Here is a 57,671-nt window from a genome sequence, read left to right as displayed (position 1 = left end):
GCAAATCAGCGATCAACAAACAGGCGGTAAGCTCTTTAGCCAAACTAAAGTACAAATCCTTTCTGTTGCACCGGTTCAACTGACACAACAAGGGGTACTACAGCAGGTTTGGACTGGCATTTCAGGTAATGCCATTGCAGACATCAATACTCTCGCCCCTATTGCTTCGCAAACGGTACTGCAAAACTTCAAATCACCTGCAGACATGGGGAGTAGTTACGGTCAGCGTGTCTCCGGGTATTTACGTGTACCAGAGACAGGAAAATATCGTTTTTGGATCGCTTCAGATGACGCGAGTGAGCTACGCATTAGCCCAGACAGTAGCGCTGATAAAGCCAAACCTATCGCCCGCATTAATGGCTACACCTCGATAGATAATTGGTACGATGGTTCGCAAATCGTTCGTGAAATTGAGCTAACTAAAGGACAGTTTTACTACATTGAAGCCTTACACAAAGAAGGCGGTGGTGGCGACCACTTGTCTGTCGCATGGCAAGGGCCAACAATCAGTAAGCAGCTACTTACAGGCAAATACCTCACTCCAGCTAGCAGCTTGATCCCTGCCACAGCACAAATTGAAAGTGGCTATCAAACTGGATTAAGTACGCAAGGTAACCAAATCACGCTCGACTTCGTGCTTGAGCAAAGTGCCGTTGACGGTGAAGTTTGGGTCTACTACGGTGAGATGGATGCTGGTGCAAACGAAAACGGCTGGCAATATAGGATCAAATTAAGCGATCTCAAAGCAGGTAAGAACAGCGTGCTACTAGATCGTATTCGAGCTGGTCAGCAATATTATATTCGCATTGAAACCCGTGGTTTGGCTGGTAGCAGCTGGACAGCAGCACCACTCGTTGTCGACACCGTGGTTATCGATTCGAGTAAAACTGCAGGCGAAGCCCTACCAATGCGCTTATCGCTAAAAGTGGTTAACAAAGACCAAGATTTTAATATTGAGTTAGAAAAGCACTCTGTCCGTTCGCCAAACTACCAACTATTGACCTTCGACGATCGTCGCGATCAGCAATTCATGCCTGTAACACCAATGCCTGAAGTGCGGACTTACCGTGGCATCGTTGAAAACGATTCAAGCCTAACTGCCACTGCGGTAGTGGATGCTGCAGGTAAGCTCTACCTCTCCGTCTGGGGAGGTGATCGCCTACGCTGGACAAAAAACATCAACATTAAGGATCGTATTAATCCCCAAGCGCTTGGCAACAGCGAAATCAATAACAACGAAATTATCATTGATTTTACGACACCCACCGTAACAAAAAATCGCTTGTACCTACCGCAGCCTGGCGTGGATTTTCATAATAACCTTGGCCGAATTAGCTTTACCCACAACAACTCCCAATTTGTCGCACGAGCGGGTAGCAACATAATCAATGCCGTCGCACAAATGGAAGGTCATATTAATGAACTGGACTACACTTGGGCGCAAAAAACAGGACTGCGCTGGGATATAGGCCGAGCATTAATTGAAGTACATGGCGAATCAAATAATGCGGTTGATAAACGCCCTCACGCTCGCGATGACGCTAACTTCTCGATTGAGTTCCAAGACTCACGCAATGGAGGCTACTGCTGGGGTGGTGGCGACTGGGTCGGCTGTATTGCTAACTTCCGTATGAATTGGGGCTTTACCCATGAAATTGGTCATAACTTTGGTCTTGGGCATGGTGAGCAAACCGATAATAATGAGCAAATCCAAACGCCTTCAACCCACATGGGCAATATGCAGGCATGGAAAACAACTCAACGCTTACAAGCCAATACCAAGTTCAAACCGACACAGGCATTACAAAACCCAATGCTACCCGCTACATTCAAAGACTATATTACGGTCTACAAGAATGAATCTGGCACCATCAACCCGTTGGCAAATGATTATGATGCCAATGGTGACGCGTTACAGATCTTGAGCTTTGACAGCACTACCGCCAAAGGGGGGACGGTTACCCGCCACAATAATACGCTTAGTTATGTGCCGCCGCGTGATTTTACTGGCGTGGACCAATTTACCTACACAGCAACCGATGGCAAATTGCAGACCACAGGGCCAGTACAAATCCAAGTGCTTGATGCTAGCATCGCAACCGACTGGGATATGGAGACAGTTGACGTAAACACCATCAAAGATAGCACCCAAAACCAGTTTGATTTAACCGCACCAGATCTTAATAAGCTAACGGGAAAAACCATCAATACAGCTCTTGTCGCGGATAACAATAATGGGGTGGCGATGAGTGTTCCACTTATTGCTTCAACTAAGATGGAAAACGATGCGCTAGGGCATAAATTACTGCCCCATTACTTAGATCCGGGGCATAAGAGTTTTACCGCTTCCATGTGGTTCAAAATGAGCAAAACCAGCGAGTCCAAATTGCTCATGGGGAAATCATCATCTGGACCAAATAATATGCAGTATGGAGGCTGGGAAGTCCGCTCTACCGATAACGGAATAGAAATAGAAGTAAGGTTCCGCGACCGTTTGATGAAAAACAATAAGCTAATGATTAGCCAAACGGCCACTGTTGATGATGAACAATGGCACCATGTGGCTATCATTATCGACAAAGAAAACAATAAGTTGCAAGGTTATCTTGACGGCAACTTGTTTGAAGGTGATTTACCGCAGAGTAGCGAACCTATTATGGCGGCAATGAACAGCTCCGGTTATGGCGGTGGTTCGCCATTTAAGGTTGGTGGGCATACATCCGTTGCCTGTGCCAAAGATCAAACTGAAAACTGCCCTATCACCTCAGGGATGGCTTTCGACAAAGTTAAGGTCTACCACAAAGCATTAACGCAGCAAGAAATCATAACACTGTTTAATGATCAGTAAACGCAACGCATCTAACTGAGTAAAAGGCGCTGTAAATTTCAGCGCCTTCCTTTAATCCATCAGCTTAATCACCCTCCCCCTGAAGCTAAGCCACATACTCACTTCAAGGCTCAATGCGAATTAAGACTTACCTTCTCTCAAGTATCCAGCAAAGACATTTATACAGCAGAACCAAATCAGATTAGGGGGAGAGAAAAATAAAATCCACCAATAAACTTTCAACAAATGACAGAGCAGCATAAAAGTGTTAAATAGTATCTGCGGTCAGAAAATATCGCCTTTAATCCCTATTTGATAAAATAAAATGCCAATAAGTGCATATGAATAGTGATTACACTAAAGGGCTCGCCGCAGCAAACACACAGCTGGATACAACCAAATGAAATTAATATTAAAACTAATTGCCGGTATTGTTGCCGGTATCTTGCTTGGATTTTTCGCCCCAGATGGAATCATTCGCGTACTGCTCACCATTAAATTGCTAGGCGGTCAGTTGATCGGGTTCACCATCCCACTGATCATCTTGTTTTACATCACCAGTGGTATCGCAAGTTTACCTAAGAATTCAGGTAACTTGCTGGGTAAAACTGTTGCCCTATCCTACGGCTCAACGGTTATTGCAGGTAGCCTTGCATTTATCGTTGCTAGCGCCTTTATTGCTGGTATCCCAAGCCCTGATACAACAACGGCTGAGGCGGGTGCTAAGTTAACTAGCTACATTAGCTTAGAAATTCCACCAATGTTCGGTGTAATGACAGCGCTAGCAACGGCTTTTCTTTTCGGTTTAGGCATTAGTGTCACCAACAGCACTCGTTTAAAAGAGATTGCTGATGATGGCCGTAGCATTATCGACTTACTACTATCGAAAGTGATTATTCCTATGCTGCCGTTCTACATTTCGGGCATCTTTGCTGAAATGGCAGCCGAAGGCACGGTATTCACCACCCTAAAAACATTTGGTGTTGTGCTAGCGCTTGCCGTGTTCATGCACTGGGTATGGATCACCATTCAGTACACAGTAACTGGATTGGCTATGGGTCAATCACCATTTAAGCTAATCAAAAGCATGCTTCCTGCTTACTTTACAGCTGTAGGTACGATGTCGTCTGCTGCAACGATCCCTGTGACCTTACGCCAGACGAAAAGCAACGGTGTAGATGAATCAATCGCTAACTTTACTATCCCACTTTGTGCGACGATTCACCTATCAGGCTCAACTATTACTCTAGTGACCTGTTCAACAGCAGTAATGGCACTTAGCCAACACATCGCGCTGCCTTCGCTACTAGAGATGTTACCTTTCATCATGATGCTAGGTATTACTATGATTGCGGCACCGGGTGCACCGGGTGGCGGTGTCATGGCAGCTCTTGGCTTAATGGCGTCAATGCTTGGCTTTGGTGAAGCAGAACTTGCCTTAATGATCGCGCTTTACATGGCACAAGACAGCTTTGGTACGGCATGTAATATCACAGGCGACGGTGCTATTTCGCTATGGGTGAATAAGTTCGCTCAGAAAAAGCAGCCAGAAACGACTTCGCAAGTAGCTGAATCCTAATTACTGCCAGACAGTAATCATTCCAAGTAACTATCAATCAAGCCGCTGATAATCAGCGGCTTTTTATTACTTATTCTGAAGGATAAAAATAATTAACAGATAAGATAAGCAAAATGAAATTAATGCTTATAAAGCAGAATGATGCAAAGCTAACTCTAAGCTAGAAGTAACAAAAGACCGAAAAGCAATACAACAACACATGTATTCTCTAGCCGTTGTAATTGTTTTGAATCAAATAGCGATAATTCATCGTTATAACAAAACGCTTTATCGATGTCGGCAAATAATGATAGATGCTCACTTCTCTTCATCTACCTTCTCCGATATAAAATTTAGAATTAAGATAGCGCGCTCACTAAGAGAAAGACTCTCTGTAAGCACGCTTATTGATGACACAGTTAACCAAACAGGACTTCTTGCAAACCAGCACCATAGGCTTGGTCTGCTTTTGCTGCATTAGCAATATGACGCTCTTTAATAAAATCGGGCACACCAGTCATTGCCCGTGCGGTGTTTTCAAAGAGAGCTTGTTGTTGCTCTGCAGACATTAAACGGAACAAAGCCCTCACTTGGCTGTAGTAATCATCATCATCTTCGCGGAAGTCATAATGACCAGCAGCACCTTCTAACTCAAGCATTGGCTCTTCTGCTTCAAGCTGTTCAGCCCACTCACCAAATGAGTTTGGTTCATAACCAATGGTGCCACCGTGATTACCATCAACACGACCAAGGCCATCACGATGAGATGAATGTACAGGACAACGTGGAGCATTCACTGGAATTTGGTGATGGTTTACACCAAGACGATATCGTTGCGCATCAGCATACGCAAATAGGCGACCTTGCAGCATTTTATCAGGAGAAAAACTGATACCCGGTACCACTGCGGCTGGATTAAACGCCACTTGCTCCACATCCGCAAAGAAGTTGTCAGGGTTGCGATTCAGCTCCATCACACCCACTTCAATTAATGGATAATCCGCTTTTGGCCACACTTTCGTTAAGTCAAACGGGTTAAACGTCGAGGCCTTGGCTTGTTCTTCCGTCATAACTTGAATAGACATAACCCATTTAGGAAAATTGCCCTCTTTAATCGCTTCAAACAAATCTCGTTGATTACTTTCGGTGTCGCGACTAACTACTTCAGCCGCTTCACTATCTGTTAGATTTTTAATACCTTGCTGCGATTCAAAATGAAATTTCACCCAAACTCGCTCATTATCAGCATTGATCATGCTAAAAGTATGGCTACCATAACCATGCATATGACGATAAGAAGCAGGTATACCGCGATCACTCATTACAATAGTTACTTGGTGTAGCGCTTCAGGTAATAGAGTCCAAAAATCCCAGTTACTGGTTGGATTATGCATGTTAGTTTGTGGATCGCGTTTTACTACGCGATTCAAATCAGGAAACTTCAACGGGTCACGAAGGAAAAATACGGGAGTATTGTTACCCACTAAATCCCAGTTGCCTTCCTCTGTATAAAATTTTAGAGCAAAACCACGGATATCTCGTACAGCATCAGGCGCACCACGTTCACCGGCAACGCTGGTAAAGCGCGCAAACATCTCGGTCTCTTTACCTACCTCCGAAAATATTTTCGCTCGTGTGTACTGAGTAATATCATTGGTTACAGTAAACTTTCCAAATGCCCCCGAACCTTTCGCATGCATACGACGCTCAGGGATAACTTCGCGATTGAAGTGAGCTAATTTTTCTTGATACCAAACATCTTGAAGTAGCATTGGACCACGTGGGCCAGCTGTCATTGAATTATTATTGTGAGCAACGGGGCAACCCGCAGCTGTCGTTAATTTTTTCATCATTGCCGTTCCTTTTCATTAATTCTTTTTATAAACAAGCCACGCCTCACCAAGTATAACTTGATGAGTTTTCTGCACTTTACTTTATTTATTATTTCTACGGTAAATTGATAACCCCACACCAGTAGTAAATAACTTTAATTAATAAAATCACTTAACCAACCTGAGATTATTCAATTTATCACTCTTATCATTTTCGTTTTTATAATTTAGATATCACATCAGCGCTATATTGCCTGTGTGCAACCTAGATCACCAACGTCGCATTATATTGAACGAGAGGTAGAGCAAAAGATGAAATATCATCACCTCTACGTTAGCCAACACAATCATTATAATAAAAAGACAATTACTGATAATTAAGAAATAGCTAAAATCATCATTCAGGAAAACCGAACAATAAATAAGAGTAATCACTTAACGATTAAAAATAATTAATGTCTTTAAGAAACCTTTTTGTGTCTATAAAAGAATCAGGCAAAAGCAATATTTAGCATGCGTGAATATACTGCTGCAGTTAAAAACTCACGAGCTTATTGAGAAATCGACAATTGAATGGAAAAAGCATACAAAAAAGCCTCGTCATTGCTGACGAGGCTTCGTTGTAGTGGCGGAGCGGACGGGACTCGAACCCGCGACCCCCGGCGTGACAGGCCGGTATTCTAACCAACTGAACTACCGCTCCAATTCTTTGCGAAACACGGTTTTTAACCCTATTTCTAGAATGTGGCGGAGAGATAGGGATTTGAACCCTAGATACGCTACAAACGTATGCCGGTTTTCAAGACCGGTGCTTTCAACCACTCAGCCATCTCTCCGTAAGTGCGGCGAATATTATAGGGTTCGGGTAAACCTGTAAAGTACTAATTTTAATAAAAAACACCAACCACACAGAATCCAACCAAACCGCTGTCAGTTTCAGCAATAATGCTGCTTTTCATCATAATTTTCGCTTTATGCACTAGCCTTCTCCCGCGCTGACACTTAATTCAACTCTGTTTTTAAGTCCATATATCAACTTTTTGTCACCATCAAAAAAACAAAAATGTGACGAAATACGCATTGGATGTTAGACGAAACGACATCTGTTTCTATACTTAGTTTTGTTAACAGTATGTTTAAACTAAATAAAACCAAGTGGTGATATTGGCTCACCGCATTGTGAGTTTCTTGTGATTACTCACACTCTCTACAAAGGAAGGTACTAATGGCTACTAAGTTTTCCGTTGTATTTGCAGCAATCGCTACCTCAACCGCGCTGTTTTCAGCGAATGCTGCGGCTGATGGCACACTCGAAAAAGTCATGAAACAAGGCTATGTCCAGTGTGGTGTTAGTGCTGGTCTACCCGGCTTTTCTAACCCTAACTCTAAAGGCGAATGGGAAGGTATCGACGTCGAGTTTTGTCAAGCCGTTGCTGCGGCAACTGTTGGCGACAAAACCAAAGTTAAATACATTCCACTAACAGCTAAAGAACGCTTCACCGCGCTTCAATCGGGTGAAATCGATGTTCTTTCGCGCAACACAACTTGGACCCTTCACCGTGATACTGCACTTGGTCTCAACTTCGCTGGCGTAAACTATTACGACGGGCAAGGTTTCATGGTGAAAAAAGAACTTGGCGTATCCAGTGCTAAAGAGCTCGATGGTGCAGCAATTTGTGTTCAATCAGGCACAACAACTGAGCTAAACCTTGCTGACTACTTCCGCGTTAATGGCATGAAGTACAACCCTGTCGTATTTGATACAGCACCGCAAACCTCGGCAGGTTTTGACTCTGGTCGTTGTGACGTACTCACCACCGACCAATCGGGTTTGTATGCCCTTCGCTTGAACCTAAAAGATCCAAGTTCAGCGGTAGTATTGCCAGAAGTTATCTCGAAAGAGCCATTAGGGCCTGTTGTTCGTCAAGGTGACGACCAGTGGTTCAACATTGTGAAATGGACACTCAACACCATGATCAATGCTGAAGAGTTTGGCGTAACTTCAGCCAACGTAGACGAAATGAAAAAATCGAAAGATCCAAATATTCGTCGCTTGATCGGCTTAGATGGGCCAAAAGGCAAAGGCTTAGGCCTTAAAGACGACTGGGGCTACCAGGTGATCAAGCAGGTCGGTAACTATGGTGAAAGTTTTGAGCGCACCATAGGTGAAAGTTCACCGCTTGAGATCAAACGTGGTCTTAACGCGCTTTGGACTAACGGCGGCATCCTATACGCTCCACCGATTCGTTAATTTCAACTCTACACCAAGGGCGGCATTGCGAAATGCAGCCCTTGCTCAAAGCCACTGCCACTTCACACCTAATAATCACTTAAACCGGCAGATCGGTAACTCGGTATAACTCCACAGGGACTGAGGTTGTTGTATGGCTCCTAAATCAGAAGCGTCTAACGCGCCACCAGCATCAGGGGACAGCCCCCCTACCAATGCAAAAAAACAGAACCTACTCTATAACCCCACATTCCGCGCTATTGTGTTTCAAACCTTAGCGGTTATTGGATTATTTTTCTTTCTCTACACCATTATTAACAACGCCTTAGCAAACCTTGAAGCGCGTGGTATAGCAACTGGTTTTGATTTTCTGGATCAAGAAGCTGGTTTTGGTATCGGACTCACCTTAATTGAATACGATGAAACTTTTAGCTACGGGCGCACCTTTGTCGTTGGTTTGCTCAACACCGCGTTAGTGTCAGTGCTCGGCATTATCTTTGCGACCATTTTCGGTTTTATTATTGGTATTGCACGCCTATCATCAAACTGGATTGTCAGCCGCCTTGCTGCCGTTTACATCGAAACCTTCCGAAATATCCCGCTACTGCTACAAATTTTCTTTTGGTATTTTGCCGTGCTTCAAGTATTGCCATCACCTCGACAAAGTTTAAGTTTTGGTGAAGGTATTTTCTTAAATGTACGCGGATTGTATCTCGCAAGGCCAGTGTTTGAACAAGGATCTATTTGGATGCTGATCGCACTGACCGTTGGTGTCGCCATCAGTATTTTCTACGCTATTTTTGCTCATCGAAAACAACGGCTAACAGGTGAACAGTCACCCATATTACGTACCACCAGTCTGTTAGTGATTGGGTTACCGCTACTCGCATATTTTGTCACAGGGATGCCCGTATCGCTTGAATACCCTGAACTTAAGGGCTTTAACTTCCGTGGTGGTATTAGTATTTTGCCTGAGCTCGCTGCACTGCTATTAGCATTGAGCATCTATACTGCATCTTTCATCGCCGAAATTGTGCGTTCAGGGATAAATGCTGTTAGTCATGGACAAACCGAAGCAGCATTAGCACTAGGGCTACCGCAAGGAAAGACGTTACGTTTAGTGGTGATCCCGCAAGCCCTTCGGATCATCATTCCGCCACTAACCAGCCAATATTTGAACCTGACCAAAAACTCATCGCTCGCAATGGCTATCGGCTACCCTGACCTTGTCTCAGTATTTGCAGGCACCACCCTTAACCAAACAGGACAAGCCATTGAAATCATCGCCATGACAATGGGCGTATACCTCACGTTAAGCTTGGTGACGTCTTATCTGATGAACATCTACAACAGCAAAGTGGCTTTGGTGGAGCGTTAATATGAATAAACATCAATTTCTACCTGACATGCCACCACCCGCCAATACCATAGGTATGGTTGGCTGGGCACGAAAACACCTGTTCTCATCGCCTATCAACACCCTACTGACCTTTGTACTTGGCTATATCGCCTTATCCAGCATATGGTCAATTGTGGACTGGGCTTTCTTAACCGCAGACTGGACAGGCACAACCCGTAACGACTGCACCAGCGAAGGGGCTTGCTGGGTATTTATTAAAGTTCGATTTGAACAGTTCATGTTTGGCTTCTACCCCGCTGATGAGCTGTGGCGACCGCAGCTATTCTATTTCACCCTTGCGATATTTATTACGCTGCTTGCGATTGAATCGACACCAGGACGGAAATGGATCTGGCTGTTCTTCGTCAACATCTACCCATTCTTTGCCGCATTTTTGCTTTATGGCGGTGTATTTGGTTTAGAAGTCGTGGAAACACACCTATGGGGCGGATTATTGGTCACCCTGATTATTGCCATTGTCGGCATTGTAGTCTCACTGCCTATTGGCGTGGTATTGGCGTTAGGCCGACGCTCAGATATGCCCATCATTCGTAGTATATGTACGGTTTACATTGAGATTTGGCGAGGGGTACCGCTGATTACCGTCCTCTTCATGGCATCTGTCATGCTGCCGTTATTCCTAACCAGTGAAATGGAACTTAATAAGCTTATTCGCGCCTTGATCGGGGTAGTCATGTTCAGTGCCGCGTATATGGCTGAAGTCGTCCGTGGTGGCCTGCAAGCAATCCCCAAAGGACAATACGAAGCCGCTGATGCACTTGGCCTAACCTATTGGCGAAAAATGTATCTAATTGTGTTACCGCAAGCGCTCAAAATTACCATCCCTTCAATTGTGAATACCTTTATTGGCTTATTCAAAGATACGAGTTTGGTGCTCATTATTGGGATGTTCGACGTATTGGGGATCGGGCAAGCCGCCAACACCGACCCTAATTGGTTGGGCTTTGCTACTGAAAGCTATGTATTTGTCGGGCTCGTTTTCTGGGTTTTCTGTTTCAGTATGTCGCGCTACAGCATCTATTTAGAAAACAAACTCCACACAGGCCATAAAAGATAAGCAAGGACAGCACTATGACAAGCAGTACCCATTCAGACAAAGAACTCATGATCCAGCTTACCGATGTCAATAAATGGTACGGTGAATTTCACGTATTAAAAAACATCAACTTAAACGTGGCCAAAGGTGAGCGAATCGTAATTTGTGGTCCGTCCGGATCAGGAAAGTCGACCATGATCCGCTGTATCAACCGATTGGAAGAACATCAAAAGGGACAGATCTTGGTGGCAGGAAACGAGCTGACCGATGATCTTAAAAATATTGAGCTGGTGCGCAAAGAGGTCGGGATGTGTTTTCAGCACTTCAATCTCTTCCCTCATTTAACCGTACTTGAAAACTGCACCCTAGCACCAATTTGGGTAAAGAAAATGCCGCAAAAAGAGGCGGATGAAATTGCCATGCGCTATTTAGAGCGGGTTAAGATCCCGGAACAAGCCGACAAGTACCCAGGTCAACTATCCGGCGGGCAACAGCAACGCGTTGCCATCGCCCGCTCACTGTGTATGAATCCACAAATCATGTTATTTGATGAACCAACGTCAGCGCTCGATCCTGAAATGGTACGTGAAGTACTTGATGTAATGGTGGAATTAGCAAATGAAGGGATGACCATGTTGTGTGTTACGCACGAAATGGGGTTTGCTCGACAAGTCGCGGATAGAGTGATCTTTATGGATCAGGGTGAAATTATCGAAGAGAACAATCCACAAGATTTCTTTGATAATCCGCAATCGGATCGCACCCAGCTTTTCCTCAAGCAAATCCTGCATTAAAACCAAACAGGCTCGCTACTTTGTCTTCCTGCAAGACAATACCTGTTAAGGCATACACTATTCACATCGGGTTCACCTTGTTTAGCTATGCTAGATGAACTCGATGCGAGCAAAACTAAACCAAGCTAGAATTAATTTTGTGACATGCTTCAAGCAATTCAGCCGATGTAACATTAATTTACAACTTCAATGCTCGCGATAATGAAATGTTAAGTATCATCAGGATATCGTAAAATATGACCAGAGTTAAAAGCAGAAATCTTCAGGTGAATGCTTGAATTTCGGAACTTTTACCTCCATATATGTCATAACAGTTAACACTATAACTAACCCTGAGGGGAGACTTCATGAACGATCGTATTGTCAACCATGGTGGTTCGTACGAAAGCGTACTTTCAACAAACAAGGTACTTCGTAATACCTATTTCTTACTTTCTATGACACTGGTTTGGTCAGCTGTTGTTGCTGGTTTCTCTATGGCAATGGGCCTACCACACCCAGGTCTGCTCATTACGCTGGTTGGTTTCTACGGTTTAATGTTCCTAACAGAAAAGAACCGTGATAACTCAATGGGTCTAGTATTCACCTTCGCACTAACAGGTTTCATGGGTTACACCCTTGGCCCTATCCTAAACGCGTACGTAAGTGCAGGTCTGGGGGATGCGATTGTGACAGCACTTGGCGGTACTGCGCTAACATTCCTAGCGTGTTCTGCTTATGCACTAACAACTAAGCGCGATCTGTCTTTCCTAAACGGCATGATTATAGCTGGTTTCTTCGCGATTATCGCAGCAGTACTTGCAAACGTCTTCCTGCAACTACCTGCGCTTTCACTAGCAATCAGCGCGATGTTTGTATTGCTCTCTTCTGCAGCAATCCTGTTAACTACGCAGTCAATCGTTCGTGGCGGTGAGACAAACTACATCTCAGCAACAGTGACGCTATACGTATCTATCTACAACCTATTCCTAAGCCTACTTCAACTACTAGGCGTAATGGGCGGCGACGATTAATCTCGCTGGTTGTAGCACTGAGCAAGAAAGCGAAAACCACTTTCTTGGCTGTAGAAAATCAAAAGCACCCTTCGGGGTGCTTTTTTGATCCAATCCAATTTGCTACTTGCAGGCTTAGGCGGGAATCACTATCCTTGCTGCGTTCCATATATTGAGGCGCACCATGCTTGAATTCCAAGGTAAAACAATTGAAACCGATGCTCAAGGCTATTTAAAAAACCTTGAAGACTGGTCTACAGAGCTAGTTCCTGTACTGGCTGAAGAAGAAAAAATTGAGCTCTCTGACGCTCATTGGGAAGTTGTAAACTTCGTGCGTGAATTCTACCTAGAGTTCAATACTTCCCCTGCTATTCGCATGCTGGTAAAAGCGATGGCGAAAAAATACGGTGAAGAAAAAGGTAACTCTCGCTACCTGTACAAGCTTTTCCCACAAGGCCCAGCAAAGCAAGCGACTAAGCTTGCCGGTCTGCCAAAACCAGTTAAATGCATCTAACCGCCAGTATCCAAATCGGTATACTGAAAGCGAACATGCAGCAAAAAGCAGAACATTGAGTTCTGCTTTTTTGTACCTACAACTACTAACCAAGCCTTAGCAATCCCCTTCAAGCTCTCCATACAGCTAATCGTTAGCTGTACACCTTAGAGAATCTCAAAGCCATCGACATGACGCCAATCAACTTCATCGGATTCTAAATGCGTAACGTTCGACGTTTTCGGTCCTTGCTCTAGCCATGCCAGCAATTTGTTGATTGCCTCTTCATGACCACAGGCTAATACTTCGACACTGCCGTCTGGTAAATTCTTAGCGTACCCCGTTAAACCGTGTTTTAGCCCTTCATGTGCGGTGTGAAATCTGAACCCCACTCCTTGGACTCTGCCTTGTATCTTAGCTTTTACACAAATCTGTGACATCGCTCACCTCAAGATAATCCATTCATACCCGATATAAAGACCAACAGTTTTATTATCAAGACTGCGCATTTCTTACTGTTAATATAGGACTTATTATGAAAGAAGTAGCATTTCGATGGATTGATAAATATCTGATTCACCTGAAATTACAAGAAAAGTTTTTGCTTCTCTTTCTCATCCCGTTTATCTCTCTTCTAAGCGTCAGTGCTATTTTAGTTGATGCTGCCGATAAACATCGTATTGAAAATACAACAAGCCATGTCTCTGCAATGGCAAACTTGCTGTCTAATCAACAAATTGATGCCAATCAAGCAAGCTCTCTTTTGATTGGTAGCGGTTTAAAAGTCGGCTCAAGTGAAATTAGTGCTAGCGTCAGCGGCATGAATTACACTATTTCGGCAATGGAGCCTACCAGTGTCTTTTCTCACCTGTCTGGTATTCAGATTGCTGCTTCATTCGTTTTGCTCATCATTATGTTTGCCTCGGTGTACTACATTCGTACTTTCATTGGCGGCGCAATGTTTACTATGTACCGAGCGTTACAAAACCTTGCTGATGGTGACTTAACGGGTCGCCTCAACTTCTTTCAAGTGCGTGATGAGTTCAGCACTATTGCAATCACTATCGACCGTGTTGCCGAGCGCGAACAAAAGCTAGTCCAAGCGACACAAGAAGCAACCGCGTTAATGCAGCAGATCAGCAGCCAACTTCGTCAATCCTCGCAGCAAAGCGAGAACCTTTCGGCAGGTCAGCAGCAACACCTTGATTCACTTGCCAGTGCCACTGAAGAAATGGCGTCATCAATCCGTGAGGTAGCTAATCACGCTCACGATACGTCCGATCAGACCCGCGAAGCACAAGCTGTAAGCGAAAAAGGTCGCGAGCAAGTCAATGCGACCAAATCAGCGATTTCTATTTTATCGGGTGAAATCGGTGAAGCATCACAAGCGGTTTCAGAGCTTGATCATAACGCAACCAAAATTAATGAAGTGGTCACCACCATTAACAGCATTTCAGAGCAAACTAACCTCTTAGCCCTGAATGCTGCCATTGAAGCGGCACGCGCAGGTGAACAAGGTCGTGGCTTTGCGGTAGTTGCTGATGAAGTGCGTACCCTTGCTGGTCGTACCCAAACGGCTACCGTTGAAATCCAACAAATGATTGAAGCGCTACAAAACAATAGCCAGCAGCTGCTAAGCGTAATGAATAATACCGTTGCAAATGCGCAAAACAGCGAAATGCTGATGGAAAATGTGGATAACGAAATCGGTCAAATCACCGAGCGTAACCAGCAAATTTCCGACCGTAGCACTGAAATTGCTGCCGCTGCAGAACAACAAGGTGCGGTGGCCGATAACATCGCAAATAGTGTTGAGCAAATTCGTACACAGTCACACCAAATTGCTGACATGATTAACGCTTCCTCATCTGAAATTGAGCGTCTAAATAAACAAGCTGATGTTCTTGAGTCACTGATGCACGGCTTAAAAGCCTAAATAACATCTAGTTCATTAGCTTTTCGCTATAACCCAACAAGCCGCCAATGCGGCTTGTTTTCTTTTGGCCACAACATTCACTTAAGCTACCGAAAACACAGCCTAGATTTGTTCAGCTTGGGATAAGTTGCTATTATTCGCCCCCAAATTGAACACCCAACTAGGCTCGTCATGACAGCATCTATCTATTTGGTGAAGGGACGTGAAAAATCTCTGCGCCGTCGTCACCCTTGGATTTTCTCTCGCGGCATTCAGCGCGTTGAAGGTAAGCCAGCACTTGGTGAAACCGTTGACGTTTACGATCACAAAGGTGAATGGCTAGCGCGTGGTGCATACTCACCACAATCTCAAATTCGCGTTCGCGTATGGACTTTCGATAAAAAAGAAAACGTTGATGTTAACTTTTTCATCAACCGTATCCAGAAAGCTCAAGGTTTGCGTGACATCCTTGCTGAGCGCGACGGTCTAACCGGTTACCGCCTAATTGCTGCGGAATCTGATGGCCTACCAGGTATCACAATTGACCGCTACCAAGACTACTTTGTATGTCAGCTACTTTCGGCGGGTGCTGAAGCCCAAAAAGAAGCATTAATTGAAGCACTAACGACTTGCTACCCTAACTGCAACATCTACGAGCGCTCTGACGTCGCTGTACGTAAGAAAGAAGGCTTGAAGATGAGCACTGGCGTTCTTGCAGGTCAAGAGCCACCACAATTTGTGGTTATCGAAGAAAACGGTGTGAAAATCAACGTTGATATCATGGGTGGTCACAAAACAGGTTTCTACCTAGACCAACGTGATAGCCGTCAAGCAGCGGTAAAATACGTAAACGGTAAACGCGTACTGAACTGTTTCTGTTACACAGGTGGCTTTGGTTTATACGCACTGAAAGGCAATGCAAGCAAAGTGGTTAACGTCGATGTGTCCCAACACGCGTTAGATACTGCTCGTCTGAATGCAGAAATCAACGGCTTACCGCTTGAAAACGCAGAGTTCCTGAATGCGGATGTTTTCAAACTTTTACGTGAATACCGTGAGCGCGGTGAACTGTTCGATGTCGTGATCATGGATCCACCTAAATTTGCTGAGTCGAAAAACCAGCTTGTAGGTGCTTGTCGTGGCTACAAAGACATCAACATGTTAGCAATGCAGATCCTAAAACCTGGCGGCACGCTACTAACATACTCATGCTCTGGTCTAATGGATAACAACCTATTCCAGAAGATCATCGCTGATGCTGCGCTTGATGCACATCGTGAAGTGCAATTTATTGAGCGTTTCAGCCAAGCGGCTGACCACCCACTAGACAGCGCATACCCTGAAGGTTTCTACCTGAAAGGCTTTGCTTGTTACGTGAAGTAAGCGGAATAACATTCCACTGATTTAAAAAATCCGAGTGCTACACACTCGGATTTTTTTATTTGCATGGAAGTTAGCAACCTCTGTGGGTTTTAACTTCGCCACCTCGTATATCGCTGATACCAAGGTGGCCTTCATACGTTACGTTTCAACAAGGCTTTAAAGGTTAAAACGTACCATTCACTTGGAAATAGACTTTATCTTTACCAAGCTTACTATCAAAACCATGTGCGTAACCGACTGACAGCGGTAACGTTAAGCCATAACCCAATTTGGCTTCAACCGTTACCTGAAGACCTGCACCAGTTAACTGTTTAGGATCATTACCACTATCCCACATCGCACCTGAGTCCACAAAGACAGAACCAGAGATATCACCCAAACCAATTGGATATAAGTTCCAGTTTTTCTCAACTCGGCCAAGCCAAGACTCAAGCTCTAAACGCTGAGTCAAATAGCGATGACCGCGCTGAGCGTTATCATCGTATCCACGAATAGCTTGGGTATCACGTCCGAACATAACCGCTTCTTTCGAAGTTTTCACGCCACCTAAGCGGAAAGCCTTCGCTTCTTTATCCGCATAACCCGCACCAAGGCGTGCAGTTAAGGTAAAGCGAGAAGGAAGATCCCATGTTCCTAACCATTGCGCTTGGTATTTCTGACCTTTGTAATCAGTTTTAAATGCTTCGTTGGTTTCGACCACAAAGTCAACATAATGACCCCATCCCGTCCCTGGCACATTGAGATAACCTTCACGGTTGTCAAACGCTAAACCAAGGCCAACTAACGCTTCATTATTTGCATCAAACGCAGATAGACCACTATTGGTTGGCTCAGATTCAACACGCTCTCGATTCCAAACCGCACCAGCATTAAGACTTAATTGGTCTTCAAACGCATTGAAAATATTAGAGCGTTGAATCGTGACATTATCTTCGCTTGTAATGCGATACTTATCTTTATGATTTTTCGATTTCTCAAATTCATAACTACGCTCAAGACCCACTAACCAACGAGTATCATATTGATATTGCAGGTTATAATTCGCAAGATTGTTTGTTACATCCCAACTTGCAGTTGCTGAATATGAATGACGATTTAATGCATCGGTACCAGACGTTGAAACACCAACTAACGATTGTTTATCATCAATACCAACCACTGGGAGCCAGCTACGAGGATAAATTGTTGATAATGCGCTATACGGTTTAGGCTCAGTTTTCTGAACATCTTTCGTCACTGCAGGTGGGTAGTTATAGCGACCATGCTGACTTGCAATATTGAATGTCTTAATTGCTTTAGGCTGAGCGATCTGACGAAGTGTGTAACCTGCAGAATCATAAGCTTGATACACTAATCCAGACTCTGGCAACCATTGTGGCGCAAAGGCTCCTCCGATTTCACTAGTCCACTGTGTAAGCTCACCACTCACCAAGTCCATCGCATAAATATTGTACACACCGTCATAGTCAGCGCTAAACATGACGCGGTTATCACTTAACATTACAGGGCTACTTTCAGTTGCCTTGGTATCTGTTAATGGTTCCCACTTTTGAGTTGTAAAATCAAAACGAGTTAAATTCCAACCCTGCATTGGGTCTTTCATCGTCGCAACCAAAGTTTCCCCATTAGGTGAAATAGTGTAGTCACCCAATACATATTCTTCAGCGCCTTGCCATAATTGTGTTTCCTTTCCTCCCGCTTTAGCATCAATCAGCCATAACTCACTCAGTCCATCCACTTTGCGACTTACCACCAACTGCTCACCATTTGGCATCCAACGCACTTTTTGGAAACGAGACCCTGATGTTATACGTTGCCAAGCATCATCACGATAAACAAAAATATCGTTCGTCAAACGCCCATCAACATAGCTAATAGCCCGAGAAACGGCGATCCCGGCTTGAGGATGGCTATCCATCGCGCTCACGCCTTTAGTATGAACAAGACCTTGCCATTGCGGTTTGCCGTTTTCTAGCGTAAGTAAACTCAATTCAGGACGATCTTCGCCATTCGATTTGTTCACCAAGTAACCGCTATTTCCGGTTGTCATAACTTGTTTGAAGATATTTGATTCAATATCTTGCCCCACAACTTGCTCAGCTTTTAACGTCGCCAGTTGATCAGCATATTTTTTATCAAGGTATGTATCAAAGTCATGCCATAGTGTAAGGAAATCTTTGCCAAATGCTTTTTCAGCTGAGCCGCTAATAAAGAAGTAAGGAATAATCTTGCGGCTGTGCACTTGCAGGTATTCTTGAATCGCTTTATCGCCATAAGTTTCAGCTAAATACTGATAAAAGTAAGCGCCATACAAATAAGCAGAGTTAAATGGTTGCTCACGAGTCGTCGCTAAAACCTGTTTCAGCGATTTCTTACCTTCAGCAACTTCCATTCGCATTTGCATATCAAAATGACTACTTTGCAAACGCCCATAGCCTAGCTCTTTGTTGGTCTCTAAATATACCGCTAACCCTTCAAGCAACATGGATGGCGTTAGAGCATGTGGAAAAAGAAAAGCATGTCGGCCAAACACCTGACGTAAACCTTTCACGGCACCGTTTCCTAACTCCATGTGCATAATGTGCACATATTCATGACGAAGCAAATTGTGCATCCACTCATCATTTGATCCTAAACTACTAACCTCATCCGGTGGTGACATGTAAAGTCGGATCTGTGGAAATGGTGCTGGTGTCGCCCACCCATTTGATGTATCGACATCATCAACTAACACGAGTTGTGTTTTTAATTTCGGAGCGGTTTTGAAATAAGGGAGCAATTCAGTATGAACACGTTCAGCAATATTTAAAATACGCTCGGCATCATCTTCATGGCCATGACGGAAGCTTAAAGCAAAATGTTGCGATTCTTGTGTCAACCAAGTTTGGTCGGCTTTATCCCAAGCAACTGGCTGTGCAGCTACTTGAGACATTAAGGCAAGCGGCGAAGCTAGCGCACCCAATACGGCTAAAGCTGTGACTGTTTTTTTCATGATTGTGTTCTTATTATTTAACTCATCGATAGATGAAAGATTTGAAACATTGTTTTATTAGGTGCTATATAACCATGCCATCGACAAAAATGTCTAGCAATCGAGCAAAACATTATAAAAATTGAGAAAACTTAATTGCAAAATAATCCATGAAGACGGATATATTCACTAAATAGAGATCCTGCCCCTCATCTCCTTCCCGTATAAAAATCAACCGAATTAACAATTTAAAAGATACAATCTCTTGTTACATTCATTTTCTGTTAAAGTGGATAAGGTATATTAAGCAGGATAATAACTTTCGATACTCTGTATTGACTCAAGGATAAGATATGAAACTTCGTACGGCATGTATTGCCTTAGCAGCAGCTTCTCTCAGCTTGCCTGCACTTGCAGATGTCACCGTAAACCTTCCAACAACAGCAAGCCTAGTGCTAGTGAACGGTAAAAGCATCGATGGAACAGATACCCTCTCTTTAAAAGATGGTACTAACCAAATCGCATTCCGTTATGAAGGCGGTTACCGTGAAAACGGTGATTACACCGTATATAGCTCTGATGTGATCATCATGAAGTTTGACGGTAACAAGGCTAATTACACATTGAAGCTTCCAAAAATCAATTCTGAAATTGAAGGCAATCGCTTCAACAAAAAACCAAAAATCGCATTGGTAGATGCGAGTGGCAACGATGTTAAGTTCGAGCAAGGAAAACTGATCAAACACGGTATTCAGTTCGGTCGTAACTACGAAGCAGAAATGGCAGCATACAACCAAACAGAGCAACCTGCTGCATTAATCGGTGCTGTCGCGGTAACCACGCTACCAGCGACTGTAACTCCAGCTGTAACCTCAACCCAGCCTGTTGCGAAAACCTCGCCAACACCGCAAGGCGAAAATGTGGCAGAAAACATGTTGAACTACTGGTACTCACAAGCTGACGAAGCAACAAAAGCACGCTTTAAAGCACGTATCAACCAAGAGTAATATCAACATACTCTTCCAGCGCGGTTATTTTGCCGCGCTTATTTATCAACAATTCCCTTGGGCATTTCTCCCCGCTCCAACTTACTTGAAGTTCTTCCTTTTTCTAACTTAACGCTTATTGATGCAACCCCTACTCATCATTACAAATAAGCTGCACGGGCATCATAAAACCACCAAAACACTTTAATTACAACAAGTTATACCATCAAGGAATAATACTATAATAATCAGTGATTGCTGCAAAATACCTTTTCTATTGTTACATGATGCCGACACTGCTTTGCGACAGCGTGTGTATATTTCAATAATAAATAGTGAATATTTAACGCTCCCTTTTATAGTTGATTCACGGCAATTATTAAGTTTCGTTGCTGTGTATTTAGAGATTCCATAACTCGTAACTTAAGGACGTTATAATGACACATTCGAAATCAAGGAAAGTTGCAAAGCAAAGCTTTATGCTCAGCACTCTTGCTGTTTCATGTGCACTCGCTTTTAACGCACATGCTGCAATGGATTGTAGCAATATTGATGTTTGGGAAAGTAACAAAGCCTATTCAGGCGGTTCTCAAGTGCAAGAAGCAAATAAGGTGTATAAAGCAAACTGGTGGACGCAAGGTAATAACCCAGCGACACATTCAGGCGCTCACCAAGAGTGGAGCTTTGTAGACGATTGTAGTTCAAACGGCGCAAATGAATTACCAACGGTAAGTCTTACCTCTCCGCTTGCAACAGATGCCATTAAAGTTGGTGACGTTGTAGTAGTATCGGCGAATGCCGCAGACAAAGACGGTACCATTGCCAAGGTAGAGTTTTATGTTGGCGCAAAACTTATCGCCACCGTAACCAAAGCCCCTTATGTTACGAATTGGACAGCCATTGCTGGCAATCAAAACATTAAAGCGGTTGCCTTTGATGATAAAGGTGCAACCGCAGAATCAGTTACTAAGATCAATGTAACCGACAGTTCAAACGCCGCTCCAACAACGTCTGTTTCATTATCTGCAACTAACGTTAAGCTAGGCGATGTAGTGACTTTCACTGCGACCGCAGCTGACAAAGACGGTACAGTCGAAAAAGTGGATTTCTTTGTTGACGGTAAACTCGTTGGCACCGCAGCAACCGCCCCGTACACACTGGCTTATAAAACAGCGAAGGCAGGCAGCCTAAAAGTATTTAGCCGCGCGACAGATGATAAGGGGGCAACAGGCAATTCAGCGAATGTCACGCTTACAGTGAAAGACGGCGCCGTTGCTAAAACTTGTCGTCCAGATGGTTTATACCAAACTGAAGGGGTGAACGTACCTTACTGTACCGTTTACGACCAAGATGGCCGTGAAAATATGGGGGCCGACCACCCTCGTCGTGTTATTGGTTACTTCACCAGCTGGCGTTCTGGTGACGATCCTCAAAGCCAATACCTAGTCAAAGACATTCCTTGGGAACAACTGACCCACATTAACTACGCCTTCATGGGCATTGGTGCTGACGGTAAGATCAACCTAGGTAATGTGAACGATCCTAACAACGTTGCAACTGGTAAAGAGTGGGCTGGAGTTGAAATCGATCCAACTTTAGGCTTCAAGGGTCACTTCGGTGCACTTGCGACCTACAAACAAAAACACGATGTGAAGACCCTAATTTCAATCGGTGGTTGGGCAGAAACAGGTGGTCACTTCGGCCCAGACGGTAAACGTGTTGCTGATGGTGGTTTCTACTCCATGACAACTAATGCCGATGGTTCAATCAACCATGCTGGTATCGAGAAATTTGCTGCATCCGCTGTTGAAGCTATGCGTAAGTACAAGTTCGATGGTCTTGATATCGACTACGAATACCCTACTTCGATGGCAGGCGCGGGTAACCCAGATGATAAGAACTTCATGGAACCACGTCGTCCTTACCTATGGGCATCTTATCAAGAGCTGATGAAAGTGCTTCGTCAAAAACTCGACCACGCATCGGCGCAAGATGGCATTCACTACATGCTAACCATCGCAGCACCTTCTTCGGGTTACCTGCTACGTGGTATGGAAACTTTCGATGTAACTAAGTACCTCGATTACGTGAATATCATGTCTTACGACTTACACGGTGCATGGAATGACCACGTAGGTCATAACGCAGCACTTTACGATACAGGTAAAGACTCAGAGCTAGCAATGTGGAACGTATACAATACCGCAGCATACGGTGGTATTGGTTACCTAAACACTGACTGGGCTTACCACTACTTCCGTGGCTCTATGCCTGCGGGCCGTATCAACATTGGTGTTCCATACTACACCCGTGGTTGGCAAGGCGTTAATGGTGGAGAAAACGGCCTTTGGGGTCGCGCACCACTACCAAACCAATCACAATGTCCAGCAGGGACAGGTGAAGGCGAGAAGAATAACTGTGGTTACGGCGCAATTGGTATCGACAACATGTGGCATGATCTTGATGCCGCAGGTAAAGAAATGGGTGCTGGCTCTAACCCAATGTGGCATGCGAAAAACTTGGCACAAGGTATCTACGGTAGCTACACCGCTGCATATGGTCTAGACCCTGCAAATGATCCTGATGACAAATTAATTGGTAATTACGTTCGTCACTACGACAATATCGCAGTCGCTCCTTGGCTATGGAACGCAGAGAAGAAAGTCTTCCTATCAACTGAAGATAAAGACTCAATCAATGTGAAAGCTGACTACGTTGTCGACAAAGGCATCGGTGGCATCATGTTCTGGGAACTAGCAGGTGACTATAACTGTTATAACCTAGATGCAAACGGCAACCGTACCACCATCGACTTGAGTGAAGCGGCTTGTAAGACTGGCAATGGTGAATACCACATGGGTAATACCATGACCAAGGCGATGTACGACAAGTTCAAGTCAGCAGCACCATATGGTAATAAGGTTGCAACTGGCGCGATTCCAACAGAGGCACTAGACATAAAAGTTTCTGTCGGCGGCTTCAAAGTGGGCGATCAAAACTACCCAATCAACCCTAAAGTTACCTTTACCAATAACACGGGTCATGAGCTACCAGGTGGCACGGAATTCCAATTCGATATTCCAACGTCAGCACCGGATAATGCGAAAGATCAGTCAGGTGGCGGTTTGAAAGTGATCGCTTCTGGTCACAGCCAAGCCAATAACATTGGCGGTCTAACCGGTGAAATGCACCGTGTTGCCTTTACCCTACCATCATGGAAAGCACTTCCAAATGGCGGTACTTACGAACTAGACATGGTTTATTACCTACCTATTTCTGGTCCTGCTAACTACAGTGTGACGGTGAACGGCAAGCAGTACGCATTTAAGTTTGAACAACCAACACTACCGATTGGTGATATCAGCAATGGTGGAAACAACGGTGGCGATAACGGTGAATGCGTAACAACAGGCATTAATACCTACCCTAACTGGCCTCAATCGGATTGGTCTGGTAATCCAAGCCACGCGAACCAAGGCGATAAGATGATCCACAATCAAGTCGTCTACAAAGCGAATTGGTGGACTAGCGCTGAACCTGGTAGCGACGGCAGCTGGGCGAAGATTTGTAATATCAAATAACGCTAATCAATAAACTAAGAGCAGGGATCACCACCCTGCTCTTTCTTTTTGAATCAACGTCACATCAGCTTCCCCCAGCCGAATCCAAAGCGGTCAAAAAACAAGCAAACAGTTCATCCGTTACATTCTCTCACTTTTATTTAAAAAGAATTTCTCTTTGCTTTTTATTACAAGTATTTAGGATCTTTATTTTACCAAACCTTGACCTTTTATACCGGGTAGCATTCGTGACAAATAAAACATTAATTATACAGTGTTTGCATTATAAGCCTATGTTCTCTCTATACTAGAATTTACAGAGTTAAAATAATCCTAGTCTTTTTCACTCTTTTATCATGATTTCGTTATTCTGCTTTATCGCTAAACATATTCATTTTTTATGATAAAGTCGGCGTCCAGTTTTTAATTCATCAGTAATTTGAGTGTTTAAGGGAAATGAAAAGGTTCACTAGTCTAGTTTTATTGGCTTTGTGGTTTGTATCTTTCAACATTAATGCAGCAAACTTTACGCAGCAAACAAATAAGAATCAAACAGCAGAAATTATAATTAAGCATGCCTACAAAGCAGCTAACCTTGATAAAGTAATGGATTATCAATTATTTAAAAATGGTTATATTGAGTACGATAAAACAAAAAACAAAAAGAAATCAATTCTAACCATCATTGATTACAGCAAGCCTTCTACAGAAAAGCGCTTCTTTGTAATTGACATTAAAAACAGCAAGTTACTTTACCACACCTACGTAACCCATGGTGTTAACAGCGGTGGTAAAATGGCAAATCGCTTCTCTAATGTCGTGAACTCAAAGCAAACCTCTTTAGGTACTTTCTTAACAGATACTACTTATTACGGTGGTAATGGCTATTCATTGAAGTTAGATGGTCTAACTAAAGGAATTAACGATAACGCCCGTCGTCGCTATATTGTTGTTCATGGTGCTGATTACGCAACAGAAAGCTTCATCAGACGAAACGGTTATTTAGGCCGTAGTTGGGGTTGTCCAGCTTTACCGAAAAAAGAGTCTCGCGCTATTATCAACACCATTAAAGGTGGCAGCGTTATTTACGCTCATGCTTAACAACAGCAATTTTTATAATTAATTGTTTTTATTGATTTAGTAATAGTATTGCTCACGCTATTACTCTCAGAACAACAATAAATAATTAAGAATAATAACACTCATTCTCTGATTAAGTGATTGATTCACTTAATCAGAGTTTTTCTATTTACGCTCTTTCGCTCTTGCAACAACGATCAATCGATTTTCTAACACTTTCTTTTTAGTTTCAGAAGCATTCGCTAGCTCACGAAGTATCCTTGTTAACTCACCATCTAAATACTTACGCGTTTTCGTTTTCACCATCGATCGAATCACTTTTTCAGCATTCGCTGGTAAAGGCTGAGTTAGTGCCCACCCATAACTATAACCCTCTGAGCTAAAAGATTTTTCTACAACCATCGGCAATTCAGGCTTTACCATGTCTTCAAGCCGACCCAGCTTGTCGTAATACTGTTCTAGCAGCGTAGAACGGAAGTATGGCAGCTCTCCCTCTTGGTACAGAGCAGATCCAGCTTCAGCCGCTATATTAGTTTTGGCTTCCAGCACGAATTGACTTGCACATTGGCGTAGTGACTCTTTGTTATGCTCAGTAGTATAGAAAATATGTGCACTCTGCTTGGCGCGGGTAATGGCAACATACGCCAAACGCCGCTCTTCTTCGGTATCTGCAGCAATACTCGAAGCAGCACGATTCACATAAGGAAAAGCATCTTTATCCCAGTACGGCAAGAAGACATGCTGATATTCACAACCTTTAGCACGAAAGATGGTAGTTAGCTGTACGCTATCACTCTTAGAAGTCTGCTGGTGTTGCTGAGACTGGTTCGAGTAGTATTCAAAATACTGCAACGCTTTCTCACAGGGTTGATCCATCGTTTCAAGTACGGTTTCAATACTGTCGAGTCGCTCTAGCGCTTCTTCTATCTCGGTGCTTGTTGCTTCTGTCTTCCAAATCCAGTTATCTAAAAAGCTCTGTTTACGATATTGGCGATAAACTTCTACTGCTTTAAAACTCCCTTTAGGTTCTAACTGAGCAAGCAGTTCCACACGATCGATAAAGCTATCAAACTTCACTGACTCGTGGATTTTCTCCAGTTTGACAGCATGGCTGCGCCATTGTGAAACGGGCAAAGCAGCAAGCTCATTACAAAAAGGCTGTAATAGTTTATTTGGGATGTAGCAATGCGGGAAAGACATCAAATTAAACAAGACATTACTTTTGTATTGCTGCGGATAATCACGAAAACGCCCTGTAACAAAGCCCATTAACTCCATCAATAAGCGCACCTCACGGCAGTGCGAAAGCACAGAAGGGATAGGCATTTGAAATGGAATTTGCTTAGAGAGAAATGCCAGCTCAAACAACAAAGCTTGAGACCAGCGACGCACTAAAATTGCAATATCATTCGGTGCAACACCATTATTTAGGTGCGTTTGAATAGCTTGAGCGATTTCGCCGACTTGACGTCCGCTTCCAGTAACCGCGACTTGAGTATCACTCTGCTCTTCATTTGATATCGTCACAAAATCATGAAAACGTTCATTATTATTAGCAATCAAATGTCCAGCAGCTAACGCCAGCGAGTGTCCGAAACGAAAAGTTTTCGAGAGGGTATATGTTGTTGCAGGCTTAAAATCTTGCTCAAAGTTGAGCATAAATTGCGGTGCACTGCCCCGCCATTTATAGATACACTGATCAACATCGCCAACTGCAATGAGCTGTGAGTTATCGCCTAGCAGGGCTTTTAACAAGGCATATTGCGCATTGTTAATATCTTGAAACTCATCGACTATCAGTAGTTGGCATTGATGTTGGTAATAAGCCTGAATCTCGGGTGATTGCTTTAATACTTTCACCGTCTCAACTAACCAATCGTCAAAAAACAACACCTTGTGCTGCTTTCTTATCACTTCAAAATCATGGTAAGCGCTTATGATAAAACGGTACTCTTCACTAATATCAGTCAGCGCAAAGACTTCATTAGCAGGCAACATATACGCTTTCACTAAGCCAATGAAGTTCATTACCAATTCGATGGTCTTTGGGTCTTTAATTAACTGCTGTCGTTGATACGATTTTTCACCACCAGCAATACTACGCAATATTTGAGTGACAAAGCGCTTATCTTGTTCGCCTTGGTTAAATTCCGCAGTAAAGCCCGTTTCTCTTAAATAGCCTGTATGATTAAGAAACTTAAGACAAAAACTATGAAACGTATGAACAGGCACAGCTTGCTGAACACCAGATTCAACCAACTTGGCTTTGAAGTCGGTACGAATATCTTTATTGAACATCAACACCATGATGTTTTCAGAGGCGACCGTCTCTAGCTTCTGCTTGATTAGCCCTACCAAGGTGGTAGTTTTACCAGTTCCAGCTCCCGCAATACACACAGCATTGCCGTTTTGGTGTTGAATAAATTGTTGTTGTTCAGCAGTAAAACAAGTCATGACGATTGGCTGTTAATTTTGGACACCGCATTGTGCCATAACTACTCCCCAACTGACTAAACCAGCAAAAACAATCAACCACGACGGTTAACCTTTGCGCAAATCTTGTCTCATTTTTAAACCCGTAAGTAAAAAAAGCATGTGATCGACTTCTGGTCCTCCCTCGTAAATTCAGAGACCACACAGGAGGAAGTATCATGAATACTTGGTTAAAAGCAGCATTACTTGCACTTACAGCAACGTTTATTACCGCATGTGACGATGACGATTCATCAACACCGACTAACCCTGAACTACGTGTGATTCATGGCTCAGCAGATGCACCCGCCGTAGATATCCTAGTCAATGACGCCGCCGCCTTTACAGACCTCAAATTTAAAGAAGTGACTGACTATGCTTCACTAGAGCCAGCAACCTACAATGTGAAAGTAGTTGGAGCAGGCACAACAACTGCAGTATTTGAAGCCGACTTAGCTTTAGAAGTAGATAAAAAATACAGTGCTCTGGCGTTAGACAAATTCGACGGTGGCAACGGTCCATTCACAGTAATTGTGCTAGACGACACCACACCTCAAATGGATGCAATGGCACAAATTCGTTTAATTCATGGTTCAGCCTTTGCGAATACCGCATCAGCCGCTGGTGTAGATATTTATATCACCGCACCACAAACCGACATCAATACCGTTGAGCCAAACGTTACAGCTTTAGTATTTAAAGAAAATACTGGCTTTGTTGCTCTACCCGCGGGTCAATATGATGTATCGCTAACCCCTACGGGTTCAAAAAACATTGTGAAAATGGTGACTATCGATTTAGTAAACGGAAAAGTTTATAACGCCATTGCCAGCGATAATGATTCAACCTTTACAGACGTCGATTTAATTTTGATGGATGGGTTTACGGAATAGTGAGTAATATTGATATCAAATAAAAACGCAGCCATTAAGGCTGCGTTTTTGTGTTTTCAATTCACTTCAACATTAGAAGCTGTATTGAACACCTAGGCTAACTGCGTTTTTAGACACTTTATCGCCATCTTTTTTGTACTTACCGTAATGGCCAACTTCTGTTGTTAGCGCAAGCTCACTCGTTAGCTTGTATTTAGCACCGATACCGTAAGATAGACCCTTAATATTCGCCTTCTCTGTTTGGTTCGCTACCTTTAGTTCATTCTTAGCGTAAGAGTAACCACCCATCGCATACACAGAGAAGGTATCAGTTACTGGGTAGCTTGCTAGCGCGTAAGCACCTAGGTTGTACTTCTCTTTTACTTTCATATCCATGTTGTTAGGTAGGCTGTACTTACCGTTTTTAAGGCCCATACCAGCACGACCTTCAACTGCAAAGTACTCGTTAAACTCGTAACCTACTTTACCGTTCAAGCTACCAAGTTTAGTTTTCTTCTTAGCACCATCACTTTTAACTTGTTGTTGTTGAAGTTGAGCGTCAGCACCAACATACAAACCTTCAGCATGCGCTGCTGTTGCACCAAGACCTACAGATGAAAGGATTGCTAAGGCTAGTAACTTTTTCATATTCACTCCGTTGTTTTTAGAATGTTATTTTGAACGTTGTTTTATTCTTCGGGAAGAGAATTTACTGAAATAGATTTTGTTTGTAAACCCCTCTAGCAAAATAAATCGAACAGTATTTTATTATTGATTTAAAATCACAGACTTATAATCTTAAATTTATACCCACAAGAGCAAAGCAGGAAAATACCTGCATCCAATATAAACGAGATAACACCATAAAAATTAATTAATAATCAAAAAACAATATGAATGATGAATACATTGGAGCGGCTAGAAAATATATTTAATCCATCAATCCACATCTTATCGACCTATCTAAAAATCAATGAAAGCTTCTTGCATATAGTAGTGACGGTTTAATGACTTACTCAAATATGTTGTTTGGGCTACTTAATCAAATTTACACTCGACATTATCCTCGCAGACAAAATTTAGGTATAAGCGCCAATCAGACACGTTGCTATGCTCAGGTTAAATTTCTCCCCCCATCAAAAGGCAAACGTTTGCTTTTTTCCTGTAAGACACAAAAATGTTCTGGTATGATCCCGCTCAGAATTTGGCATAAGCCCTTTAGCATCAAGTGCTAAAGGTGCCTTACCTTCGTTATTTTGAAATAGGAATTTCGCTATGAGCCTTGCTGATCAAGTTCTTGCAGTAAATGATGACCTACCAATCCGCACCGACAAACCAGTTCACAGTGGTAAAGTTCGTTCGGTTTATTGGTTAACCGAAGAAGACAGCCAGCGTCTTATCAAGGAAAAAGGCTACAACGTTAAGTCAGATTCACCATTAGCAATCATGGTAATCAGTGACCGTATCTCTGCCTTTGACTGCATTTGGCACGGGAAAGGAGGCTTAAAAGGTGTTCCTGGTAAGGGTGCAGCACTGAACGCAATCTCTAACCATTGGTTTAAATTATTCCGTGAGAACGGTCTTGCTGACAGCCATATTCTAGATATCCCACATCCATTTGTATGGATTGTGCAAAAAGCGAAGCCAGTAAAAATTGAAGCGATTTGTCGTCAATATATTACTGGCTCTATGTGGCGCTCGTACGAAAAAGGCGAACGTGAGTTCTGTGGCATTGCCGTTCCTGAAGGGCTAGAGCGAGATCAAAAGCTACCTGAGCTACTGATCACCCCATCAACCAAAGGCATTCTTGAGGGCATTCCAGGCGTTCCTGCCGTTGATGACGTCAATATCACGCGTAAAAATATTGAAGATAACTTCGCAGCATTTAACTTCTCCTCAGCAAACGACATTGCATACTACGAAAAACTGCTTAAAGAAGGCTTTGATATGATCAGTGCTGAACTGGCCAAATTAGGGCAAGTGTTTGTCGATACTAAGTTTGAATTTGGCTACGTTACCGATGCAGAAGGCAAAGAAAAGTTAATTTACATGGATGAAGTCGGGACGCCAGACTCATCACGTATTTGGGATGAAGCCGCTTACCGTGATGGGAATATTGTGGAAAATTCAAAAGAAGGTTTCCGCCAGTTCCTGCTTAACCACTTCCCTGATCCTGATATTCTATTAAATAAAGACCGTATGGATGAACGCTTTGCACTTGCACGTGATAACGAACTTCCTCTTGAGTCTTTAATGAACCTATCTAAAGTTTATACTGAGATTGCAGAAAAAATCACAGGCCAGAAAATCCATTTAAGTGACAATCCAAAAGCTGAAATCATCGAAGTGCTTCGTGAGCAGTATGATCTGATCGACTAATCACGTCCTTCACGACTATTGGCTAAAGACCAGTGATCATTAAGGCAGCTTCGGCTGCCTTTTTAGTACTTAGCCCATTATATTCAACACTTCACCGTTAGCTTATCTTACCCATCAGCTCTACTTACCCACCAACCCCCCAATAGTCATCACCAAAGAACTAAGGTCACTCTAGCTAGTGTCTCGCTTTCACTTTATTTGCTACGAAAACTGGTGAGTCGCTCTAAACACTATCAACTGTAACCCTAACTTTACACTCTTAGCGTTTTTGACATCAACAGCTTACTGCCGGAGTCTAGCCGCCACAAACCAAAATAGGTATTATCAGCCCAGCAATCGATATTGTCGTTTTTTGCTAATTCGTACTCAGCGAAAAACTTAGTAAGTCTTTATTTTTCGGTCACTTAAAGGCTTACTCTGGAGGAAGGTACAGTTCGGTCAAACTCACCTTCCCCCTACTCCTTTCGTCGTATCCCAAGCAGTAATGTTACGTACAACATTGCTGATTTTTTCGTTTCTAATTTACAGCTATCCACTCGTTTTTCCTTGTTAGTCGTCTCTGAGACTTTTACTCTGGCGCTCAGTGTTCTTTTCTTGAATGCAGCTTACCTATCGCAACAAATCTGCTTATGTATTTAATGCTGGCAACGTTTTATTTTCCTCACAGAGTGACTCGCTAGTCCCTATCTCATAAACATCAGACAAAAAAAAGCCAAGCATAAAATGCTTGGCTTTTGAACTACAAAATCTTAAAGAATTACATCTTCACAACTTTCATTTTCGGTACTTTGACATCTACCACACAGGTCATTTCCATGTGACGCGATGGCAATGTTTTGGTATCACAATGACGAAGTTGAGCAACACCAATACCTACAGCTTTACTGGTTAAGCATGATTGAACATCACCATACGATGACTGTGAACCATTACGGTCTAACACAGTTTCGTTTTGCTTGAAGTGCTTTTCAATCGCCACGCCGTTGGTTTCCATTACCGCCAGAGACAAAGCACGATCACGCGCAGCTTCTTCTAACGTAGTAATGCTGTCGCGATCACCACCAGCAACCACAACAGTTTGCTCTGTGCTAACGTAAATACGCTCACCTAGCTCATCTGTTTCATGTACTACGTGCAGTTGTAGCTGGCTCTCACACGAGCTTACATCACCAAACACTTTTGATTTTGCAGGCGGTACATGTACTGTCACACCCGGCTCAGATGCACAACCTGCTAGCACTAGCAAAGCTGATGCAGCACTAAGAAGCTTTAACTTGTTCATCGTGGCTCTTGCTCATTTGGAAGTAGTTTTCAACCATAGGAATCGAATCTAAGATTTCCATGTTTTTCGGGTCAACAACATTGGCTTTTTTGATCAGCTTGTAAGCTTCTTTAAAGTCGCTCTCAAGGAACTTAATCATGCCCATGTTGTGCAGCGAAATCGCTTGGTCTGCAACGTTTGGTGACGCTTGCGCAATTTGTTGGAACATTGCATAAGCTTGGTCGTAACGTTGACGCTCAGCGTATTCGTTCGCTAGATCAATACTCTCATCATCACCACTCAATAAACGTACAGTAATGTACTTTTGGTGTGGTGTGAGATCTTGGGCAACACGAGTAGAAAGGTCTTCTAAAATTGCATTATTCATGCTGTCCCAACCTTGAAGCTTACTATGCGCAGCACCAATGCTGTCTAGATCGCTACGTTCGCTGTTAGATTGACTAAAGTGGCTACCCGATACGACTTCGCGACCATTTTTCTTCACAGAATATGTCACCGTTGCAGAACGAGTACGCTTAGCGTAGTAGCGGAAGTAGTTACCGTCGTCAGACTTAACTTCTTCTTTCCACGTTGACTCGTCTTTGTCCCAGCTAATATCGCCAGTTACAACAATACCTAGCGCATCACTTGCAGGATCGGCGTAACCGTAGTCACGAATCTTGCTACGTACCATCTTAGAGAACACAGACCCTTTACTCTTTTCTGAAGAGTCAAAGTTACTGATTTTCATCTCTTTGTAGTTGATGCCCTTGTTGCTAGGCGCAGCAATGTTCGAACCAATTTCTTTGTAAAAAGCACAGCCCGATGTCAGTAACGTTGCAGCAACTGCAACAACACCGATCACTGATTTGATTTTGGCATTCATTGATTAACCCTCTAGAGAATCAAGCGCTTTCTTCATTGTTTCTTGTGCTTCAGCAGATTCCAGCTTGTTCCAGATCGCTTCATTGCGTGCTTTTTCAATTGCTGCAGCCATGTTTGCTTGGTAAGCATCTGTTGTCATTGCTACCAAAGTGTACATACCACCTGTTGGCGATGTTAGCGTAGTCATTACACGTGCATCACGGATCACTGTGCTCACTACGTTATTGATAGTGATTTCAACCATCTCTGACACTTGCTCATCGCTTACGGTCTTAGATGTTGTGGTCGTTTGTTGAGTAACAGCATCAAACTTGCTCTTGATGTTGTTTTCCATTTGAGAAGCCAAACGCTGCTGAGCATTGTTTAGAGCGATTTCGCGCATAATGCCAGAGCCTGCAACACTTTTCTTCGCGTAACCAACACCAATGATTTCGTAACCTTTAGGTGTTACTTCACAAACCCATTTAGGTGCTTCTTTTGAAGGCGCATCAGGGAAATAACAGTCAGCTTTCTGAATATCTTCTGCAGTTTCGATGCTAGAACAGCCCACAACAGTCAATACACCCAGACCAACCATAAGTTTCAACAATACTTTATTCATATCAATATCTACCACTAAGAAGTTAACTAATAATTATTTGTTTTTCATAGAGTTACTAGCCTCAGCCTAAAAGGAGCAGCTAGCAACTTTAAATTTTGGCGCAAGTTTGACACAAAACACCCAGCAATTGAACCCTGTTTTAATAAATATTAAGCAGTTATCAATTTTATATAAACCATATAAAAACTGGATGTAATCAAGGTTCGGTATAATATACCTACCATTTGATTTTAAATCAAACCTTTACTGTAAGTTACGTACGAAATAACTTCGCACACAAAATACAATGGATGTCAGATACGAAAAAGGCATACCGAGGTATGCCTTGAGAAGAGTATTGCGAAAGTCTGTAACGAATTTCAGCAATGATGTAAGCGTGATTCTTGACTTAAATCACTTGAGCCATAAGGAGGAAACAACCAAACAAGAAGCTCAAGCCTAATGCCATTTGACCACCACCCGCTTGATACATTGCAGTACCATCTGGGTTGATTGATAGATTTTGATCTTGTGGCTCATTACCGCGAACTTTGATGATCATTGCCATTGGTACGAATACAGCCAAGAACACCAAAATAATGCCGGCATAACCCAATACAGCTAGGAACTTATCGGCAGCCAACAACGCACCAATCAATGGCAAAATGAAAGTCAGAACGTAAGTTACTGCTCGATTTTGCTTGAACGCGTCCTCATTTTGGTGGAATAGTGACATCGCCACACCCAAGAATGATGTTAACAATGCAAGCCCAGTGAACACTGACAAAATGCTATGAATACTGCTGTACTTGGTACCAAGTGCTGCAATCAGCTCAGAAACATTAGCAAAATGGGTTAGTTGATCAGAGGTAAGGTTACCTACTGCTGCGTATAACCACAGAAGGTAGCAAAATAGTGGAATGACAGAGCCAATGATTACCATGTTTCGCAATTGTTTCTGGCTAACGCCTTCGTTGTAAGTAACCAAAGAAGGAATAACAACCATGAAGCCAAAACTGGTGAACAATACAGAACTGGTTTTGATCAGATCAATCTTATTATCACTGGTCACGGTTAACAGATTTTCAACTGTCATGCTTGGTAGTAACGAGAACAGCGTCATCACCAGTACAACTAACATCATGCCAAACAGTACACGGTTTAACTTATCTACTACCGCAGTGCCCGCAGCAACCACAGCGCCTGCAATCAAAGTAAACGCAATTTGCGCCTGCATCATAGAGAGGTCAAACCCTACGGTAGCTAGCATTTTCTTCAATAGATCGCCCGCACCAATGATGTAAGCCATTAGCAGACATACAAGTAGCGCATAAAGCAGACCGTTAGTCAGCACTTGCCCGCCTTTACCCAATGTTTTACGAGCAATAGTATTCATGCTTAAACCACCGCCCGCTTTAATGCTCGCTTCAAGCAGCAGTAACGCGGCGTATGTGGTGCCTGACCAAATCACAAGCATTAACAAAGTACCCCATAGCAGGCCAAATTGCGCCAATACCATAGGGATAGCAAGCATACCTGCGCCTAACGCAGTTCCGGCAATGATTAGTGCACTGCCTAATAATTTCAAATTCACAATAAATTCCTTAACGCGTTTAGTTATTCGTTTTCGTTCTATTACTTACAACACCAATACCTATTTCAAGCTATTGGATTCAGCCACATGGCCCAAGTAATGTTCTAATCAACAAGCAGTAGAATGCTTAGGGGTGAATTAGGCGCAATAGCGCTTAATAAACGAAAAACGAAGTGTTTGCGTTAAGGCAAAAGAAGGGGATAAAGATTGTGTGGTCTGTGAATGTTTCATCCTGTCGCATAACAACGACATGGTGGGTTCACCTGAAGCTTCGCTCGCTCCATTGAGAGGGTGGCTCATTATCGTACTCCTGAATCGATCTATTCCATTACTTCTTACGACGGCAATCCTTCTGCCATCAAACAACATTTTCATGGTCAGTGATAAATGTTGTGTGTTCGGTCAAATAGCAAAGTAATAATCTAGACAGCAAAGCACAATACACAATTTGAGAAAGTTTCACTCCAACCGATAAAACGTGACGCTCGTCACACTTTATCCAGTGTAGATGTATACCTACAGTACATAGAGCAAAAAAAATCCGCAGGCAAAACCTACGGATTACATTTATTTGGTGAGAATTCATCCCAACAGCAAATTTTACAGTGACAAGATTGCTAACGACCGAGTTAGCCACTTGTCGTATTTAAGCTAACGCAGCTTCAGACGACACTGCCACTAAGGTTAAGCGATTAAATTGCCCCGGTTTGACGGCAATTAAGCTACCGTCACCAAACTGAATACCATCGAAAAATTCATGTCCCCACTTTACACGCTTAAAATGTGCGTAACGCGCTTTGGCATAAACAGTTTCCAACGCATTCAATGCGCCTTCCTTTTTGGCTTGTTCTATAATCGCTGGGCTTAATAATTTATTGGCAATCGTCATCCTTGCCTCCTGCTTGGGGACTTGAGTCTGTTGTACCAAATTATCTCTGCGATTCAATAGCAGAACTCACAAGCGACCAGATTTTAGCCATTTAGATCACAATCCTTTGAACAAGCGCTTATTTGATCGCACTTTTGGTTCGATCAAGCTTGGTTATGACGCCAAACCCTACCAGCATACTTAGCGTAAAAATAACGATCGGTAATTGCCCTCCCGATAGCGATGTCAATGCTGGTCCTGGACAGATACCCGCCATGCCCCACCCTAATCCAAATAAGCTTGCTCCGGCGATCAGCTTTTTATCCACTGTTGTATTAGTGCTGAGTTTAAAGTCGGCAGCACACGTTGGAGTAGAACGACGACGGATCACTAACCAATAAAACGGCATAAATACAGCCAAAGCGCCGCCCATCACAAAGGCTAAGCTCGGGTCCCACTCACCAGCAATATCGAGAAAGCCAATCACTTTCGCAGGATCAACCATACCAGACACCATCATGCCTAAACCAAATAACACACCAGCGATTAACGACACTACAGCTTGCATGATATTGCTCCTATTCTGTTGATTTAAAGTCTTACTGTTCAAGGTATTAAGGCGGTTAAAGATGTAGACGAACGAAGGTAGTAACGATAGCCACCAGCATAAAGACTAAAGTGGCAACAATAGAGCGTTTAGATAATCGCCCCATCCCGCAAATGCCATGTCCGCTGGTACAACCATTCCCCAACTTAGTGCCAATACCAACCAACAAACCAGCTGCAACCATGATGCCTGTTGAAGTAACGGGTAACGACATTGGTAACGAAAAACCCATCAAAGGAGCAAACAGACTCGCCACAACCATGCCGAGAATAAAGAGCACTCGCCAATTCACCTCACCCTGCTTGGGTGTTAGCAAACCAGACACAATGCCACTAATGCCTGCTACACGCCCATTAGCCCAAAGCAGCAAAGATGCCGACACGCCAAGCAACATCCCCCCTAACAACGCACTGATTGGGAACTCACCCATAACAGAATCCTCTTAAATCTATTGCTGATCCCATACTGCTATTTGATAAAGCCAGTATCAGTTATCAACCTTATTGTGTAATTGATAACCAAAAGCTTAACCCAGCCAGTTAATTAGTCAACACTAATTAAGCAATAATTAAATTAGACAAACCTAAAATAAGATATTAAAGTAATCCCCATCAAACATAGATTCGGTTTCTGTTAGGAGTGAATATGACCAAGATTGTCATCATTGGGGGCGTTGCAGGTGGAGCATCAGCCGCAGCACGAGCGCGTCGTTTAAGCGAAGATGCTCAAATTATCATGTTCGAACGCGGTGAGTTTGTTTCATTTGCCAACTGTGGTTTGCCTTACCACATTGGTGGTGACATTCAAGATCGCCAAAAATTATTGCTACAAACTCCTGACAGCTTCTTAGCTCGCTTCAACGTTGACGTGCGTGTGATGAATGAAGTCATCAGCATCGATCGTCAAGCCAAGCAGGTTACCGTTAAAAACTTGCTTGATGGTAGCGAGTACACTGAAAGCTATGACTTCTTGCTCCTCAGCCCAGGTGCTGCGCCCGTTGTTCCACCTATCCAAGGCATCCAAACCCCATTAACCCACTCGCTTCGCAATATTCCAGATATGGATAAAATCATTGCGACTTTAAAAACGAACCAACCTCAACATGCAACCGTCGTCGGTGGAGGTTTTATCGGATTAGAAATGATGGAAGCTTTCCATCAACTTGGTATTCCAACCAGCTTGATTGAAATGGCCGATCAAGTCATGACACCTGTAGATCGTGAAATGGCTGGCTTTGTACACCAAACGATCCAAGAGAAAGGCATTGATCTTCGTCTAAACGTAGCGCTGGAATCTGTTATTCACCATGAAGATAATAACTCGCTAACGCTGACCCTGAATAATGGTGACACCCTTGAGACTGGCATCCTCATCATGGCTATTGGTGTTCGTCCAGAAACCACACTGGCAGCCAATGCTGGGCTCACGCTTGGTGAGTTGGGCGGTATTTGGGTTAACGAACAAATGCAAACCAGCGATCCTTTCATTTACGCTGTGGGTGATGCGGTTGAAGAAAAAGACTTTGTAACAGGTCAACAAAGTTTAGTACCACTAGCAGGCCCTGCGAACCGTCAAGGCCGTATGGCTGCTGATAACATGCTGGGTCGCAATGAAAGTTACCAAGGCACACAAGGTACTGCCATTTGTAAGGTGTTTGACCTTGCTGTGGCATCAACCGGTAAGAACGAGAAACAACTCAAACGTGATGGCATTGAGTTTGAAAAAGTGTATGTTCACACCGCAAGCCATGCCAGTTATTACCCGGGCGCTGAAGTCGTGTCATTCAAACTCTTATTTGCCCCGCAAAACGGTAAGATTTTAGGAGCGCAGGCCGTTGGTAAGGATGGCATTGATAAACGCATTGATGTAATGGCCGTCGCCCAACGTGCAGGTATGACAGTCGAGCAATTACAGCACCTTGAACTCACTTATGCACCACCATTCGGTAGCGCTAAAGACGTGATCAACCAAGCGGCTTTTGTTGCCAACAACATTATCAAAGGCGATGCGACGCCAATTCATTACGATCAAATCGAGCAGCTCAGTGCAGATCAAGTCTTACTTGATGTCCGCAACCCCGCTGAATTGCAAAACGTTGGCTTTATCGAAGGAGCAATCAATATTCCTGTAGACCAACTTCGCCAGCGCATGAGTGAACTGCCAAAAGACAAAGAAATCGTGATTTACTGTCAAGTTGGTTTACGCGGTAACGTGGCTTACCGCCAGCTAGTCAACAATGGTTTTAAAGCACGTAACCTTATTGGCGGCTATCGCACATACAGTTTCGCCAAGCGATAATTTGTCTTCCAGAGACAGCTTCCCGCGGCTTTTATTCTCATAAAATTTTATGCCAGAAAATCGGTAAACAAAAAAAGCCGCAACTAGTGACGCTAGTTGCGGCAAACGCTAGAACAGAAATGGAAAAATAGAGATATACGAACCTGAATAAGCTTTAGATGAACTGATTCAGATTTATTTCATTACTGTGCTTTACTCAATTTCTTCTTGGGCTTAGTAACAACAGCTATGTCATCATCAAGTTCTTGATTCATTGCCTCAAGATCTGGGTCAATATCCAACTGTGACGATAACTTCGCTGTCAATTCAGCAAGTTGCTTTTCCAGTGCCACCACTTTAGCCTGTTTCTCTCGTAATATGCGTTCAAACTCTGCATCTTCAGGCGTCAGTGCTTTCTCAGCAGCCGACACAGCGACTTCAACCGCAAGGCTTTCCTCATCATGCGGCTCTACTCGCTCCGCCACTTCAAAACATGCCGTCTCGAAGATCTCTTGTTTTAGTTCTTCAAACGCTTCTTGCATATATTGCGCAATCACCTCAAACCCAGGAAGCGATTGATTACAAGCCACCAGTGAGTAATACATATTGTCGCCATTACTAAAGAATGTGATGTTCAACGTTTGTCCAGGCATCAGCACCGAAACTGGGTATTGCTTCTTCACTTTTGCCCCCATGAAGTACAGCTGCTCTTTGGCGCCAGGGACATTAGAGATAAGTAAATTTGTGGTCGTTGGCACATAGTTATTGATGCCAAGTTTACCTGTGATCAATGAGATGCCATTTACCAGCAATGAGTAATTCACATACGCATCTGGTGAGATAGCCAACGCTTCGCGCTTGAGATCATTGGTCGCGGTTTGAATCGCTTCAAGACGTTCCAGCGGCGATAGATTAGGACGCCCCAGTTCCACGTTACCAATCGACATCTTGTTACCATGCCCTTTCTCACTCTTATTGCGTAAGTTAATCGGCATCATGGCAACAAGTGGTTTATTAATCGGCTGAGAACGATCCTTTAGATAACGATTTAACGCAATGTCAGAGACTGTAAATAAGACATCATTCATTGAAGCGCCTGTGATGGCCCTCAGATGTTTGATTTGAGAAATCGAGAACTCACCTAAACTCAGCGCACGATTACGTTTAGGATTGGCATTGAATGGCGTTTTAGGCGCTGAGAATGGCAGAGTTAAATCGGTTTGCCCCAAATTCACCGCCTTCATCGCTAACTTTGTGCCAAGACGGAACATTGAAGGTAACAGTGACACTTGCTTTGAAGCCTGATTCACCGTTTTCATTACCATGTCAGTAAGGTGGCTTTCTTGACGACGCTGAGCTGAAGTTTTACGCATATCGCTTTGCCACAGTGGACGGTTAAACGACTCTTCAACGTCAGGCGAACAGCTATTGGTGAATAAGCTACTTGCGCGAATACCATCAGCTACCGAGTGATGAATTTTCATCATCAAAGCAACTTGGTTATTCTCTAAACCATCAATCACCCACACTTCCCAAAGCGGCTTAGCACGGTCGAGCACTTGACCATGAATGCGACCAGCGACTTTCTGTAGTTGCTCAGCATTACCTGGCGCTGGCAGCATGGTAAAACGGATATGATCTTCAATATTGATATGATCAAGCACATCCCAGCGCGGCTTACCGGTAATTCCCCAGTTCAGTTTCCAATTAAATGGTTGACTGGCTTCTGACTGCTGTAAAAAGCTGGCGTAAACCATTTGCGCAAAGTTACCAGCATCCTTTTCTGGCGGATCTAAAATAATCAGTCCAGATACATGCAGAGGAGTTTTCGCTGACTCGAAGGCAACAAAACTAAAATCCAACAGCGATAGACTCGGCATAAATAATCCCTTGTATTCCTTTAACACATTGCTGAATTAACCGTAACAACCATTATTAGATCTTTCTTTCTAATTTCTGTCTTCAACAAGTGTTCAGCTCACAGTTCATCAAACTCATCTAATTAGCATTGAGCGTTATAACCCAAGTAAAGATAAGTGTTTGATAACGAAATTCCTTCTGCTTGTATTTACTCACGCAAATCCACATCAAGATGTGATCCAATTCAACGAATTGCACACTCATCCGATCAGACCTGAAAAATAGAATGAATACTCTATTCTCACAACCAATAATTACATTTTGACAACATTAGCTCAGCAATTGTCATCCTGTAGACCGATAACAAAGGAATGTGATATGTCTGTACTCGAACTCGTTGACACTCACCCAATCCAGCTTTCGCCAATGATGAAAGCGCAAGCCGACAAGCAGCCAGCCGTCGTGGTCAGTACCGCAGAGGATCTTGTCGATCAAGTGATCGCTCAAGTCGGGAAAAAGATCATTTTGGGGATCCCACTTGCTATCGGTAAACCCCTCGCGTTTGTTAATGCTATTTACCAACGAGCTAAAAAAGATCCTTCAATTTCATTAACCATTGAGACGGGTATCTCCCTTGAAAAACCTACTGGCAAATCACAGCTAGAAAAAAATTTCCTTGAACCCTTTGTTGACCGTGAATTCGCCAATGTGCCTGACATCGAATATATGCAGGATATTCGTAAAGGTCAGTTACCGGATAATGTGAGTGTCGGTGAGTTCTTTTTTAAAGCAGGGAGCTGTTTGTACTCAGAACAACAACTTAATTACACCAGTACAAATTACACCCATGCAGTGCGAGATCTGCTGGATAAACGAGTCAATGTTATCGCTCAACTGATTGCTTCTCGTACTTGTGACGGCGTAACCACCTACAGTTTGTGTAGTAATTCTGACCTCGGTTTAGACCTAATTCCTGAATTCGATAAGCTAAAAGCGAAAGGACGAGCTTTAGCTGTGGTCGGTGAAGTGAACACTAACATGCCATTTATGTATAACGATGCCGAAGTACCGGCTAGTGAGTTCGATTTCGTTCTCGACAAAAATCTAAACCCAGCCAATCAAGATTACGCCATCTTTGCAGCCCCTCACGCACCAATATCACCTGAAGATCATATGATCGGGCTTTATTCGAGTACGCTGATCAAAGACAGTGGCACGCTCCAAGTTGGGATCGGCTCACTCAGTAGTGCCCTCACCTATAGCACTCTGCTGCGCCATCAAGAAAACGACTTATATCAATCCATGCTAAAAGCGCTGAAAGTAAAACTGAAATTCCCACTATCTTGCGAAATTGGTGACACTGGAATTTTTACCCATGGTTTATACGGCTGTAGTGAATTAATGGTTGATGGCTTTATGCATTTGTATCATGCCGGAATCCTCAAACGTCAGGTTTTCGAAGATGTACCACTGCAAAAACTTTTAAATAGCAACAAGATAACAACTGAAGTATCGGCTGGTAGCCTGCTGACTTTATGTGATCACAACATCATTAATCCATACTTAACTGAAACCGATGTCGAATATCTTCATAAAATCGGCGCTTTAAAAGATGATGTGAGCTACCGAAATGGTGTACTTAGCTATGGTGAGCATCAAATTCCAGCCAATTTACATGACGCTAAGTGTCTGCAATCTATTGCGAAATACTGCCTAAACAAAGAGCTAAAAGGTGGTGTTGTCATGCACGGTGCATTCTTCATCGGCCCACAAGATTTTTACCAAGATTTGCATGATCTCAGCTATGAAGAGCATCAGCATTTCTGCATGACAAGTGTGAACTATGTTAACGATCTCTATGATCATGCATTAGGTAATCAACAACAAAAACAAGTGCAACGTCAACATGCTCGCTTTATCAACTCTGGCATGATGGTCACTCTTGATGGCTCTGTTATTTCTGACGCACTAGATAATGGTCAAGTCGTCAGTGGTGTTGGTGGACAATACAACTTTGTCGCACAATCACATCAACTACCGGGTGCGCGCTCAATCATCAAAGTACGCAGCACCTGTATCCGCAACGGCAAGCTTCAATCCAATATTCTGTTTAACTATGGGCACAACACTATTCCTCGCCAACTGCGCGATACAGTAGTAACCGAATATGGTATTGCCGATCTACGTGGTAAGCCGGATCACATTGTGTATACCGAGTTGATCAAAATCGCTGATTCTCGCTTCCAACCTGAGCTACTTAAACAAGCCAAGGCTGCGGGTAAAGTCGCAAAAGATTACCAACTGCCAGCAGAGTTCTGTAATAACACTCCAGAAGCGATCCGTGAGTTTTTATCACCTTTTGTAGCGAAAGATAAGTTTACTGCTTTCCCATTTGGCTGCAGTTTCACCCGACAAGAGCTACAACTAGGTAAAGCGCTGAAAAAACTGAAGCAGCAAGTGAGCCAGCCTACAGGAAAACTACTAGCATTAGCCAAAGCGGTTACTGCTGGAAAACCAACGCCTGAGGAACTCCCGCTATTAAAGCGCATAAAATTAGATGAACCAAAAAGCTTGGAGCAACGTATTACGCAGAAGTTACTCCTAAACGCGTTGAAGTTATAACAATGCCAATAAGCTCAAAGTGTTATTGGCAATAATTCACTGAAGCAATGTAGGTATCGCCATGACAAAAAAATACAAGGAAATTGCCCTATGCCCTTATGCGGCCATATGGGGCTGTAAAAAATGCCCAGTCAAACGGGTTTGTCCGGGAAAAACAACCATTGGCGATCAGCCCTCAAAATTGGTTAAAACAAAACGCTAACACAAAATGAAGGAGGTACGACCTCCTTCTTTTGTACTATAGTCAAAGCCATGAATTCGTAACTCAAGAGCGAATACCCATGGAAGAGTATTTACAACCAACGCCCTACTTCGATTTTCAACATCCAAAAATCCAAGCGCTTGCAGCAAAAGTTACTGGAAAAAATGACCGCGAAAAAGCCGTTTCAATTTATTATCTCGTTAGAGATGCCGTTAAATACAACCCGTATACATTACAAGATGGATTAGAGAGCTTAAAAGCCAGTTACTGTTTAAAGGAACAACAAGCTTTCTGTATCCCCAAATCGGCACTCATGGTCGCTCTATGCCGCTTAAAGGGTATTCCAGCGAGAATAGGTCTGGCCGATGTCATTAATCACTTATCCAGCCCCAAGCTCATTGAATGGCTACGCACTGAATATTTCGCTATGCACGGCTATGCGGAGGTCTACATTGAAGGCAAGTGGGTGAAAGCGACCCCTGTTTTTGATCAAGCTATGTGCGAAAAATTCAATGTGGCCCCGTTAGGGTTTGATGGTCGTGACGATGCTATTTTGCAACCCATGACTCAAGATGGTCTCAAACACATGGAGTATGTAAAACAGCATGGTTCTTTTGCCGACATGCCCATTTCGCTTATTTTAAAAACCGTTGCCGACGTTTACCCTCACATTCACCAAACTTTCATCGCGCGACAATAGCAAGCCACTATGAAGAAGCCACCGTATTAGTGACTTATCTCTAGCTTGGATAAAAAAGCAGCATAAGTTACTAATAACATGAATTAGCTCAACATTTCAGCAACATCCATATGATAGTTTATTCTGTGTTGACCTTATATTTAGCAATGACGAATTTCTCAAAACTAGGTGGCCTTATGCTCAAATGTTTGATGTTCAAGAGTGCTTTATCGTCTGATACTCGCTATCAACACCTCTGAGTGACAGCCTGCGCTGACAGTCTGTACAGCACTCACCACTACCTATCAAGTTCCCATCTTAAATTACACCTCACCATAACAAGACCCGATCCTGGCGCGTCCTAATTTTTCCAATTCTGATAATAAGTTTTGCAATTACCCAATCATGAATTCCAATCGAGATGATTGGTAAGGAAATAATATGGAAATTGTTATGGGTATCGCCGCCCTACTGGCGGCACTGTTTTTATTTTCACTGTTTAGTTTTAAAGCGCCAAACGGCAGCGCCGCTATGAGTGGTCTCGCTGATGCGGCAATCGCAACATTCCTCGTTGAAGCTATCCATAAGTACGTAATGGGTAACTTATTTGGGGTCAATTACTTAGCCGAATTCGGTAACATGGTTGGTGGTATGGGAGGCATCGCCGCTGCGACCTTAGTGATGCTCAGGATGGGGGTTCAACCCGTCTTTGCTATCGTTACTGGTTTAGCAATGGCAAATTTGGGGATCCTCGAAGGCTTCATCGTAGGTTACTTATTCTCTTTCCTTGCACCACTGTTCAAGAAATACCTTCCAGAAGGGGTAGATGTCATCCTTGGGGTGCTTATCTTGGCACCTTTGGCACGCTTGGTCGGCATTTTCATCAGCCCTGCCCTTGAAGTCTTGATGGGTACTTTGGCAAACATGATCACTGAAGCAACCATGCTCTCACCATTGGCGATGGGCTTCTTACTTGGTGGTCTAATTAAGATGGTATGTACGTCGCCACTCAGTTCAATGGCACTAACAGCAATGTTAGGGCTAACGGGCTTGCCTATGGGTATCGCAGCCATTGCTTGTGTCGGTGGTTCATTCACCAATGGCTACATTTTCCATCGCTTAAAACTTGGAAAATCAAGCAACACGATCAGTGTGATGCTAGAGCCATTAACTCAGGCACACATTGTTACTCGCAACCCTGTACCTATCTTTATGTCTAACTTCATTGGTGGCGCATTTGCCGGTACGATTGCCGCCTACTTCGGCATAGTGAATGACGCACCGGGTAGTGCCGCACCAATTCCGGGGTTACTCGCTAATATCGCTTTCAACCCACCGCACACACTACTACTCGCTACCGTACTAGCCGCTTTTGCTGGCTTACTTGGTGGTATGATTGGTCACAAGCTTTATAAAAACCTACTAGCAGAACGTGTGCCTCTACAGCAATTTGCTGACGGTTAATCGCGTTTGAACATGCTTAACCCTAAGGCAGCCTACCCGGCTGCCTTTTTCTTACGGAGTATCAAGATTAATTCAGCACTGTACTTTCATTGATATACCAACCTACATCTTTAAACAGCGCTTCATTTTGAGCATTGGAATTGGCTAGGGGGGGATTAGGTTGAGATAGATTCGAGTAAACAGCGACTTCCTCGTTGATGGTATTGGGACCAACCCGCCGCTTTGAACTCATTCGACATTGAGTAAGATAAGTTTGAATCGGTACCAGATAAACACACTCCCCTGTCGCTTCAGCTTTAAGAAGTGCCGTTTCTAACCGAGTTTGCGCTTTATCCTGATGCGATTGATGTATAAGAACTTCGGCAGCAATCAAAGAGTAAAGTGAAAAAGCGATTTGATCACCACTTGCCCCTAACCAATGACAATAGCCTTCTTCAATCATAGCCAGTGCATTCATGGCATTTTGAGTGAAATATAGTCCCCAGCCTAAAAACAACATCGCAACACCTTTATAAAACGGGAAGTTATATTGTTTTGAGTGTGCGAGTAATTGCTCTGCTAAGCGAACAACTTCGTGGCTATTACGTTGATGATATGCCAGCCAAATTTGCCCCTGAAGATAAATCGCAAAATTAAAAGGGCTCTCCTTTTCCGTTACAGAATGCATCAAAAATTGGAAGTAATGTAAATTGTCGTTATCTTCAATAACTGATGACGACAAAGCGCCGAAACAACAAGCCAATACTTTGGAATCAACACCAATAGAAGCACCAATCACATCTTCAGATGCATAATTCGCATAACCTATTGCTAAGCGAGCATGTTCAATAGTCTGTTCATGTTCTGCTTTCCAAAACAAACTATTTGCCAAAAAGCTATGAGCCTGTGAAATACAAAGAGGATCTTTTTCTTTCTCAGCAAGAGCAAGAATCTTATTTGCTGTTTGTATTGATAATTCAAACTCCGTTGCCATTAATTGTGTAACCCACAAACCGGCAAGCGCAATACAGTAACGCTTATTACACGTTTGCTGCTCTGCTAACCGAATACAATTCTGGTAAGCCAATAAAGTACAGTGACTTACCCAGCCAAAATTAATTCGCGTAATGCTGGCAAGGCTTAAACGTATATCAAGCACTAGAGTATTTACGGCATCATCAGTTGGTGCTTTTTGTAGATACTCAAGCCCAAGCTCAAGGTGTTTTTTCGCTTTAGCGTACTCTTCATGCTGCAATTGGCGTTGTCCACATACCCAACAACAGCGCGCAGCTGAAAACCAATTTCCCCCTAAGGCAAAATATTGGCCTTGCTTCATGACTTCATCAATAGTCAACTCCGCTTGACACTCTTCCAATTGCTGAGCACTCACAATATACGCGCTTTGCTTTTCCTTATCAGAAAGCCAGTCATCAACTAATAAAGCGGGTAATGGCGAAGTTAAACTCACCTTTTGAGCAAAGTTAATACACACTAACCCCTGTTGGCAGAGTGAACTGATCAAAGTATCTGCATTTGCAAAAACTTGTTGATAACTGCTCATTGGCAACGCCCCATCGCTGAAAGTGACCATCGCCATGGTTGCTCGAAGAGAGGGTGACAATAATTTCAACTCCGTACAGAGGGGACGCATAATCGTTTCAGGAAAACGCTGAGCTTTATTATGATTTAGAAGTAATTGATTAACGACAAAAGGATATCCTCGTGCCATCTGTAAGTAAGCTTCCTTATTCGCCTCATCAACTTCGGAGTAATTATTGGCAATCTGAATCATTGCCTTTTGCTCTAGAGGAGATAGCGCTAAGTGTGTTTGGTTAACTTTGAGATATTTGAGTTGTTCGATAAATTCGGCCATAGCTGAGCACGGTTGAAAACTCAAAACCCATAATATAGCTTGGCTTGATTGCGTGGCCATCAGCAATTGTAACTGCGTGATGGTTTGTCTATCCAATAGATGAAAATCATCGAGCATTACGACTAAAGGAGCGCAAGACTGCCCCTTAGAGCAACCCACTCTCAGCGCGGCAAATTGATTGAGGTATGGATGTTTTTTTATCTCGTTGCCTACTCTTTCATTTTGCAAACTACCATCAGTCACTGCTTTTAATAAACCCGATAATTGAGTCACTGCTCTAGGCATATCAAGTAAACTAAGCGCCAAATTTAGTTGAATAACCTGACAACCATGTTGCTGTGCATCCCAGCCAAATGTCGACATTAAGTGGGTCTTCCCTACCCCTTGATATCCGCTTACAAAAACAATACCTTCAGCATTATCAGCTTCACAGTGCTTCACTGCATGAGCGAACTGTTGCCGCTCATAATCACGCCCAAAAGTGACATCCCCCTTATTTTGTTTTTGTGCACTTAAGAGCTTAAAACCATCAATATTATTCGCAGGTTGATAATCAAAATAAACTTCACTCAGGCAAGATATTGAATCACTGATAGCAAGTTGCTGCGGCGTAAGCTGAGACGCTAAATCTGAAATTGATTGAATCTGAAATTCATCAATAATCCATTGGTCATCGCTCGTTGTTATCGCGGATCTCGCCAAACGATGCAGACACACCAAGCCAGTATAATAATGAGAACGTTCAGACAAACTCAGTAATAGCTGCTGGATAGGAAGTGAGGTTAACTGTTCGTTGAAACGAAAGGGTAAAGCCAAAATAACAGTGTTGCCAATACGCTGGTTAAGTAACAAAGGGAAAGGTTTTAACGCTTCCATCAATTGAGATATTTGTTGGTTATCTGCCGAGCGGAACCAAAGCACCACAGCATCACAATATTCGTTTGAACTTACCGCTTTAACCTCGAATGGTGCGTCCCAACTTGGCTCAGAGGCTTTTAGTAATTCATCAATTTCAATAGAAAAAAACTTTGCTAGCCGCGCTGCAGTTCTTCGGCTTAGTGGATGGCCTAACTCGGCGCGTTTAATGGTTGCAATTGAAACACTGCATCCTTTTTTCTGACTACAGGCGTACTCTAATCCCTCTTGAGATAACGCTAGATTATCACGCAATTGCTTTAGCTTATTGCCATCAATCAAGATGGTTGCTGTCATAACTCATCCCATCATTATCACTAAATTGTCTAAATAAGCATACATCCAATATTGAAACACGCAAACATTGTTTTTTATCTAACCACTTAATTTTATTGACAAAAATATTTCTTACGATACCAAATGATACTAAGTGATTCACATCTGATACTGGCTTGATACCAACCTCTAGCTCCTCATCTTCTACTTTTTACTTCGACGGTGATTAAAGCTATTGAGCATTTAACAAGCTCTTCCCCCAAAGCAAATCACCCGCAATATCAAAGATATGAATAGCAAAAGGAAAAATTACCCCCCTCTTGCTTACAGCTCATAACTTTGATGAAAAAATATTAAACACAAGGAAAGATAACAATGACGACGCTAGATATGGCTGTAACAGAAGAGATGAAATCTGTAGACGAAAAAGTTCAGAAGCTTAATGCAGGCTGGCGAAAAATCTTAGTCGAACAACTCAACCTTGACCAAGAAACTTTCAAACTAGCGCAAGGTAGCTTGGGACTACCTACCACAGACAGTAGCGGTCTGTTCCAAATGGCAGATCATATCCCACCAAACACGACCTTATTTGATGCTGGAAGTACAGCACTTTTCTCAGACAACTACCTTGGATTATTAAGTGCATTACTACCGGAGAATGGCACTGATCTTCGCAATGAACTCGGTGATAACTACCCTAATTGGATTGCTTATCGCAATGCGTTCTACAAAGAAAACCCAACATCAACAAAAAGCCAACTAGAAGTCTTTGAGGTGTTTGCAAATCAGAGACTAGACCCTCGTAAAGCAGCAACCGCTATCAATGTGTTTGAAAAGGCGATGAGTACACCTCTCAATAAAGCCTTTGAAGAATATCGTGATCAAAATAACTACCAAACCTTCACTAACGATGCAGGACAAAGCACCCGCTTACCTATTTACACTCCAACCATTGAAGAAGCAAAACAACAGGTAAATACAGGTGCGTCCGTTGAAATCAATTTTGACTCTAGCTCAGCAGAAGCATCGCTAAGTAAAACAGAGATCCAAGGTGCGGCTAGTGGTTTCTACGATATCTTCTCAGGTGGTGCAGGCGCTAACTTTACTCAGCTTAATCAAAAAGCAGCCAGTGCCGGCTTTACAATTAAAGGGAAAATCAACAACTACAAAATGATCCCTGTAAACCGCGGCCACTGGTTCAATAGCAGTGAATACAATCGCGCTTACAATAACAAAGACGATATGACTGTATGGGACCCACAAGCAAACGCAGGTAACTGGGATAGTTTCTTTGCTCAACCAAACGGCGGTTTAGCACGTAATGTTAGTCAAATCCTCGTCGTCACTGACTATGAATTTACTGTTACAAGTGAAGCGACTTACAGTGAATCTGAGTTCAAACAAATTCAAACTCAAGCGAAGTTTGGTATTTGGCCTTTCTTCTCAGCAACTGCAACAACCAACCACGTGACATCATCGAGCCTTAACGCTCAAGGTAAGCTGGAAACCACCTTCCAATTGAAAAAAGGACTATATGAAATTTGGGGTGTGAACGTACTTAACGCACCAGCTTAAACCTCAAACTAAGGTGCTTTTCTCCAAGAGGAGTTTGTGAGTTCAAGCACAATAATGAAATGCTGTACTAGAAAATAAAGCAGGGTTAATCCCTGCTTTTCTGTTATCCCTTTTATACGAACTTATCTTTTCTCATCAATAGGATGATAAGGATAACTTATCCCACTTTGAGATAGTTGGTTTGCCACCAGCATAATCAAATAACCGATTGCACAACAATTCGGATCCATGACGGGCACGTTCTGCTGATACTTGGCATTTAAACGCTCAGCCAGTGGCGCTGCATAATCAGTAAAGCCCGTACAACCAAACATCAAGCTACCAGCACCGTCTCTATCAATGGCTAAACACGCTAATTCATATAACTCAGCTAAGATCTTCTCTTTTGCATGTGCCGTAGGATGCTTCAACTCATTGACACTTTTACTTAATGGTAAAATGGAAGCTAAATTCTCGCAGACTCCAAAAGCGCGTATATGTTCATCTTGTAAATCAACCACATCACGCACCGTCAGGATTGATACCTTTTGACTCAACGACATCGCACTATAGAGACTTGGTCTAAACCCACCAATTACAGGGATCTTTACGGCTTGGCGCGCGGCTTCAACACCGCACATATCCATATCTGTCACAAACACTCCGTCATAGCCTTCTTTTTCAGCACGTTGCACGCACGCAATCACATGAGGCGCATTTGTTGCGAGATCAAGGCGAGATTGAATAAACGATGTCCCTTGTGTGATATGTTCTAAATCTATGGTGACCTTATCACTGCGAAATTTATTAACGCTTTGTGATATTTGCTCCGTAAACTCTGTGGTGTTTACAGGGATCACAATTTTTAATTTCATTAAACGCATATCGAGTATCCTTATTCCGCTTGCAATGATGCGCGATAATCACCGAAGTAACCAAATTTCTGGAAGATAGCGGCGAAATTTTGATGGAACCATGGCTGCTGTATCTGCCCTGCGGCAGATAAAGTAAAAATAGCCATCTCATTGAAACGAGGGTCTTGGGGATCTTGCTGCCATACTGACAGAATTTCATCATTACTCATTAATGTTGCATCAGCACTAATACAACAAATCAAATCTGGTGCCATGGCGATAGGTGATGTTTTATCATCAACCCAAAGCAACATATTTTCGTTCTGAGCAACAACATGGTACGTCTTACCATTATGATGAGATTGATACTTTAAAGTTACCCAGTCAAAACCATTGCTAGTCGTTGATTCAATATCAACAAGCTTACCTTTCATCACACAGTGCGCATGAGGCAACCCACTAATAACTGGAAAGCAATCAAGTTTATCACTGACTGCTTCTCGAATACTTCGCCCTAGCTGATGACAAGCTGTCACCATATTTGGCACAAAAGCATTGGGTTGTTTTAACTGAGCACCTGTCATCGCAAACGAAGCCAAAGATGCCCGTTGATCAAAAGATTGCGATGTACTGATGATCCCCCGTGTTATTGCATCAACATCGACGCTAGATTGGCACTCAATAGTAATAACACCACCACCTTGCGACACTTTTTTCTCCGATGTCAGTACCCCAGGTGATACCGTAATTGGTTTTGCAAGTTCTGGATTTGCAAAAGTAGAAAGTTGTAAGCAAGGAAATGCTCGACCGCCACCATCGCCGTTAACCATAGGAATGTTGTTAGCTGCCGCACACAACATACTCATCCCATAAGCAATCGGCCCAGTCTCTACGGGGGAGACAGATGCAAAATGTGTTTGAAGTAAGGATTCAAGCGCTTGAAATGCGCTAACAGGAGAATGACTGTAACCTTTAGCAAGAAACTCTTGTGGGGCTCCCATAGCGGCAAGTACGGGAAGTTGAGCGTTATCAGCAACATCTTCAATATCTATTACTGGCAGTTGGACTTTGTCTTTTCCTCCGAATAGTTTGGCTACCTCATCTAACAGTGCCATACCATTTTCTAATGCACCGCCACCTCCACAGGCATAAAAATGTGCTCCCAGGATCACGTCGCTAAGTTGACTAAAATCTAAGACTTGATTTGCTTTCATGATTGCATCCTTTCACTAATGGATGCAACTAGCCTAATGAGCTGTCGAGCTCAATTCAGTATCAAGTTAGTATCAACTTGGTATCATATAAACTCGAAAGCAAAAAAGTAGCCAGCAAAAGCGCTGGCTACAAAGTTCACCAAATTGAATGATGAAAATTACGACGAGTGATAACTAGCGACAACCTTTATCGAAGTCGACAATGATAGCTGCATTTTCAAACTCACCAGATATTTTTAAATATCCCCAATATTGATCTTGCCAGTTCAACGTAATGCATTCGTCATTACCAGCTCTATCAGACCACGCATGCAAGTTACTACCATTTGGCCAATCGAAGTTGCTGTATTCCAACTTCATATCCCCTGTACCGTTAGCCGTGGTAATAGACATGGTTTGATGTTTATTAACTTCAGGAATGCTGAGCCAGATTGTTTGATCAGAACCTAAGCAAACATATTTACCTACCTCTAATCTACCGCTGGTCACTTTATTCTCAGCCGAACAGTTAATTGGGAAGCGATCATTGCTCACTTCATTAACCACGGAAATCGGCAACTTAGCGCTTCCGGTCAAGCCTGAATCATCAGTCACCGTCAGAGTTACTACATAGTTACCAACAGATGCGTATTTATGAGTTGGGTTTGCTGCATCACTTGTTGTTCCATCACCAAAATTCCAAAGGTATTGGGTGATCACACCGTCTTTATCTGAACTATTGGCACTGCTAAATGAAATGTCAGTATCAACTTTCGCTTTATTGACTGCATCGATAACAGCAACAGGTTTACCACTCTTATTTGAAATCAGCTCTTGCTGCCACTCTTCAAACTCAGCTTGGTAAAGATTTTGCCACCCGTTAATAATCGCTTTATAACCGCTCCAATCCCCTTGACGAGTTTCAATCAGCATACGGTTGATTTCATCTTTGTGACGGTTAAACATAAAACGAACCGCTAAGTAACCCCAACGATAGATCCTATCGACATCAAAGCCATCATAAGTTGTCTCAAAAATCTCATTTAAGGTGTACACACTGCCATCTTTAATCGTATCGATCGCGCGTGGGTTATCATCTTCATTCGCGACATATTCAGCGATCCCTTCACTCCACCACACAACTTTCTCTGTTGGTGAACCAAAGTTACCGTACATATTGAATCGACCATCTAAATAATGAACATATTCATGCTCTAAATTCCAAACATAATGGTCAGGGTTCGCTTTTGCTGCTTCATAAGCTACGAAATTAGGGACATTGCCTGGTTTAGAAGGATCACCTTCAAGGTACATACCACCATTATCAGTATTAATACCAAAAATAACGCCCGCATATTTTTGATAGTCATTACTTGAATTAAATATATTCACCTGTAGCTGAGTATTAACATCATCCTCAACTGGTTGATTACCTGTTTCTAGCAGAGTATGGAAATAACTCTCTTCATAACCTAATTTGTCACAGGCCGATTGGTGTTGCTCAGATGTCATATCTTGCGACAAAATACGCAAGCTATCACTACAGGTGTAGCTTTGTGAAAGCACTAACTTTTTGAGCTTAGGCTCAAAATCGCAAATACCATACTCTGAACAGTCAGAATGATGAGAAGTCGTATCAGCGGTTGCTAACCAAATGGCATCACCATAACCGTACATATTGTAACGATTGAAGATCTCTTTTAGTTTTGATTTAACCAAAGGTTGAATTGCGGTGTTTTTGTACATGGTAAACCGACCTAATTCACGCCCTGCATTCGCTGCCATAAACTCATCATCTGCCCCAACAGCTGATTGGTTTAATGCAAACTCTGCCAACGCATTTACTAAGTTGGTCTCTGAACCAATTGCACTCACAAATGCCTTATTCCATTGTCCACGGTATAAAACTGTGAAAATACCATTCACCGCATTACGCATAGACCAGTTCTTAGCATAGTTTTGATTCCAGCGAGTCAACCATTGGGTCAAAACATGAATATACTCATGCTGCAAATTGGCACTATCAATAGTAGTGATCATTTCACTCAGCACTTTGCCGTGCTGATCACTATTTTCATAAAAATTGGCATTGTTAACAAAAGCATCAAGAGCTTCTTTGACCGCGGGTGTCACCCAAGGCAAGAAGTCGATATTTTTATTGTAATACTCAGCGTAGTAGCCCGCTCGTAAATACAAATATAACGCTTGCAGATCTTTACTGCCGCCACCATTATAAGCTCTTGCTAATTGCGCGGTATGTTTTGCAGCGTTATACATATTACCTGAATCAAAAGCAGCAACTTGTATATCGCTGCTTGCTGAAAAGAGCTTATTGATACAATCTGTACCTTGTTCTTTTATTGCATCACTGATATTTGATGCATTAACAAAAGCGTTCAAATCACACGTTTCCACGGCATCAAATGCAGAAACTCGATTCATGCTAACAAATTTATCTGACTCTTCTTTAGTTTGCTGTGGCAAAACTGCAACAGGTGAGCGCTCGATTAGTTGGGATTCAACACCATGAGTATGGTGATACTGCAAATCCTGATTTTCAACCATTTGTGATGTTGGTTCACTATATGCGTTTACATTTAAACTCAAGAGTAAACCAACCAATACTAAGTTCAATTTATAGATTTTCATATATATTCTTCTTTAGTAATGGTTTCAATTGTACCGCGACAACTCCGGTACTCCGTTTGAATTATCCAACTGCACCTCAAATATATATGAAGATTAAAACCAAAAGATAAATTTAAGAATCAAAATAATGGAGTATCAATTTTTAGCACTCTTGGTTTCAATCATTGATATTCATTAAAATATACAAGATCTAATCACAACACAGCATAAAATAAACTTATATGTAAATCACATTTTATTATACCATTTTCCTATTTATCTCCTGCTGGTTTAAAACAACCCTAGAAGCCTGTTTAAGCAGCTCCTTATCAATTTCAATTAACCCATCTGAGAAAAATATTTGTTTTCCGGGTGTAAAGCGAACCAACACATTAACTAACTCTCCTTGTTGATTTTCCATATTGGCTGCATGTATCTCACTAATTCTACAATCTATTTTCTCCTCAAGCTGTTGCTTTTGCTCTGGCGTCATTAACACTCTCCCCTGGCAAATGGCTGACGGCACATCATCAGATATCGATTCATGAAGAAAGCGTTGTTTGAACAAATTATCTAATACACTTCCCTCCTCGATAATAAAACGACGATTTGATTTTGAAGTAATTTCACCACCATGGATTTCGATATACCCCAGCGTTTCTGCGATAACTAGGTACAAGCGTAAACTTTCAGTTGATAATTGATATCGCTTTGCAACTTCATCAGGATGTTGATTTCCTGATGTAATCATATAAATAAAGTCCAACAAGTAAGGATGTTGAGCAAAAAATTTGCTTTCCTCACCTTTTAAGAAATATTCATTTTTCTTTTGCAACTTTCGCGCTGCATTCGACAATTCAACTAAGTCGGTATTTAAATGAGAGGCATAGAGTAGAACTTTATCCAATCCTAGTGACGAACTATGCAAATGACGCTTAACCGTAGAAAGTGGGATACCTGTCTTTTGGGATAATACCGTATAACAAAGCCCTTCTTTTTTTATTTTTTTCCGAATAGCAGCAAGGATAAACTCTGGCCCTATATACATTAATTCCTCCATGAGTTAAAGAAAAAAGGCAAATAGCTTTTAATTATAGACCGTAATATTTAACGAGTAATAATAATGCATCACTAACCACTAAAAATTAAAAATGAATCATTAACAATAAGCGATTGATTCCATTATTTAGTAAAAACATATCTAAACTTTTATAAAACAAATTGGATTATCAAAAAGCTCTCTTTAAATATATTATTTAACAAAGAAAAAGAAGATAAAATTATGTAAATAACCCATGAAATATTTTTATTAAGATACACAGTAAAGTTAATTCTGAAGTTTCCATTTAAAGTACTTAAGCAATAAGCACACTAGCGCCAAGTCACATCAAAAGTGTGGCGTAGCAGCAAACGATCCCTTCAATCTAAGAATTCTATTTTGTGTGCAGAAACCTAACATTGCATAAATGCCACTAGAACAGTGTTCAAAAAAGGACCTAAGATAACCAGGCGATATAAAACACCATTCATAACAATTTGAATGATGAACAAAACAGCCAGCCAAATAAGAAGGCTATCCAACTCAACGACGGCCTAACTGTCTTATCCGCTTGGTGAAAATTAATACTCAGCTTAATCACAAAAGGATTCATTATGAAAAAGTTATCAGTTATCGTACTTGCTACCTTAGGCTTATTGGGAAGTAACGTTGCATCAGCAGCAGAGCACAGTCAATCACTCACCCAACCTAACGCAGCTCCAGTTCACTACACCAACCCGGCTAAAGATTTTTTGTCATCAAAACTAGGCCTATCACCAAGTGATGTGGAAATGCTCTTCAAGTATCACGAGAAAACAGTACTGGAGGAATTTCGCAATAGAGACAACCTACTGTTTGGTAATATTGTTCCACTAAAAAACTCATCGTTTATGGCTCCAAACACCATAGGCAATCAACCCATTGGTACAGACTACCACCTAGTCAACTGGGATAGCCAATCCATCGCCGCATTTAAAGATACGCTAGGCCGTGTTGTCTTTTTGATGAACACCCCTGAATTTCGCAAAGACTTTAACCGCAACATTTACACTGTAGAGCCACAGAGCTCAGTTAACACGCAAATTCCAACTAACTACACTCAGTTCAAAAACTACATTAATACTGCTGCGGCCAGTTATGGTAACCATATAAAAGCCTATGTGTCTGACTCAAATACAAAAAGTGCATGGGGTGCAAATGGCCTTTTAATCCAATTTGAACAGTCAGGGATTAATCCAGCACAAGTGGCTCATGAGTTAATGCATAGTGTGGGTTATGCCCACGATGGTGTTTATAACGGCTTGAATGACAACATTCCATACCTAGTGCAAACCATTATATCGATGAATGAAGATGCATCGAACATTTGTCCAAATAAAGCTTCTAAGTGTGATGCTCACAATGTTAATTGGGGAGAATTCTATAACAGTGACGACAATAACACATACCGCCCTGCAACTGCCGTTCCAGCTTGGCAATCTATCGCATTGTTAGGCAAGTACTTTAACCACGTTAGTTAAGGTTCTCACTAACGAGAGATCAAAACGAAAAAAGCCCTAGCATTTCTGCTAGGGCTTCTTGAATATGGAGGCGCGTCCCGGAGTCGAACCGAGGTCCACGGATTTGCAATCCGCTGCATAGCCACTCTGCCAACGCGCCAT

General features: G+C 42.7%; 39 protein-coding genes and 3 tRNA genes (1 of these 42 running past the window's edge). 21 read left to right on the top strand and 21 right to left on the bottom strand.

Features of this window, described 5'->3' with window-relative positions:
• Together A3K86_RS01730 and A3K86_RS01725 are read left to right on the top strand one after the other, a co-directional pair.
• Positions 1 to 2,848, top strand: partial view of a PA14 domain-containing protein gene (locus A3K86_RS01730; protein ID WP_068326761.1) — the 3' portion only. It extends 1,943 nt beyond the left edge of the window; the window shows 2,848 of its 4,791 coding nt (coding positions 1,944-4,791); its start codon lies off the left edge, out of view; it ends in the stop codon at positions 2,846 to 2,848.
• A gap of 379 nt (positions 2,849 to 3,227) precedes the next feature.
• Positions 3,228 to 4,406 carry a dicarboxylate/amino acid:cation symporter gene (locus tag A3K86_RS01725; protein WP_068326758.1) on the top strand — a complete coding sequence of 393 codons (1,179 nt, stop codon included), beginning with the start codon at positions 3,228 to 3,230 and terminating at the stop codon, positions 4,404 to 4,406.
• Between the two features lie 398 nt (positions 4,407 to 4,804).
• On the opposite strand, the gene A3K86_RS01720 is transcribed toward A3K86_RS01725, so the two are convergent.
• The 3 genes from A3K86_RS01720 to A3K86_RS01710 all read right to left on the bottom strand — a co-directional run bounded on the left by A3K86_RS01720 (position 4,805) and on the right by A3K86_RS01710 (position 7,053).
• Positions 4,805 to 6,238 carry a catalase gene (locus A3K86_RS01720; protein WP_068326755.1) on the bottom strand — a complete coding sequence of 478 codons (1,434 nt, stop codon included), beginning with the start codon at positions 6,236 to 6,238 and terminating at the stop codon, positions 4,805 to 4,807.
• A gap of 605 nt (positions 6,239 to 6,843) precedes the next feature.
• Positions 6,844 to 6,920 (bottom strand) — tRNA-Asp (locus A3K86_RS01715).
• 42 nt (positions 6,921 to 6,962) lie between these two features.
• Positions 6,963 to 7,053, bottom strand: a tRNA-Ser gene (locus A3K86_RS01710).
• A 389-nt stretch (positions 7,054 to 7,442) separates the two neighbouring features.
• Here A3K86_RS01710 and A3K86_RS01705 point away from each other — a divergent pair.
• The 6 genes from A3K86_RS01705 to tusE all read left to right on the top strand — a co-directional run bounded on the left by A3K86_RS01705 (position 7,443) and on the right by tusE (position 13,203).
• A complete protein-coding gene (locus A3K86_RS01705; protein ID WP_068326751.1) occupies positions 7,443 to 8,468 on the top strand; it encodes an amino acid ABC transporter substrate-binding protein in 1,026 nt (341 codons plus the stop codon).
• 133 nt (positions 8,469 to 8,601) lie between these two features.
• Positions 8,602 to 9,825, top strand: a complete 1,224-nt coding sequence (locus A3K86_RS01700) for an amino acid ABC transporter permease (RefSeq protein WP_068326748.1) — start codon at positions 8,602 to 8,604, stop codon at positions 9,823 to 9,825.
• A gap of 1 nt (position 9,826) precedes the next feature.
• Positions 9,827 to 10,924: an amino acid ABC transporter permease gene (locus A3K86_RS01695; RefSeq protein ID WP_068326745.1), complete on the top strand. Its 1,098-nt coding sequence runs from the start codon at positions 9,827 to 9,829 to the stop codon at positions 10,922 to 10,924.
• A 14-nt stretch (positions 10,925 to 10,938) separates the two neighbouring features.
• Complete coding sequence (locus tag A3K86_RS01690) at positions 10,939 to 11,697, top strand: amino acid ABC transporter ATP-binding protein (protein ID WP_068326742.1); 759 nt, start codon at positions 10,939 to 10,941, stop codon at positions 11,695 to 11,697.
• A 347-nt stretch (positions 11,698 to 12,044) separates the two neighbouring features.
• Positions 12,045 to 12,710, top strand: a complete 666-nt coding sequence (locus tag A3K86_RS01685) for a Bax inhibitor-1/YccA family protein (RefSeq protein WP_068326737.1) — start codon at positions 12,045 to 12,047, stop codon at positions 12,708 to 12,710.
• Between the two features lie 163 nt (positions 12,711 to 12,873).
• The gene (gene tusE / locus A3K86_RS01680; protein WP_068326734.1) at positions 12,874 to 13,203 is read left to right on the top strand and encodes a sulfurtransferase TusE; all 330 of its coding nucleotides are present in this window, start codon (positions 12,874 to 12,876) and stop codon (positions 13,201 to 13,203) included.
• 146 nt (positions 13,204 to 13,349) lie between these two features.
• On the opposite strand, the gene yccX is transcribed toward tusE, so the two are convergent.
• Positions 13,350 to 13,622 (bottom strand): acylphosphatase, encoded by a 273-nt coding sequence (gene yccX, locus A3K86_RS01675; RefSeq protein WP_068326731.1) that lies wholly within the window; start codon positions 13,620 to 13,622, stop codon positions 13,350 to 13,352.
• 95 nt (positions 13,623 to 13,717) lie between these two features.
• Between yccX and A3K86_RS01670 the strand changes: the two genes are divergently transcribed.
• A complete protein-coding gene (locus A3K86_RS01670; RefSeq protein WP_068326728.1) occupies positions 13,718 to 15,118 on the top strand; it encodes a methyl-accepting chemotaxis protein in 1,401 nt (466 codons plus the stop codon).
• Positions 15,119 to 15,289: 171 nt separating this feature from the next.
• Positions 15,290 to 16,480 (top strand): class I SAM-dependent methyltransferase, encoded by a 1,191-nt coding sequence (locus A3K86_RS01665; RefSeq protein ID WP_068326725.1) that lies wholly within the window; start codon positions 15,290 to 15,292, stop codon positions 16,478 to 16,480.
• A 163-nt stretch (positions 16,481 to 16,643) separates the two neighbouring features.
• On the opposite strand, the gene A3K86_RS01660 is transcribed toward A3K86_RS01665, so the two are convergent.
• Positions 16,644 to 19,472, bottom strand: coding sequence for a hypothetical protein (locus tag A3K86_RS01660; RefSeq protein WP_068326722.1), 2,829 nt, complete (start codon positions 19,470 to 19,472; stop codon positions 16,644 to 16,646).
• Positions 19,473 to 19,804: 332 nt separating this feature from the next.
• Here A3K86_RS01660 and A3K86_RS01655 point away from each other — a divergent pair, with 332 nt between their 5' ends.
• From A3K86_RS01655 to A3K86_RS01645, 3 genes are all read left to right on the top strand, one after another.
• Positions 19,805 to 20,458, top strand: a complete 654-nt coding sequence (locus A3K86_RS01655; protein ID WP_068326719.1) for a YccT family protein — start codon at positions 19,805 to 19,807, stop codon at positions 20,456 to 20,458.
• A 416-nt stretch (positions 20,459 to 20,874) separates the two neighbouring features.
• Positions 20,875 to 24,018, top strand: coding sequence for a chitinase C-terminal domain-containing protein (locus A3K86_RS01650; RefSeq protein WP_068326715.1), 3,144 nt, complete (start codon positions 20,875 to 20,877; stop codon positions 24,016 to 24,018).
• Positions 24,019 to 24,453: 435 nt separating this feature from the next.
• Positions 24,454 to 25,098 (top strand): murein L,D-transpeptidase catalytic domain family protein, encoded by a 645-nt coding sequence (locus A3K86_RS01645; protein WP_068326712.1) that lies wholly within the window; start codon positions 24,454 to 24,456, stop codon positions 25,096 to 25,098.
• 144 nt (positions 25,099 to 25,242) lie between these two features.
• Here A3K86_RS01645 and A3K86_RS01640 read toward each other — a convergent pair whose 3' ends face one another.
• On the bottom strand, positions 25,243 to 27,531 hold the full coding sequence (locus tag A3K86_RS01640) for an ATP-dependent helicase (protein WP_068326709.1): 2,289 nt from the start codon (positions 27,529 to 27,531) through the stop codon (positions 25,243 to 25,245).
• 197 nt (positions 27,532 to 27,728) lie between these two features.
• Between A3K86_RS01640 and A3K86_RS01635 the strand changes: the two genes are divergently transcribed.
• Positions 27,729 to 28,442 (top strand): DUF4397 domain-containing protein, encoded by a 714-nt coding sequence (locus tag A3K86_RS01635; protein ID WP_068326706.1) that lies wholly within the window; start codon positions 27,729 to 27,731, stop codon positions 28,440 to 28,442.
• Between the two features lie 72 nt (positions 28,443 to 28,514).
• Here A3K86_RS01635 and A3K86_RS01630 read toward each other — a convergent pair whose 3' ends face one another.
• A complete protein-coding gene (locus tag A3K86_RS01630) occupies positions 28,515 to 29,069 on the bottom strand; it encodes a porin family protein (RefSeq protein ID WP_068326703.1) in 555 nt (184 codons plus the stop codon).
• Positions 29,070 to 29,696: 627 nt separating this feature from the next.
• Here A3K86_RS01630 and A3K86_RS01625 point away from each other — a divergent pair.
• On the top strand, positions 29,697 to 30,800 hold the full coding sequence (locus tag A3K86_RS01625; RefSeq protein ID WP_068326700.1) for a phosphoribosylaminoimidazolesuccinocarboxamide synthase: 1,104 nt from the start codon (positions 29,697 to 29,699) through the stop codon (positions 30,798 to 30,800).
• A 757-nt stretch (positions 30,801 to 31,557) separates the two neighbouring features.
• On the opposite strand, the gene A3K86_RS01620 is transcribed toward A3K86_RS01625, so the two are convergent.
• The 7 genes from A3K86_RS01620 to A3K86_RS01590 form a co-directional block, all read right to left on the bottom strand.
• Positions 31,558 to 32,082: a YajG family lipoprotein gene (locus A3K86_RS01620; protein ID WP_068326697.1), complete on the bottom strand. Its 525-nt coding sequence runs from the start codon at positions 32,080 to 32,082 to the stop codon at positions 31,558 to 31,560.
• The gene (locus A3K86_RS01615) at positions 32,060 to 32,947 is read right to left on the bottom strand and encodes a tetratricopeptide repeat protein (RefSeq protein WP_068326694.1); all 888 of its coding nucleotides are present in this window, start codon (positions 32,945 to 32,947) and stop codon (positions 32,060 to 32,062) included. Before A3K86_RS01615 ends, A3K86_RS01620 begins: the two co-directional genes overlap by 23 nt.
• Before the next feature lie 3 nt (positions 32,948 to 32,950).
• Positions 32,951 to 33,547 carry an LPP20 family lipoprotein gene (locus tag A3K86_RS01610; protein WP_068326691.1) on the bottom strand — a complete coding sequence of 199 codons (597 nt, stop codon included), beginning with the start codon at positions 33,545 to 33,547 and terminating at the stop codon, positions 32,951 to 32,953.
• A 388-nt stretch (positions 33,548 to 33,935) separates the two neighbouring features.
• A complete protein-coding gene (locus A3K86_RS01605) occupies positions 33,936 to 35,120 on the bottom strand; it encodes an amino acid permease (protein WP_068326688.1) in 1,185 nt (394 codons plus the stop codon).
• A 646-nt stretch (positions 35,121 to 35,766) separates the two neighbouring features.
• Positions 35,767 to 36,009: a hypothetical protein gene (locus A3K86_RS01600; RefSeq protein WP_068326684.1), complete on the bottom strand. Its 243-nt coding sequence runs from the start codon at positions 36,007 to 36,009 to the stop codon at positions 35,767 to 35,769.
• A gap of 118 nt (positions 36,010 to 36,127) precedes the next feature.
• Positions 36,128 to 36,556 (bottom strand): YeeE/YedE family protein, encoded by a 429-nt coding sequence (locus A3K86_RS01595; protein ID WP_068326681.1) that lies wholly within the window; start codon positions 36,554 to 36,556, stop codon positions 36,128 to 36,130.
• Between the two features lie 55 nt (positions 36,557 to 36,611).
• Entirely contained in the window at positions 36,612 to 37,025 is a 414-nt protein-coding gene (locus A3K86_RS01590) for a YeeE/YedE family protein (RefSeq protein WP_068326678.1), read from the bottom strand.
• A 215-nt stretch (positions 37,026 to 37,240) separates the two neighbouring features.
• Between A3K86_RS01590 and A3K86_RS01585 the strand changes: the two genes are divergently transcribed.
• Positions 37,241 to 38,893, top strand: coding sequence for an FAD-dependent oxidoreductase (locus A3K86_RS01585; protein ID WP_068326676.1), 1,653 nt, complete (start codon positions 37,241 to 37,243; stop codon positions 38,891 to 38,893).
• A 182-nt stretch (positions 38,894 to 39,075) separates the two neighbouring features.
• Here A3K86_RS01585 and A3K86_RS01580 read toward each other — a convergent pair whose 3' ends face one another.
• Positions 39,076 to 40,752, bottom strand: a complete 1,677-nt coding sequence (locus tag A3K86_RS01580) for a wax ester/triacylglycerol synthase family O-acyltransferase (RefSeq protein WP_068326673.1) — start codon at positions 40,750 to 40,752, stop codon at positions 39,076 to 39,078.
• A gap of 358 nt (positions 40,753 to 41,110) precedes the next feature.
• On the opposite strand from A3K86_RS01580, the gene A3K86_RS01575 reads away from it, so the two are divergent.
• The 3 genes from A3K86_RS01575 (at position 41,111) to A3K86_RS01565 (ending at position 45,699) form a co-directional block, all read left to right on the top strand.
• On the top strand, positions 41,111 to 43,354 hold the full coding sequence (locus A3K86_RS01575) for an acetyl-CoA hydrolase/transferase C-terminal domain-containing protein (protein WP_068326669.1): 2,244 nt from the start codon (positions 41,111 to 41,113) through the stop codon (positions 43,352 to 43,354).
• Between the two features lie 281 nt (positions 43,355 to 43,635).
• Complete coding sequence (locus A3K86_RS01570) at positions 43,636 to 44,256, top strand: transglutaminase-like domain-containing protein (protein WP_068326666.1); 621 nt, start codon at positions 43,636 to 43,638, stop codon at positions 44,254 to 44,256.
• 420 nt (positions 44,257 to 44,676) lie between these two features.
• Complete coding sequence (locus A3K86_RS01565) at positions 44,677 to 45,699, top strand: PTS sugar transporter subunit IIC (RefSeq protein ID WP_068326663.1); 1,023 nt, start codon at positions 44,677 to 44,679, stop codon at positions 45,697 to 45,699.
• A gap of 67 nt (positions 45,700 to 45,766) precedes the next feature.
• On the opposite strand, the gene A3K86_RS01560 is transcribed toward A3K86_RS01565, so the two are convergent.
• On the bottom strand, positions 45,767 to 48,763 hold the full coding sequence (locus A3K86_RS01560) for an XRE family transcriptional regulator (protein WP_068326661.1): 2,997 nt from the start codon (positions 48,761 to 48,763) through the stop codon (positions 45,767 to 45,769).
• 354 nt (positions 48,764 to 49,117) lie between these two features.
• Between A3K86_RS01560 and A3K86_RS01555 the strand changes: the two genes are divergently transcribed.
• Entirely contained in the window at positions 49,118 to 50,317 is a 1,200-nt protein-coding gene (locus A3K86_RS01555) for a hypothetical protein (RefSeq protein WP_198160396.1), read from the top strand.
• A gap of 122 nt (positions 50,318 to 50,439) precedes the next feature.
• Here A3K86_RS01555 and A3K86_RS01550 read toward each other — a convergent pair whose 3' ends face one another.
• From A3K86_RS01550 to A3K86_RS01535, 4 genes are all read right to left on the bottom strand, one after another.
• Entirely contained in the window at positions 50,440 to 51,180 is a 741-nt protein-coding gene (locus A3K86_RS01550) for an aspartate/glutamate racemase family protein (protein WP_084406464.1), read from the bottom strand.
• An 11-nt stretch (positions 51,181 to 51,191) separates the two neighbouring features.
• On the bottom strand, positions 51,192 to 52,364 hold the full coding sequence (locus A3K86_RS01545; RefSeq protein ID WP_068326657.1) for a DUF917 domain-containing protein: 1,173 nt from the start codon (positions 52,362 to 52,364) through the stop codon (positions 51,192 to 51,194).
• Positions 52,365 to 52,538: 174 nt separating this feature from the next.
• Positions 52,539 to 54,992 carry a collagenase gene (locus A3K86_RS01540; RefSeq protein WP_068326654.1) on the bottom strand — a complete coding sequence of 818 codons (2,454 nt, stop codon included), beginning with the start codon at positions 54,990 to 54,992 and terminating at the stop codon, positions 52,539 to 52,541.
• 238 nt (positions 54,993 to 55,230) lie between these two features.
• Positions 55,231 to 56,019, bottom strand: a complete 789-nt coding sequence (locus A3K86_RS01535; protein ID WP_068326651.1) for a transcriptional regulator — start codon at positions 56,017 to 56,019, stop codon at positions 55,231 to 55,233.
• Between the two features lie 605 nt (positions 56,020 to 56,624).
• On the opposite strand from A3K86_RS01535, the gene A3K86_RS01530 reads away from it, so the two are divergent.
• Positions 56,625 to 57,530, top strand: a complete 906-nt coding sequence (locus A3K86_RS01530) for a hypothetical protein (protein WP_068326648.1) — start codon at positions 56,625 to 56,627, stop codon at positions 57,528 to 57,530.
• A 65-nt stretch (positions 57,531 to 57,595) separates the two neighbouring features.
• Here A3K86_RS01530 and A3K86_RS01525 read toward each other — a convergent pair.
• Positions 57,596 to 57,669 (bottom strand) — tRNA-Cys (locus tag A3K86_RS01525).
• Between the last annotated feature and the right edge of the window lie 2 nt (positions 57,670 to 57,671).

The sequence above is a fragment of the Photobacterium jeanii genome (assembly GCF_001650345.1).
Lineage (GTDB): Bacteria > Pseudomonadota > Gammaproteobacteria > Enterobacterales > Vibrionaceae > Photobacterium > Photobacterium jeanii.
Note: the sequence above shows the minus strand (reverse complement) of the source record. Positions and strands in the feature narration are given on the sequence as shown.

What these genes read in the sequence shown, in the direction of transcription:
- A3K86_RS01655 (WP_068326719.1), top strand. Translation starts at nt 19,805, where the DNA reads ATGAAACTTCGTACGGCATGTATTGCCTTAGCAGCAGCTTCTCTCAGC.
- A3K86_RS01530 (WP_068326648.1), top strand. Translation starts at nt 56,625, where the DNA reads ATGAAAAAGTTATCAGTTATCGTACTTGCTACCTTAGGCTTATTGGGA.
- A3K86_RS01545 (WP_068326657.1), bottom strand. Translation starts at nt 52,364, where the DNA reads ATGAAAGCAAATCAAGTCTTAGATTTTAGTCAACTTAGCGACGTGATC.
- A3K86_RS01665 (WP_068326725.1), top strand. Translation starts at nt 15,290, where the DNA reads ATGACAGCATCTATCTATTTGGTGAAGGGACGTGAAAAATCTCTGCGC.
- A3K86_RS01650 (WP_068326715.1), top strand. Translation starts at nt 20,875, where the DNA reads ATGACACATTCGAAATCAAGGAAAGTTGCAAAGCAAAGCTTTATGCTC.
- A3K86_RS01575 (WP_068326669.1), top strand. Translation starts at nt 41,111, where the DNA reads ATGTCTGTACTCGAACTCGTTGACACTCACCCAATCCAGCTTTCGCCA.
- A3K86_RS01660 (WP_068326722.1), bottom strand. Translation starts at nt 19,472, where the DNA reads ATGAAAAAAACAGTCACAGCTTTAGCCGTATTGGGTGCGCTAGCTTCG.
- A3K86_RS01615 (WP_068326694.1), bottom strand. Translation starts at nt 32,947, where the DNA reads ATGAATGCCAAAATCAAATCAGTGATCGGTGTTGTTGCAGTTGCTGCA.
- A3K86_RS01640 (WP_068326709.1), bottom strand. Translation starts at nt 27,531, where the DNA reads ATGACTTGTTTTACTGCTGAACAACAACAATTTATTCAACACCAAAAC.
- A3K86_RS01600 (WP_068326684.1), bottom strand. Translation starts at nt 36,009, where the DNA reads ATGACGATTGCCAATAAATTATTAAGCCCAGCGATTATAGAACAAGCC.
- A3K86_RS01630 (WP_068326703.1), bottom strand. Translation starts at nt 29,069, where the DNA reads ATGAAAAAGTTACTAGCCTTAGCAATCCTTTCATCTGTAGGTCTTGGT.
- A3K86_RS01610 (WP_068326691.1), bottom strand. Translation starts at nt 33,547, where the DNA reads ATGAATAAAGTATTGTTGAAACTTATGGTTGGTCTGGGTGTATTGACT.
- A3K86_RS01580 (WP_068326673.1), bottom strand. Translation starts at nt 40,752, where the DNA reads ATGCCGAGTCTATCGCTGTTGGATTTTAGTTTTGTTGCCTTCGAGTCA.
- A3K86_RS01645 (WP_068326712.1), top strand. Translation starts at nt 24,454, where the DNA reads ATGAAAAGGTTCACTAGTCTAGTTTTATTGGCTTTGTGGTTTGTATCT.
- A3K86_RS01685 (WP_068326737.1), top strand. Translation starts at nt 12,045, where the DNA reads ATGAACGATCGTATTGTCAACCATGGTGGTTCGTACGAAAGCGTACTT.
- A3K86_RS01555 (WP_198160396.1), top strand. Translation starts at nt 49,118, where the DNA reads ATGACGACGCTAGATATGGCTGTAACAGAAGAGATGAAATCTGTAGAC.
- yccX (WP_068326731.1), bottom strand. Translation starts at nt 13,622, where the DNA reads ATGTCACAGATTTGTGTAAAAGCTAAGATACAAGGCAGAGTCCAAGGA.
- A3K86_RS01670 (WP_068326728.1), top strand. Translation starts at nt 13,718, where the DNA reads ATGAAAGAAGTAGCATTTCGATGGATTGATAAATATCTGATTCACCTG.
- A3K86_RS01540 (WP_068326654.1), bottom strand. Translation starts at nt 54,992, where the DNA reads ATGAAAATCTATAAATTGAACTTAGTATTGGTTGGTTTACTCTTGAGT.
- A3K86_RS01590 (WP_068326678.1), bottom strand. Translation starts at nt 37,025, where the DNA reads ATGGGTGAGTTCCCAATCAGTGCGTTGTTAGGGGGGATGTTGCTTGGC.
- tusE (WP_068326734.1), top strand. Translation starts at nt 12,874, where the DNA reads ATGCTTGAATTCCAAGGTAAAACAATTGAAACCGATGCTCAAGGCTAT.
- A3K86_RS01635 (WP_068326706.1), top strand. Translation starts at nt 27,729, where the DNA reads ATGAATACTTGGTTAAAAGCAGCATTACTTGCACTTACAGCAACGTTT.
- A3K86_RS01720 (WP_068326755.1), bottom strand. Translation starts at nt 6,238, where the DNA reads ATGATGAAAAAATTAACGACAGCTGCGGGTTGCCCCGTTGCTCACAAT.
- A3K86_RS01565 (WP_068326663.1), top strand. Translation starts at nt 44,677, where the DNA reads ATGGAAATTGTTATGGGTATCGCCGCCCTACTGGCGGCACTGTTTTTA.
- A3K86_RS01620 (WP_068326697.1), bottom strand. Translation starts at nt 32,082, where the DNA reads ATGAACAAGTTAAAGCTTCTTAGTGCTGCATCAGCTTTGCTAGTGCTA.
- A3K86_RS01690 (WP_068326742.1), top strand. Translation starts at nt 10,939, where the DNA reads ATGACAAGCAGTACCCATTCAGACAAAGAACTCATGATCCAGCTTACC.
- A3K86_RS01560 (WP_068326661.1), bottom strand. Translation starts at nt 48,763, where the DNA reads ATGACAGCAACCATCTTGATTGATGGCAATAAGCTAAAGCAATTGCGT.
- A3K86_RS01595 (WP_068326681.1), bottom strand. Translation starts at nt 36,556, where the DNA reads ATGCAAGCTGTAGTGTCGTTAATCGCTGGTGTGTTATTTGGTTTAGGC.
- A3K86_RS01695 (WP_068326745.1), top strand. Translation starts at nt 9,827, where the DNA reads ATGAATAAACATCAATTTCTACCTGACATGCCACCACCCGCCAATACC.
- A3K86_RS01705 (WP_068326751.1), top strand. Translation starts at nt 7,443, where the DNA reads ATGGCTACTAAGTTTTCCGTTGTATTTGCAGCAATCGCTACCTCAACC.
- A3K86_RS01535 (WP_068326651.1), bottom strand. Translation starts at nt 56,019, where the DNA reads ATGTATATAGGGCCAGAGTTTATCCTTGCTGCTATTCGGAAAAAAATA.
- A3K86_RS01700 (WP_068326748.1), top strand. Translation starts at nt 8,602, where the DNA reads ATGGCTCCTAAATCAGAAGCGTCTAACGCGCCACCAGCATCAGGGGAC.
- A3K86_RS01570 (WP_068326666.1), top strand. Translation starts at nt 43,636, where the DNA reads ATGGAAGAGTATTTACAACCAACGCCCTACTTCGATTTTCAACATCCA.
- A3K86_RS01725 (WP_068326758.1), top strand. Translation starts at nt 3,228, where the DNA reads ATGAAATTAATATTAAAACTAATTGCCGGTATTGTTGCCGGTATCTTG.
- A3K86_RS01625 (WP_068326700.1), top strand. Translation starts at nt 29,697, where the DNA reads ATGAGCCTTGCTGATCAAGTTCTTGCAGTAAATGATGACCTACCAATC.
- A3K86_RS01585 (WP_068326676.1), top strand. Translation starts at nt 37,241, where the DNA reads ATGACCAAGATTGTCATCATTGGGGGCGTTGCAGGTGGAGCATCAGCC.
- A3K86_RS01550 (WP_084406464.1), bottom strand. Translation starts at nt 51,180, where the DNA reads ATGCGTTTAATGAAATTAAAAATTGTGATCCCTGTAAACACCACAGAG.